The following is a 57,671-nucleotide window of genomic DNA, read 5'->3' as shown; positions in this document are numbered from 1 at the left end:
TTGGAAGCGGCTATTCGGTTGATGAACACAACCAGATGATGGAACTCTATGACAATACCTTAGCGGTTGTCAAAGAGAAAGAAGTGGTAATGGGGACTGTTGTTGGTATTACGGACCGGGAGGTTCTGCTCAACATCGGCTTCAAATCGGACGGATTGGTGCCAGCTTCTGAGTTCCGCGATATGCCGGAACTGAAGATGGGTGATGAAATTGAAGTTTACGTAGAAAATCAGGAGGACCCGAATGGTCAGTTGGTACTCTCGCGCAAGAAAGCGAAAGTAATCACGGCCTGGCAGAAAATTCAGCGGGCGCTGGACGAAGACCTCGTGATTGATGGCTTTGTGAAGCGCCGGACGAAAGGTGGTCTGATTGTCGATATTTTTAGCATTGAAGCCTTCTTGCCTGGTTCGCAAATTGACGTGAAGCCGATTCGCGACTTCGACATTTTTGTCGGTAAGAAGATGGAAGTAAAAGTGGTCAAGATTAACTATGCCAACGATAACGTCGTTGTTTCGCACAAAGTCCTGATCGAGAAAGACCTTGAAGCACAACGCGCTCAGATCCTGAACAACCTCGAGAAGGGCCAAGTGCTGGAAGGTGTTATCAAGAACATGACCAACTTCGGCGTATTCATAGACCTCGGCGGTGTCGATGGGTTGCTACATATCACGGACATCTCGTGGGGCCGCATTAGCCATCCGTCAGAAGTGCTTAGCCTTGACCAGAAAGTCAACGTAGTTGTGCTCGATTTCGACGAAGACAAGAAACGTATTTCGCTTGGCATGAAGCAGTTGCAGGCTCACCCATGGGATGCACTGTCGCAGGATATTCAGATCGGTTCGAAAATCAAAGGCAAAATCGTGAACGTAGCCGATTACGGTGCGTTCCTTGAAATTATGCCCGGTGTTGAAGGCTTGATCCACGTATCCGAAATGTCATGGTCGCAGCATCTGCGCAATCCGCAGGAGTTTTTGAAGGTTGGCGACGAAGTAGAAGCACAAGTGCTGACGTTGGACCGCAACGACCGGAAAATGTCGCTTGGCATCAAGCAGTTGACTGAAGATCCTTGGACGCGTCCTGAATTGCGTGAGAAATACGCCATTGGTACCCGCCATAAGGGTTTGGTGCGTAACCTGACCAACTTTGGCCTGTTCCTCGAACTGGAAGAAGGCATCGACGGTCTGGTCCACGTATCGGACCTGTCGTGGACGAAGAAGGTGAAACACCCATCGGACTTTATCAAAGTTGGCGAAGAACTCGAAGTGGTGGTGCTGGAATTGGACGTTGACAACCGTCGGTTAGCATTAGGCCATAAGCAACTCGAAGAGAACCCATGGGATACCTTTGAGACTGTGTTTGCTGTTGGTACGATTCACCGGTGTACGATCCTGAACAAGAACGATAAGATGGCAACGCTTGAACTGCCTTATGGCATTGAAGGCTTCTCATCGCTGAAGAACCTTGGGAAGGAAGATGGTACGTTTGCTGAAGTAGGCGAAAATCTTGATTTCAAGGTGACTGAATTTTCAAAGGACGAGAAGCGTATTATGCTCTCACACAGCAAAACGTGGGGTGAAAAGAACGACCCGTCAAAAGAAGTTAAGGCACCCAAAGCTGCACCAGCGAAGCCTGCCTCGACAGCTGCTCAGGCTGACCGGGGTGCTACTCTTGGCGACCTCGATGCCTTAGCCGCTTTGAAAGAACAAATGGAAGGCCGCAACTAAGCCTGTCTGCTTCTGCGCTCAACGTGAAGTACCCCAAGCCGAAAAGCCTGGGGTACTTTTTTGGTTCATGTTTTTTCTGACAATGAATTAAAGCGTATGTTTGCAGTCCTAAAAGCGTGTTCTGTCATGTATTTAGGTATGAAATAAGGTTCCGTGGCCGAGTGGCTAGGCAGAGGTCTGCAAAACCTCGTACAGCGGTTCGAATCCGCTCGGAACCTCACTTTAGCTAATAGTTTTACGGCTCAACTGCCGCCTGAACGATTCTATAAAAAGAATTAATCGGGCGGCAGTTTTTTTTGTAAACAAGGTGCTAAACAAATCGTTAAAAAGGCAAAATAGGCCGGTAAGTGCGTGCTCAGGTGGAACCGGCACAAGTAGAAAGTGGGTTTAAAAATTAGTAAACATTGATTTTTGCCTATCCAGCAATCGTGTCGTACTTTTGTGCACCAATGATAATTCAGCGGTAATTATGTTGACTAACTCGATAAATAAACTTCACAAAATGAGTCGCTTGTCTAAGCTTTGGGGGTTTTTAGCTCTGTCGCTGGCGCTGTTTGTGAACAGTGGTCAGGTTGAAGCGCAGGACTCTGTTTCGGTAGGTGGTGGTGGACCTGCTACCGCTACTCCGGCTGCAACTGGTGGGGGAGATGCCGAGAAGGGAAAAGCTCTCTTCACGAATAACTGCGCTCAGTGTCACGCTGTAACGGAAGAAGTCGTTGTAGGCCCTGGTTTGAAGGGTATTCAGCAACGAGCGCCGGGTAAACAATGGTTGTATGACTGGATTCGTAATTCCAGTGCCGTAATTGCTAAGGGCGACCCATACGCGGTACAGGTATACAACAAGTACCAGAAGATTCAGATGTCAAGTTTTACGAATTTGACGAATGATGATATTGATGGTATTTTGGCGTACATCGATCAGGCCAGTGCGCCTGCTCAGGCTGTAGTTGGTGGGGCTGGTGAGGCACAAGCTCGTGGGGGCGGGGGTGCATCGGCCGAAAACGGCGGTGCTATAGCTTCAGGTCCATCAGAACTCTTCACTTTCGTTCTGGTTGCTCTCTTAGTAGTAATGCTGCTCGTACTCGGCGTACTGCTCGTTATCGTAACGATTTTGTCGAAAGCAGTAACGCCTATTCCTGTCACGACGGATGGTACGCAATCGGCTGCTCCGCTCGGACAGCGTTTGAAGGAAGGATTAGCGAGTGCTTTTAATAATCCTACCCTTCGCTCAGTGGTTATATGGGTTTTCCTGCTGGTTGCTACGAAAGCCACGCTCGATGGAGCCTATAGCATCGGTATTCAGCAGGGGTACGCTCCCAAACAACCTATTGCTTACTCGCACAAACTTCACGCAGGCCAGTACAAAATCGACTGTAATTACTGCCACACGGGCGTTAATAAGGGTAAGTCAGCGCACATACCGGCGGCTAACATTTGTATGAATTGCCACGGGGTAATTAAGAAGGAATCTCCGGAGATCCAGAAGATTTACGCGGCTATTGAGCAGAACAAACCTATTGAGTGGGTTCGTGTTCACAACCTACCTGATTTGGCTTACTTTAACCATGCGCAGCACGTAAACGTGGGTAATGTGCAGTGTACAACCTGCCACGGTGAAATTGAGAAGATGGAAGTAGTGCAGGAGCGCTCGTCATTGACGATGGGCTGGTGTATTGACTGCCACCGCAAAACAGAGGTAAACTCTAAAGACAACGCGTATTACGACAAGCTGGTCGCACTGCACCGGAAAGAAAGCAAGGAACCCCTCAAGGTAGCCAACATTGGTGGTTTGGAGTGTTCTAAGTGCCACTACTAAATTTGACGACTGCGAATTGCCGGATGCTGAATGGCTCCAACTGTGCGGTGAGTTGCTATGTAGGCAATTGATTCATCAGTAAAGGTCCGGCGATTCATTAGTCATTGTTTATCTACAAATGCCACGCATGGAAAATACAACTAAGCGGTATTGGAAAGGGGTTGAAGAACTACGCAATGATGCTGTGTTTGTTAAGAACGCTAACAGTGAGTTTGCCAATCCCGACGAAAACGCATCACTGGGCGACCTGGATGGTCTTCTCGGTGGTTCGGACACCAAGCGCCGTGATTTTTTGAAAGCAGTAGGTTTTGGTATGGCCGCTGTTTCGCTGGCTGCCTGTGAAACACCCGTTCATCACGCCACAACGTACATAAACAAACCGGAACGTAATTACCCGTCAATCTCTGATTACTACGCGTCGACTTACACCGATGGGGGCGATTATGCAGCCATATTAGTCGAAACTCGCGAAGGGAGACCGATTAAGATTGAGGGTAACCCGCTGTCGGCTATCTCGAAAGGAGGTACAACCGCTCGGGTTCAGGCGTCCTTGCTGTCGCTGTACGATATTGATAAGCTGAATGGTCCCCGTCGGGGTGAGACGGTCATCGACTGGGCTACGGCTGACCGTGAAATTGCTAATCTGTTAAACTCGATTTCGTCGCGGGGTGGTGCCATTCGCATCATTACATCAACTATCCTCAGTCCAGCCACAAAGGCTGTTGTGACCGACTTTGTGGCTAAATACCCCAGTACTCGCCACATTATGTACGACGCTAACTCATCGTTTGGCATGGTGCAGGCGAATCAGGCGTCTTTCGGAAAGGCGATCATTCCGTCTTACGACTTTAGTAAAGCCAGCACAATCGTCAGTATCAATGCTGACTTTCTTGGTACGTGGGTAGCACCAATCGAATTCATGCGTCCCTACGCGCAGGGACGTAAGATTGGTGCAGTAGGTAATGGTAAAAAGACAATGTCACGGCATTACCAATTTGAAACCGGTATGTCGATGACGGGTGCTAATGCTGATTACCGCACTGCCATCAAACCGTCGCAGGAAGGTTTGGTAGTGGCTAATTTATACAACAAAGTAGCTGCTAAATTGGGGGGAACTGCTATTAGCGTACCGTCTGTCACCGTGGGTAATTTAGATAAAGCGGCTACTGATCTGGTTCGTTCGCGTGGTAGAGCACTGGTTGTGTCGGGCTCCAACGATTCGAATGTACAGATCATCGTTAACGCGCTTAATGGATTACTGGGTAGTTACGGAACGACTATTGACCTGAATACCCCAGTTAATTATCGTCAGGGGAATGATCAGCAGATGAACGCATTCATCAACGAAGCCAAAACAGGCCGGGTTGGTGCGGTGCTGTTCTTTGGCGCGAACCCGGTTTATGATCATCCTCGTGGCATTGAATTAGCAGAAGCGCTACCGAAGATGGCTTTATCGGTTTCATTTGCTGACCGTGCCGATGAGACCGCTTCGCTTTCAAAATACATTACACCAGCTCCGCACTTTCTGGAATGTTGGAATGATGCCGAGCCAAAACAAGGTTTCTATAGTCTTACTCAGCCCGCTATTACGCATATTTTCAAAACCCGTCAGTTTCAGTCAAGTCTGCTGACGTGGGTTGGTAAGCCAAATGACTTCCAGACGTACTTGAAAAACTTCTGGCGCACTACCTATTACCCGCAGGCTACTGGGTTTGATTCGTTTGATGCGTTCTGGATTAAGTGCCTGCATGATGGGGTGTTTGAACCAACACCGGCTCAGGCGGTTGTCGGAGGAGGGGTTTTTGCTGGTAATCTGACACAGGCCGCCACTGGCATTGCTCAACGTTATAAACCCACGACGGGTATGGAGCTGGCTTTGTACGAAAAGGTGAGCATTGGTACCGGAACAACGGCTAACAACCCTTGGCTGCAAGAACTGCCTGACCCCGTTACTAAAGCGTGCTGGGATAACTACGCTGCTCTGTCTTACAAAACTGCCAATGAGCTGGGTGTTGCTCAAAATGATTTAGTCACCGTATCCGTTGGCGGTAAGTCAATGGAGTTGCCAGCGCTCATTCAGCCGGGTCAGGCCGATAATACAGTCTCTGTTGCTATTGGCTACGGCCGTCAGAAAGCAGGAAAGGCCGCTAACGGCGTCGGTAAAAATGCTTTTCCATTCGTGACGGTGGTCAACGGAAACGTAACCTTTAGTGCGGTTAATGCTAAAGTAGAAAAAGCAGACGGTAAACGGGAAATTGCTCAAACTCAGACTCACGATACGGTTATGGGACGTCGGGCGGTGGTGCAGGAAGCTAAGCTCGCCGACTACCAGAAAAACCCAATGGCCGGACGTTATACCCCGAAGGTTGAAACGTCTGAAGGGCCAACGGACCCGACGGATATCACACTCTGGCATGGCTACGGTAAACCGAACCACTCCTGGGGAATGATTATTGACCTGAACTCCTGCATTGGCTGTAATGCTTGTGTAGTGGGTTGCCAGTCGGAGAACAATATTCAGGTCGTTGGTCGGCAGGAAGTCATCAATCGGCGCGAAATGCACTGGATTCGCATTGACCGCTACTACAGCAGTGATGCTGAGGCCGAAGACTACAAAGCCCTGGAGGTAGCTTCGGATAACCCGGAGGTTGTGTTCCAGCCAATGCTTTGCCAGCATTGCAGTAACGCTCCGTGCGAAACAGTTTGTCCCGTTTTAGCGACAACCCATAGCACCGAAGGTCTCAACCAGATGACGTACAACCGGTGCATTGGAACGCGTTACTGCGCGAACAACTGCCCATACAAAGTGCGTCGCTTCAACTGGTGGAAGTATTTCGACAATGACAATTTCGATTATCACTTCAACAATGACCTCGGCAAAATGGTCATCAATCCAGACGTGACCGTCCGGTCGCGTGGGGTAATTGAAAAGTGTTCATTCTGCGTACAACGAATTCAGGAAGGTAAGCTGACTGCCAAGAAAGAGCGTCGTCGGCCGTTGCCAGATGAGATTCAGGTAGCTTGTGCACAAGCTTGTCCGACTAATGCCATAATTTTTGGCGATATGAATAACCCGGAAAGCACAATTTCCAAAACATTGGAGACCGAAACAACAGGTCGCGCCTTTCACGTGCTGGAGGAAATTAACGTCAGACCACAAATTTCGTATCTGACCAAGATTCGTAATAAAGACGAGGTGCCTAAACAGGAAACCCGTCAGGAGTCGCAAGTGTAATAAATGGTGTACGTTGTAAACCATGTCGGTTGACGCTGGTGAAACAATTGTACAGCACAGACTGTAAAGCGTAAATGTCAATTGCAGAACTATTAATTGAGTAGAGATATGTCGCATGTAACATCAGCCGTAAGAACTCCCCTTGTCACCGGTGGTAAGACCTATGCCGACGTGACGGAGGATATCAGCAGACAGGTTGAGGGCCGCCCCACCCGCGAGTGGACAATTGCCTTCACTATCTCAGTGGTTGTACTCATTTACGGATTTGCCTGCGTATGCTGGACCTGGTGGGAAGGGTTGGGCGTATGGGGGTTAAATAAAACCGTTGGCTGGGCATGGGATATTACCAACTTCGTGTGGTGGGTAGGCATCGGCCACGCGGGTACGTTAATTTCGGCTATTCTGTTGTTGTTTCGTCAAAAGTGGCGGACAGCAGTGAACCGGGCGGCTGAAGCAATGACAATATTCGCCGTGCTATGTGCAGCAAGCTTCATTATTATGCACATGGGACGGCCGTGGCTGGCTTATTGGGCGCTTCCTTTACCGAATACGTTTGGGTCGCTGTGGGTGAACTTCAAATCGCCACTTGTGTGGGACGTGTTTGCTATCAGCACCTATTTTACCGTGTCGCTGGTGTTCTGGTACATGGGTTTATTACCTGATTTAGCCACGATTCGTGACCGGGCTAGGAGTAAAGTATCGCGTTACATCTACGGCGCGTTCTCGCTGGGTTGGAACGGTTCTGCTAAGACGTGGGCACGGTATGAGTATATGAGCTTGATTTTAGCTGGTCTGTCAACTCCGCTCGTATTATCAGTTCACACGATTGTGAGTATGGACTTTGCTACGTCAGTTATACCGGGATGGCATACTACAATCTTCCCCCCATACTTCGTAGCTGGTGCTATTTTCTCGGGTTTTGCTATGGTGCAGAACTTGGTGCTAATCATCCGGGTAGTTTTCAAGCTGGAGGACTACATTACAATTGAGCACATCGAGTCGATGAACAAAGTAATTACGCTGACAGGATCTATTGTAGGCGTAGCGTATTTGACCGAATTTTTCATTGCTTGGTACTCAGGTGTTGAGTTTGAAACATACGCTTTCATCAACCGGGCCACCGGACCCTACTGGTGGGCATATGCAACGATGATGGCTTGTAACGTAATCTCGCCCCAGTTGTTCTGGTCGAGAGCAATTCGCCGGAGCATTGTCTGGACATTTGTGCTGTCGGTGATTGTGAATATTGGGATGTGGTTTGAGCGGTTTGTAATTATTGTTACGTCACTCCACCGGGACTATTTGCCATCAAGCTGGGCAATGTTCCACCCAACGCTGTTCGACATTAGTGATTACATTTTCTCGTTTGGTCTGTTTTTCACCTTGTTCCTTTTGTTTGCTAAGTTTCTGCCTGTTGTTAACATGGCTGAAGTGAAAGCAATCATAAAGTCTTCTTCGGAAAAACTACCTGTGTCGGTATCGGGCGTGGCAAAGGGGGAACGAGTCACTAATCCAACGTTTAATAAAGATGCGCAATAGAGTAGTATTATATGCAGTTGAATCGAATTATTAATTCAACCGTTTTAAATAACCTCTTTCGGCAAGCTTAGAAACTAATAAATCACTGACATGTCAGATACAAATGGTAACGGTAAGTTTTTGGTCGGCATCTACGATGATGATGATGTTGTGCTGAAGGCCGTTAGAGATGTGAAGGAAGCGGGGGTTCGGATCCATGAAGTCTATACGCCTTTTCCCATTCACGGTTTAGACGTTGCTTTGGGTCACCCGCGCAGCCGGTTAGGCATCGCTGCCTTTTTGTTCGCCTTGTCAGGAACGACTACCGCGTTGTTATTGACATCGTATATGGAAAGCTTCGATTGGCCCATGATTGTTGGTGGTAAGGATTCTTTCTCCATCATAGTATATGTGCCTGTCATATTCGAGTTGACTGTTCTGTTCTGTGCATTGGGGATGGTTGGTACATTCATTGTGTCGAATGGACTTGGACCAACGGTTAAACCGTTGATGTATGACCTTCGCACAACTGACAATAAGTTTGCAATGGCTATTGACATGAGCAAAAACAACTTAGAGGAGATTGATGTCGAGCGGATTTTAAAAAATTCAGGAGCTGCTGAAGTTAACGTGAAGCAGTTTTGACTACTACTATGAGCATGACAATTAAACATAGAGGTGTTGCTACGTTGGCCATCGTCGGTTTGCTTTTTGTAGGAACCGCCTGCGAAGATGACCACAACGATACGGGCCGCGAGTATGCACCACAGATGTACGATGCTGTTGGCTATGAACCGTATCGGCAGATTCGCCCAAATACGGTCAACCCGTACGGCTTGAACATGCGTGACCCGGCCCAGGGAACTGTATCCCGCCCGAACTACCACACTACGTTTGGCAGTGGTGATAGCGCAACTACCGATCTGATGATTTATAACATCCCGAAGGACAGCGTTGGACTTGCCGAACGGATACTTATTAACCCCATCCCTGAAACGGCAAAGACGCTCGAAGAAGGTAAGGTATTATACGGTCGCTATTGTATTCACTGCCACGGCGAAGGTGGTAAAGGCGATGGGTTAGTGGGCAAAGAGTATAAAGGTGTTCCCAGCTATTCGGCAGACGCTTACAAGACAATGAATGACGGCCATATTTTCCACGTAATCACACACGGGAAAGGGCGCATGTGGCCTCATGGTTCACAAATGACTCCTGAAGAGCGGTGGAAGATTGTGCAATTCGTTCACAAACTACAGCAGGGGTAACTTTAAATCATATTAAGTTCAGATTTAAGCTAGTGGGGGTTGTTCTTCCACTATCTTAAGTTTTAAGTAATCAATCTACGAATGGCAACGGCCCACGCAATACCGTCATTGGACGAACAATTTGTATTTACTGCAGAATCCAAACGTCGGCTTCTCATTGGCATGGCTATCGGCGTCGCAATGGTAGCAATTGGCTCCTTTCTTTTGGCGTCTGGAGTTGGCGAACATGGAACACACGAGGTTGTTCGGGGAACGGGTGCAAGTGAAGGACATGACGGCGGTCATGCGTACAAATGGACCAATAGATTATACGCCAACATTTGGTTAAATGCGATTTATTTCATTGGTGCGTCGGTTATCGGCATGTTCTTCATATCGTATAATTACTTGGCGCAAGCAGGATGGTCGTCAGCGTTCAAACGTATCCCCGAAGCAATGCCCGCGTATGTGTTGCCAATGGGTATCGTAATTGTTGCCGTTTTTTTTCTGGCAGGTCATGATTTGTTTCATTGGACTAACCCGGAGTTGTTCGATACAACAAGTAAGAGTTACGATCCAATTATTGCGGGCAAAGCAGGTTTTTTGAATACGCCTTTTTATCTGATCCGCTTAGCAATTTACATCGGATCCTGGTATATATTATGGCGTATGCTGCGCAATTTTTCTTTGCAGGAAGATTTATACGGTGGAACCGAGTATTATGAGAAGAGCATTAAGTATGGCACTGCTTTCTTAGTGGTTTTCGCTGTTACATCGTCAACTTCGGCCTGGGATTTTGTTATGTCGATTGACACCCATTGGTTCAGCACCATGTTTGGTTGGTACACCCTGGCGAGTTGGCACGTGACGGGTCTTGCCATCATTACACTGACGGTGGTTACGTTGAAGGAGCGGGGATACTTGCAAATAGTAAACGAGAGTCATTTGCATGATTTAGGCAAGTTTATGTTTGCCTTCAGCATATTTTGGACTTACGTCTGGTTCTCGCAGTTTATGTTAATCTATTATGCAAATTTACCCGAAGAGACAATCTATTTTCGGGAGCGTTTTAGTGGATACGGTGGAATCTATATGGCTCCGTTTTTTATAAACATCCTGCTAAACTTTGTCTTTCCATTCCTTGTTCTAATGACAAGGGATGCTAAGCGAACGTACATCTTTTTGAAGATTGCAGCGTGGGGAATTATTGTTGGTCACTATTTTGACTTTTACGGCAATATTATGCCGGGAACGGTTGGCGAACATGCGGGTTTCGGACCAATTGAGTTTGGAATGATTTTAATTTTTGCTTGTGGTTTTATGTGGTCGCTTTCTTCACAATTAGCAAAGGCAAATCTTATTCCGAAGAACCATCCGATGCTGGAGGAGACGTTGCATCACGATATTTAATTTCATAAACAATTTGAATTATGGTTTACATAATTGCATTGTTGGCAGTAGTTTTTCTGGGACTTGCTGCATTAGTTGTTTCAAGAATGGCTGGCATCGTAAAAAGTGCAAGTGGGCCAGTTGACGAGGGTCGTATTGGTACAAGCAACAAGGTGAATGGCGCTTTGTTTCTGGCTTTTCTGGTACTTGGGCTTATTGGTGCAGTATGGTCGTTTTTATACGCCCGTCAGTTTTTCTTACCTGAAGCGTCATCGCCCCACGGTCGGCGAACTGATACGTTGTTTTGGATCTCGATGGGAATTATCACACTTGCGTTTGTGATCACTAATATACTGCTGTTCTACTTCGCTTGGCGTTATCAGCATAAGGAGGGTCGTCGGGCATCTTATTACCCGGAAAATCACAAGCTTGAGTTAATATGGACCGTTATACCGGCGGTAGTAATGGCCGTACTGGTATTTACGGGTTGGAGGGCCTGGCGTGATATTATGTCAGAGGCACCCAAGGATGCGCAGGTGTTTGAACTGATTGGTAAACAATTCAACTGGTTTGCCCGCTATCCAGGTGTTGATAACAACAAGCTTGGAGCTTACAACTACAAGCTGATTGATAACGACAACGAAACGGGTATTGACTATACGGATCCAGCGTCATTTGATGATTTTGTGTCAACAACTGAGTTGCACATACCGGTTAACAAGCCAATCTTGTTGAAGATCCGTGCTCGTGACGTATTGCACAGCGTGTTTATTCCGCACATGCGCGTGAAAATGGATGCAGTTCCTGGTATGCCAACACGGTTCTGGTTTGTAGCTGACAAAACAACAGACGAGATGCGCAACCAAACGGGTAATCAAAATTTTGGTTATGAGATTGCCTGCACTGAGGTATGTGGTCGTGGGCACTTCTCAATGCGCTTGCGGCTGATTGTTGAGGATGAAGCATCCTGGCAGGCCTGGTGTAAGGAGCAAAAGCCATTACTGAGTTCAACACCCCAGTTGGCATCGCGTATTCCTGACAACCTGAAAGCTAAAGCTGCTAAGTATTTACCGGCTGAAGAAAATTCAACACCGGCTGACAGTTCGACCGCTTCAGTTCAGAAATCAGGTGGTCTTGCTGCAATGCGCACAACAATCCGATAGAACTATAAAAACACAATAAACCAAATACTATGGCAACTTTAACAGCCAATCCGGCGACTGTGGCTCACGTAGCTGAGCATGAGCATCACGAACCGCAGAGTTTTTGGCGCAGGTATATTTTTTCTGAAGACCACAAAACGATTGCCAAGCAATATTTGATATCGGGCATTCTGTGGTCTGTCGTGGGCATCAGCTTGTCAGTCATTTTCCGTCTTCAGTTGGGCTTTCCTGATATGAACATGGGATTTTTGCGTCCCATTCTCGGCAACTGGATAAATGAGTCTAACAAGTTAGATCCGAACTTCTACATTGCTTTGGTGACGATGCACGGCACAATTATGGTGTTCTTTGTGCTGACAGCTGGTTTGAGCGGAACATTTTCCAACTTCTTAATTCCACTACAGGTAGGTGCTCGTGATATGGCATCGGGATTTTTGAATATGCTGTCTTACTGGTTCTTCTTTGTGGCCAGTGTAGTTATGTTTGCCTCGTTGTTTATAGAGACAGGTCCTGCTGGTGGTGGTTGGGTAGTTTATCCTCCACTGAGTGCATTACCTCAGGCAAGTCCGGGTGGTCAGGGAGGAATGACGATGTGGCTGATTAGTATGGCTTTGTTCATCGTGTCCCAGTTATTGGGGGGTATCAACTACATCACTACGGTCATCAACTTGCGGACTCGGGGCATGTCGTTTAGCAAGTTACCTTTGACTATATGGGCTTTCTTTCTGACGGCTGTTTTAGGCCTGATCTCGTTCCCCGTATTGTTGTCAGCCTCTTTATTGCTGATTTTCGACCGGAGTTTTGGCACGAGTTTTTATCTGTCTGAAATCTATGTAAATGGCGAAGCCCTGCCGAACGTAGGCGGTAGCCCAATTTTGTTTCAGCATTTGTTTTGGTTCTTGGGCCACCCGGAGGTATATATAGTGTTGTTGCCAGCACTGGGCATGACATCAGAAATTATAGCGACTAATGCTCGTAAGCCAATTTTTGGTTATCGGGCCATGATCGCGTCAATGATGGGTATTGCTTTTCTGGCCTTCATTGTGTGGGCGCACCATATGTTTGTAACGGGCATGAATCCGTTTCTTGGATCAATATTCATGTTTTTAACACTCATTATCGCGGTGCCTTCAGCTGTAAAAGCGTTTAACTACATCACGACGCTGTGGCGTGGCAACATTCGGTTCACGCCCGCTATGCTATTCTCTATTGGTCTGGTATCGTTCTTTATCTCCGGTGGGCTAACGGGTCTTATTCTGGGTAATTCAGCTCTGGATATTCAACTGCACGATACTTACTTTGTGGTTGCTCACTTCCACCTTGTCATGGGGGCAGCGTCGGCTTTTGGCTTGTTAGCGGGGGTATATCACTGGTTCCCAAAAATGTTTGGTCGGATGATGAACGAGAAACTTGGCTATATCCACTTTTGGCTTACGTTCATCGGTATCTACCTCGTTTTCTTCCCAATGCACTACGTTGGTATTGCAGGTTTCCCACGTCGGTATTATGCATTTACGAGCTACGATTTCACAAAGAACATCTTTGCCGATATGAATAGCTTTATCAGCTTGGCTGCTGTATTTACTTTCACGGCTCAGTGGGTTTTTATGTGGAATTTTGTTTATAGTCTATTCAAAGGCAAGAAGGCCCCACAAAATCCGTGGAAGTCGAATACGTTGGAATGGACGGCGCCGATCAGTCCGGGTCATGGTAACTGGCCGGGCGAAATCCCTGCTGTGTACCGTTGGCCGTATGATTACAGCAAACCAGGAGCTAAGGATGATTTCATTCCCCAAAACGTTCCTTATTCGCAAACACCTGAATCCAATCTCCCGCATGAGAATGAATTGATTGGGCTGGAGAAAGAGATTGAGGCACAAAACCTGAATGACCAGTTCAAACAACCTCACTGATAAGCAGTCGCAACGATTTCGGAGCTTAGTACTTTTGACAATAATTACAGTCTACCTGCTTATTTTGGCAGGGGGTATCGTCAGAGGTACAGGCTCCGGAATGGGTTGTCCCGATTGGCCCAAGTGCTTTGGTCGCTGGATTCCCCCGACCGAAATCTCCCAGTTACCAACAAACTACCAGGAAGTTTACGGCGCTAAGTTGAAGGGAGAAGTTGAGTTTAATGCAGTCAAAACTTGGATTGAGTACGTCAATAGATTACTCGGGGCATTCACTGGCTTTCTCGTTTTAGCTACTTTCGTGGCATCCCTCCCTTATTTACGTAAAGACAAACCTGTCTTCTGGGGTAGTCTTACTGCTTTGTTGCTCATTGGAGCAAATGGCTGGCTTGGCTCTCGGGTTGTGGCCACCGAATTAGCACAGTATATGATTACTCTGCATTTGTTGCTGGCTATTCTCGTTGTGTTTTCTCTGTTATTCGTACTGATACGTTCTGGAATTGCCAATCAAAAGTTACCAACTCGTAGTCAAAGCAATACGACAGTTAACTGGTTGCTACTGGCAATTATTGTAGTGTCACTGGGTCAAATTGTGCTGGGTGCTCAGGTACGCGACGCTCTTAACGAAGTGGTACAGCGAATTGGATACACACAACGTGATAATTGGATCGACAATTTGGATTGGCGCTTTTATGTGCACAGGTCTTTTTCGATAGTCGTTCTTGCGTTACACATAGCATTCATCTATCAACTACATAAAGTTGCCAGATCGGGTGTAATTGCGCAACTGACAAACGCACTGGTTGCGCTGGTAGTAGCGGAGATACTAACCGGGGTTATTATGGCTTATTTCGCTGTACCCGCAGCCGCTCAGCCTATCCATTTGTTTTTAGCTGTAGTGATTATCGGATTACAATTCGTGCTGTGGTTGTTGCTACACCCAGCGTTGATTTCATTAAGACGAGTTTCAGACACCGCTCGTTTACAGAAGATTTAACATGGAAAATATACTTGGTTTGAGTGCTATTCACGCGAAGGCAAAACCATATATTGAGTTAGTCAAGTTGAAGCTAACTTTAGCGGTTGTGTTTTCCGGCGTATTTGGATACTGTCTTGCAGTTGATACGGTAGTCTGGTGGAAATTAGCTGTGCTCATAATTGCTTCTATTGGCATTACCGGAGCAGCAAATACGATAAACCAGATTATCGAAAAAGAGTCCGACAAGGTGATGAAGCGCACAGCGGGTCGTCCTTTGCCAACAGGCCGGTTAACAGTACGGGAAGCGGCTCTGTTCGCCTTCGTTCTTTTTGCTATTTCTTGTGTTCTCTTCGTTGGCGTGTTCAACGTTCGGGCGGCTGCATTAGCCGTGCTGTCGTTGTTGCTGTACGGTTTTGTTTATACTCCCCTTAAAACGAAAGGTCAGGTCGCGGTGTGGGTTGGGGCGTTGCCTGGTGCTTTCCCGCCGATGATTGGCTGGGTAGCGGCAACGAATCATTTTGGATGGGCACCTGGAATTTTGTTTGCCATTCAGTTTTTCTGGCAGTTTCCACACTTTTGGGCTATCGGTTGGCTGGCGTTCGACGAGTATAAGAAGGCTGGTATTCAAATGATGCCTGGCGATGGTAAAAATACAAAAACGGCGTTTCGCATCATGGTCTATACGCTATTTCTGATACCGGTAGGCTGGTTGCCATACATGCTCGGTATGACTGGGATCAATTCGGCATTAGTAGCAATGGTTGGTGGAATCTTGTTCTTAGCACAAACGTTTCATTTAATGAAGACCTGTACCGATAAGGCAGCATTACAAATGATGTTTGGATCGCTGTTGTACTTACCAATCGTGCAGATCGTTTACTTAATCGATAAAGTATAACGAACGGACCATGAATGAGTTAGTTAAAGATATAGCAATACTTGAGGAGCCGGAAGAAACGCTCTCAATGAACCCTAAGAAGTTTATTCTTTGGTTGTTCATTGTTAGTATCATCATGCTTTTTGCCGCTATGACCAGCGCCTACCTTGTACGACGAGCCGAGGGTAACTGGCTGGAATACACCATTCCGGCAGTGTTTTCTTACAGTTCCGTTGCGTTAGTGCTCAGTAGTGTAACTATGCATTGGGCCTATATAGCCGCAAAAAAAGACAATTTTAGAAGTCTCAGGATAGCAATTACCATTACTTTTGCACTTGGAATGGCTTTCCTCTATATGCAGTTTCAGGGATGGGTGCAGTTGGTTGACCAAAACGTTTTTTTTGTCGGCAATCCGGCTGGTTCATTCATGTATATATTCACTGGATTACACGGTTTCCATCTGATTTCGGGCCTAATCGTGCTGGTGTTTGCATTGGTAGCTGCTTTTCGACTTAAGGTTCATGCCAAAAGCCTGAACCAAATGGAGATTGCAACCACATACTGGCATTTCTTGGACATTTTGTGGTTGTACTTGTTTTTCTTTTTAGTCTATTTTCATTGATAATTGATTAGACGCATGGCGGCTACTGCGACAACTAACCCTGCAGCGACAAATCCAGCACAAACGTTCGACAAAAAAGCCTGGATGGGTGGAGTTGAACCGATGAATGTCAGTTATGGCAAGCTGATGATGTGGTTTTTCCTGATTTCAGATACGTTTACGTTCTCGGCGTTGCTGGTGACGTACGGTCTGATCCGGTACAGCTACCCGTCATGGGACCCCGCTATTTATGGCGAAGTATTTAAATTTTCTAATCTATATTGGCCTACTCCAGAAAAAGTTTACAACTCATTGCCATTCTTACATGGTGTAGACCTACCGCTGATTTTTGTGGGGATTATGACATTTATCCTCATTTTCAGTAGCGTAACGATGGTATTAGCCGTAGAGGCTGGTCATCGTATGGACCGGAAAGAGGTGGATAAATACATGCTGTGGACTATCTTGGGTGGATTCACTTTCTTGGGCAGTCAGGCATGGGAGTGGAGTCACTTTATTCATGGCACTGAGCAGGGTACCATCATCAACGAGATCATTAATGGACAGACTATTCAGCGAACAATATTCGGAGCTAACTTAGTCGAAAATCAGTACGGACCACCCGCTTTCGCTGACCTGTTCTTTTTTATTACGGGCTTTCACGGAACTCACGTATTGAGCGGGGTCGTGTTAAACGTACTGATCTTCTACCGCTCGGCAACGGGTCTCTACGAACGCCGGGGGCATTACGAAATGGTTGAAAAAGTAGGCCTATACTGGCACTTTGTCGATCTGGTTTGGGTATTCGTATTCACCTTTTTCTACTTAGTCTGACAAGGCTGATATAAATATGGCTGACAACACACATAATCACGACGGTCACGGTGGCACCGAAATACCGAAAGCTAATACAGCTATAATCTGGCGCACGTTCATCATTCTCTCGGTAATAACCGCTTTTGAGTTTGCCTTGGCTTACCTGATGAAGGCCGGTACGTTGCGGACGTCAATCTTTGTTGGGATGACCTTGGTCAAGGCATTCTATATAGTTGGTGAATTTATGCACTTGAAGCACGAAGTAAAAAGCCTGATTTGGGCCATCACTATTCCTGTGCTATTCATTGTCTGGTTGTTAATTGCACTAATGACCGAAGGCGGTTCGATATTCGAACTTAGGTAATATGACCAAAACTCAAAAAGCCGGGATCCTGCTCACTACGCTGCTGGTTCCGGCTTTGCTGTATGTATTCCTCCGGTTTTTTACCGAAAATCATTACGTTCTCCCTCGGTATCTGCCCAAGATTGATTCGACGCGGGGCGAACCATTGATGAGTAAAGTGAAACTTGCCGATGGTCGGGAAATCGTCGATACGATTTATAACCAGATACCGCCGTTCAATTTGATTGATCAGGATGGTAAAGCAGTCAATCAGTCAATCGTCAAAGGTAAAGTCTACGTTGCCAGCTTCTTCTTCACTCGTTGCGGCACAGTTTGCCCACGCATCTCGTCCCAGCTAACACGGGTGCAGGATATCTTCCGAAATATTCCTGATCTCGTTTTTCTGTCGCACTCGGTTGACCCTGAACATGATCGCCCCGCTCAGCTGAAAGCCTACGCTCAGAAGTACGAGGCCATCCCCGGAAAATGGTATTTTCTTACTGGTAGTAAGGCTGACATTTACAAGCTGGCAATGCGGGGGTACTACCTTCCTGCCGTTGACGCAGGTGTGAAGGACGGTAATCCTGACGAAACTTTTATTCATAGCGAAAAGTTGGTATTAGTAGATAAGAAGGGTATCGTCAGGGGTTTTTATGATGGCACCGACAAGACAGACGTAGATCGTTTAGTACTCGAAATCAGAGTGTTACTTGACATCTACAGCAAAGAATAATTATCATTATGGAAACCCTACAAAAACCGGTTCAGGAGCAGAAGGTCAGCCGGATTATCAACGTTCTGTCGATAGCTATACCCGTCGCTGTTGCCGTGATGCTGGGTATCCGGCAGAAGGTCGATCTGGGTAGCTGGACCTCTTACTTACCGCACGTTAATGGCGTTATTAATTCAGTTACGTCCGTGTTATTGCTGATGGGTTTGTACTTCATCCGGCAGAAAAACGTGCTGGCTCACAAGCGAACTATGCTAATGGCTTTTGCGCTGGGTTCGGCTTTTTTGGTGTGCTACATTCTTTATCACGTTACGCATGAATCGACATCGTTCGGTGGTCAGGGCTGGATTCGTCCCGTTTATTACTTCCTGCTGGTGTCTCACATAGTGCTTTCTGTTGTAGTGGTTTGGTTTGTATTGCGGGCTGTGTATTTCGCGCTGAGCGGGCAAATTGCCCGGCACAAGCAAACAGTAAAATACACATTTCCGATTTGGCTCTACGTCAGCGTGACGGGCGTGATTGTGTATTTACTGATCAGACCGTATTACCTTCATTAAACAGACGAAGCAATGAAGAATCTAAGAATAGTGTTATTCATCATGGTGCTGCTGACTGTTGCACCGGATCTGATGGCTCAGTGCGCAATGTGCCGGGGAACGGTCGAGAGCACCGTCAGTGATGGACGAAGCGTAATTGCGTCGGAGTTAAACTTTGGCATCTTATACTTGTTAGTAATTCCATACCTGATCGTGGCTACGATTGGCTACTTGTGGTACCGCAACAGCAAACAGGAACATGGAAGACGTCTCGAAATTGCAGGGCGCGTTAAGCGGGCTATGTCCCAGATGTAGAAAGGGTAAAATTTTCAGTAAACCCTTCTACTCACCGAAGCACTTCGATGAAATGTATGAGTTCTGTCCGCATTGTGGACTGCGCTACGAAGTCGAGCCGGGCTATTTCATCGGGGCCATGTACGTTAGCTATGCGATCTCGGGTGGCGTGGCGCTGGTATTAGGGTTCATGCTGTTTTATTTGGGGGGCGACCCGGACGGCTGGGTCTATGCAGCCGTTGTCGCCCCGGTGATGGTCGTCATTGCCCCGGTCAACTTTCGAGTGTCACGCGTAATCTGGTTATATTATGTGGCAGGTATTAAATACGTGAAAGGGCTGTAATAAGCCCTTTTTTGGTGTGCAGTGAATCGGGATACCGAGTCATTGCACATTTTTTTTGATGGTCGTGCAACCTCCTCCTACTTACCTTGCATCTTCTCCTCGAACCTAAACACGAATGCTTCGACTTATACCGTTTTTCACGACCGAAACGCAGTTAATTGCTGCGCTGAAGCGGGGCGAGGGCCGCGCTCACAAAGTTGTGTATGAACGGTTTGCGGGAAAGATGCTGGCCGTTTGCACACGCTACTGCGCCAACCGCGCCGACGCTGAGGAAGTAATGCTTGATGGCTTTATGCGGGTGTTCGAGAAGATTGGGCAGTTTCGGGAAGACGGTAGTTTTGAAGGATGGGTTCGGCGGGTGATGGTTACCGAATCACTCATGTTTTTGCGGAAAAACAAACAGTGGCGTCAGGAGGTCCCAATGGACGATGTACTGGTTGAGCCGGATTATGAATGGGCTGACACTGCCATCCACGAAAATGACCTGCTACGCATGGTCAATCAATTACCGGACGGCTACCGAACTGTGTTCAATCTGTACGCCATTGAAGGATACGCTCATGCTGAGATTGCCGACATGCTGGGCATAACAGAGGGTACGTCGAAATCGCAGTTGAGCCGCGCCCGGACAATGCTGCAACTGAATTTAAAGAAACTGGAACAGGAATCGCAACAACAAGTACGCGAAACCAACCAAACTCATAGAAATGAAAAAACGCACCGAAAAACAGCCGGTTGACGATCTGTTTGCCCGCAGGCTAAAAAATATGTCGTTGCCGCCCAGCCCGAATGGCTTCGCACGGTTGCAGGCCCGAATGGGTCAGAGCGAACCGGAACGGCGAGTGGTATTCTGGCAAAACCCCACCGCCCACCGTTACATGGCCGTTGCGGCTTGCCTGCTGCTGACGTGTCTGTTTGGCTGGCTTTATCTGACGACTGAAACGCCACGGGGAAATGAAACGACGGTCGCGGTGAACAAATCGGTCACGACGATAGAGAAGAAACCGCGTTATGAGCCGGAGAAATCAGGAAATGAAGTAGCAACGGCCAACCCGAATTCGGACCGTGAAGTACCCAGCCTAACTGATTCTGGAGCGACAAATCCGTCTATAATTGAGCGCAGCAAACTCATCGTTAGCCGTTCAACGAACAACCGTAGAATTATTACTGCCGCCACGCGGGTAAATGAAACGGCACCTCAGGGCGTACCGGCCGTAATACCAACGTCAATGGGGGAGCTCGCAAAAGCGGAGGTAAATTCACCATCGGTTGAGCCGACGATTGAAAGACAGATGCCTGCTACTACAGACAAGCCCACGCCGGTTGCCGAACGGGTATTGATCGTGACAATCGCTGAACCAAAATCGCTGATCGCTGCCCGCCAACTTACTCGGCAGCCATCTCTGGAAGACGTAGCAGCGGCTACTGATAAATCGGAAAAGGACTCCAAAGTGGCCAGCCTTTGGCAGCAAGTGAAACGCGTAAAACAGGGTGAGATTTTTGCCCGTAAGGATGCTGGTGAAGATGAGGGCGGCTTATTGGGCCGGGCTTATACTGGCCTGAAACAAACGTTTGACAAAGACAAATCAATAAAACAATGAACACTATACGTCGACTGACCACTACAGTACTTGTAGGCCTAACGTCAATTGTATCGGTAATGGCATTCACTGACCCAGCCGATTCGTTAGTAATTCGGTTCGCCAATCGTACCCGGCTGGTCATTTACGCACCTGACAAAGCCGGTATTCAGGCACTGTCCAATTACGATTTAAATAAAATCGTGCGTGAAATGGGCATGCAACTCGACTCCCTGCCGGGTGGTCAGGCCGCTATTTCGCGGGACGGCGATCAGTACTTGAAAGATACGGTGCTGGTGGTGACGAAGAAGAAAGGGGGCGTCAGGATTACTATTGGCGGATCGGGCGACACGACGAAAACGGACTCGACGCGCAACCGACGGGACTACACCCGCTCTTCCGTCCGGAGAGGGGTCAACTCATGGAAGCGAAGCATTGATTTCCAGATTGGGTTAAACGCGTGGATAAAGCCTGCTGATGTGCCATCAGCAGGAGACACACCACCCGATTTGCGTCCGTTGGGATCGCGCTACTTCGCTGTTGCCTTCAGCCAGCGGCCAACATTGATCAACGGAAAGCGGACCAAATTGAGTTTGTATTATGCGGCCGAAGCATCGTGGAATAACTTTATGTTCGAGGAGGATATCTTGGTGCGAAAAGGCCCGGCTGCTGTTGATTTTGAGGCCGCGTCGGAGTCGTTGAAGAAAAGCAAACTTACTACATTCGCGTTGCAGCTTCCAGTTGTACCCCGATTAGCTTTTTACAGCGCATCCGGCCGGAAAGTGTTTCACATTGGTCTGGGTGGCTTTGTTGGCTACCGGTTAGATAGCTACACAAAAATCAAACGCGAGAACGATGACAAGTCTCGCGAGCACAGCAACTTTTACCTGAACGACTTCCGCTACGGATTGGTCGGTCACTTGGGTATCGTTAAAACTAACTTGTTCGTGAAATATGACCTGAATCCCGTTTTCCAGGCTGGCAAAAGACCGGATGTTCGGGCGTTAAGTTTTGGAATCACGTTGTAATGACCAACAATACTGTTTCCATCATTGGTTGTGGCTGGCTGGGATTGCCCTTGGCCGAACGGCTGGTTGCGGAAGAGTACACGGTTAGAGGAAGCACGACGTCGGCCGATAAACTGTCTTTGTTGCGCAATGTTGGCATCGACGCATATTTGCTCCACCTGAATCCTGAACCCATCGGCGACCTGATCGGCCTGTTACAAGCGGATACGCTTCTTATCGACGTGCCTCCGAAAGCGGGGAAAATGGGCGACGATTTTCACCCTCAACAGATTCAGCATCTGGTTGAAGCCGTGCGACATTCTCCGGTGAAGCACATCATATACGTCAGCTCAACGTCGGTCTACCCCGAATACCGTCGCGTAGTTATTGAAGAGGATGTCACATCGCCCGAACAGGCAGCCGCTCCTGCGCTGCTCCGGGCCGAAGCGTTCGTCCAGAAACTTAGACCCGACCGGGCGGTAACGATTCTGCGGTGCGGAGGACTGATGGGCTACGACCGGATTCCCGGTAAATACGTTGCCGGGCGCACGGTCGATAGTGGGGCCGTGCCGGTGAACTACCTCCACCGCGATGACGCCGTTGGCATCTTACTCAACCTCATCAAGTACGTCCGTTCGCACGTGTTTAACGCGGTTGCGCCCGAACACCCAACGCGGGAAGCTATCTACCGAAAAAGCTGTGTTGATTTTGGGTACGAACTACCCCAGTTTGTTGAACCAGCGGAGCCGGTAGCCTACAAAGTTGTTAGTCCTGACAAACTGATTCAGGCGACTAATTATCGCTTTCGATACCCTGACCCGCTGGCGTTTCCGTACGGCGTGATCAATCGATAACTACGAGCGCAGCAACTGTCGGACGCGGGTGCGAAAAAAGCCGCCCGTTGACTTGGGTCGGGACGCAACGGCCCGGTTGAGTGCGGCCAGAAAAAGAAAGTATCCTTGTCCGTGCCACGTCCGAAACCGTTCGCTCACCTGGGCGTCATGTTGAGGGATGTAGTCGAGCAACCGATTCAAATCAAACCGATCTGATGCCAGACCAACGCCCGCCCGCTGCCCATCGATGGCGTTGCAAGCTTGTTCGTAGTGGTTTGGCTGCGGAATCATCAGCGCAGGTTTACCTAAGTAAGCGGCTTCACATACCGATTCAAAACCCGCCGTGGTGATGATCGCTTTGCAACGGGCCATAAATTCCAGGAACCGTTTACCGTCAATGGCGTGGTAGGTCAGTGTTTCATCAATCACCTCGTTGGGAACGCTGACGCCCGCGTGAAAACCGTCAATCCGCACATCAGGGCGCTGCTCATGCGCTTTACGTATGTCGACGTTCAGGCCCGGCTGCGTAACGTAGGCCAGCAAAAAATCGCCGGAAAAGGGCTTCAGTTCAGTAATTTCCTGACGCAGCAGCGGGGGCACAATGCGCAGCCGCTGCGTTGGTTCATCGGGTTGCTTATCGAACGAGAGGGCCAATAATTCATGCGCACCCATACAGGTAATCCGGGTGTTTATCCTGAATGCCAGCCGGTAGAGCCACTGCCTTCGTGGTCGCTGAAAATTAGGGTGGAAAGCCATGTACTGATGTGCGATGCACACCATCGGTACGGTCGGCTTCATGAGCGCATACGTCAGACCACCGAGCATCTCAAAAAAATTAACCACAACGTCGGGCCGCTGTGCGTCAATACTGGCACTGACCTGTTTCAAACTGCGCCAGAACGGCCGGGCATACCGGATGGCATTTACCGTTGTTTTAACGGGTTGCAGCTCGTTGGTTCCTGCGTTATAAACCAGTCCGGGGCTGAATACGGGTGTGATCGGTGCAGCAAATTTCTCACTGAAAAACGCCGGAACACCTCGCTCATCTGTTACACCAACCAGAGCACCAATAACATCATGACCGGCCGTTTTTAGAATCTGCGCCAGTGACAGTGCCTGTGTCAAATGGCCCCGCCCTTCTCCCTGTACTAAAAATAAAACACGCATAATCGTTGAGATTAATCCGCCCGTAGGATGGATCCGTCGGTTTCGAGAATCTGCCGGGCCTGCTTAACCGCTTTTTTTGCTGCTTTCTCCTCCGCATCCTCGTCCGATGAATCGGCTGTGTAATAGAGCAAGCTCCAGTGACCGTCATGGTCTTCGACCAGCGCACTCAGCGATTCAACCCAGTCGCCGGAGTTCATGTAAATGATGCCATCCAGCTCGTGAATGGCGGGTTGGTGAATGTGGCCGCAAATTACACCATCGCAGTTACGGGCACGGGCCAGTTCGGTAAGTTTTTGCTCGTAGTCAGAAATATAACTAACTGCCTGCTTAATGCGCCCTTTGATCTGCTGCGAAAGTGAGTAATAGGGAAGTCCCCGCCAGGTTCGGTACTGGTTATAAAACTTGTTGACCCACAGCAAAAATGTATACCCCATATCGCCTAAATACGCCAGCCACTTCAGTTGCGACGTGATTGAATCGAACACGTCGCCGTGGGTTACGTAAAACTTCTTAGTGCCAGACGTTAGGGTGTAGTCTTTACGGATTGAGAAGTTTTTACCAACCTTCATGGGCATTACCTGATCCAAAAAATCGTCGTGGTTGCCGCGCAGATAAACAACTTTGGTATCGTAATGAACGATTTGCTTTAAAACCGTTTTAAAAAAGGCAGTGTGCTTTTTTTTCCAGGTGCCGTATTGCTTCAACTGCCAGCCGTCGATAATGTCGCCGTTGAGGATGAGCTTCTGACAGGAATAATTTTGTAGAAACTCAGTAGCCTCTTTTGCTTTCGACCCGGCCGTGCCCAGATGAATATCTGACAATACAATCGTTCTGAACTGTGTACTTGATTTCATGGACGAAAATACGTTTCATACATGAATTGGAATTTAATAAACGGTTACCAAATTAGAAACAATTGGGTCTTTAAGGAACAATTGTTCACATTGATTTAACAAGATACGATAGATGGAGAATCCGGTGTTGATTTTCGGGGCAGGAAGCCTTGGTCTAACTGCTTTGGACCTATTCCAACGAAATAATGTAGTGGTTTATGGGCTTCTGGACGACGACAAGAACTTACACGGTACTGAGTTTGGCGACGTGTCTGTGTTAGGCGAAACCGATGATGACGGCTTTCTGAAATTAGTTGGTCAGAAGTGCGAAGCGTTTGTTGCCATTGCCGACGGGCGAGTACGCAAAAGATTAGTAAAGATGCTCAACGAACGACGTAAAGTGCAGCCCGTCAACGCAATTCACGATACCGCCGTTGTGTCCACACTGGCAACGCTGGGGCACGGTAACCTACTTGCCGCCCGCGTTGTGGTGAATCCATACGCTGAAGTAGGGCAACACTGCATTGTTCAGGCGGGAGCGATAATTGAAAGCCAAGCCAAACTGGGTGATTATGTCCATGTTGGAACCGGATGCCTGATTAACAGCAGTGCCGTAATTGAAGAAGGCGCTTTTATTGGTACCGGCGCAACCATCGTTGCCGGAGTTACAATCGGCAAAAACGCCCGCGTTGGCGCTGGATCGGTAGTTGTCGAAAACGTTGATGCTGGCGCAACGGTGTTCGGCAACCCAGCGAAGAAACTGTAGAGACGCAAAGTATTGCGTCTCTACTCAACATACAGCACTTCGTTGGCCAGAAAGTCCTGATACGTTTGCTCCAGACCCTGTTTCAGTTCGGTGGTGTGTTTCCAGCCCATCGCGTGGAGCCGCGACACGTCCATCAGCTTGCGGGGAGTGCCGTCTGGTTTATCCGTGTTCCAGCGAATATCCCCATCGAACCCTACCGTTTCCTTAACCATCTCCGCTAACTGGCGAATGGTGACATCTTCGCCGGTGCCGACGTTCACGAAGAGGTCGTCGTTGTAGTGTTCCATCAGGAAAAAACAAGCATCGGCCAAATCGTCGGCGTGCAGAAACTCGCGCATCGGTGAGCCACTTCCCCACACTTCCACCGATGGCTGACCGTTCACTTTTGCCTCATGGAACTTCCGAATTAAAGCGGGCAGCACGTGTGATCCCTGCAAGTCGTAGTTATCATTAGGACCGTATAGGTTAGTTGGCATGGCGGAGATAAAATTACTCCCGTACTGACTCCGATAGGATTCGCAGAGTTTGATGCCCGTAATTTTAGCGATGGCGTACGGTTCGTTTGTCTCTTCGAGAAAGCCACTAAGCAGATACTCTTCTTTGAGCGGCTGCGGTGCCATTTTCGGGTAAATGCAGGACGAACCGAGGAACAGCAGCTTCCGAACGCCCGTTTTGTGAGCGCTGTGAATGATGTTCGATTCGATCATCAGATTATCGTACAGAAATTCGGCACGATAGATGTTATTCGCCAGGATACCACCAACCTTAGCTGCGGCTAAGAAAACAAACTCTGGCTGCTCATCAGCAAAAAAGTTGGCTACCGCACGTTGATCGCGCAAATCCAGTTCCGACGAGGTGCGGGTGATAATTTGGGTGTAGCCCTCGGCTTGTAGTTTGCGAACAATGGCCGACCCGACCATTCCCCGGTGTCCGGCAACGTAAATACGGGCCTGTTTTTCCACGACAGTTGTTAAATAATGACCCAGCGAATGTGACCGGCGGGCAGATTGACAAAATAATAGCGCTTCGTACAGCGTTGCAAACTTACTTAAAGTTGTAGACGGAACGTCGCAAAACTAACAAACTTCAGGCATCAATCGTTTGCCCGCATTATGTTTACTCTCAGCTTAAAAACGGCATTTCGGCTTATCTTACTTTGTGGTTTATCCACCGCTTACGCATGGGCACAAACCACTGAACCCGCTGCACTGACAACGGCTTCGGCACCTGTACTGGCTCCGTCGGGTGCGCCAGCTTCTCCGTTTTCATCAATGGCGTCATCACTCACCACGCTTGGTCTCCCCAGCGTGGCCTCACTCAAAGAACAGAAAGATGCCTACCTGTCGGGCATTATGCCCGATTTAGGTTTGAAAATGAAGCAGTTGAAGAAGCTGAAAGCCGACAAAAAGACAAAGTCAAAAGTGTCTAAAACTGAATATGAGGAATTGTCTATGATTAAAGCCTATACCAAAATAGGCAGTGGCGACCGGACCATTGTGGAGGAGTTTCATATCCTGAAGGACAACGATGCCGCTAAGCCGTTTCCTTATGTCCGTGAAATATTCCGATATTATCAGCGGAGTGGTCGGGTAACCAGTTCAATCGTGAAAGACGAAGACAAGGGGTTACTGCTACACGGTCCGTATAAACGGTATCAGAACGGTGAACTTGTTGAGGAAGGATTCTACTACGCAGGCATGAAAGACGGGCGTTGGGAGCGGTACGATGCCAACTTCATGCTCGTAGACAAAACGAACTGGTATCGGGGCGTTCCGGCCGAGTCGAAGCTGACCTATTACGATTCGACGCATCGGAAAATTAAAGAGATCATTCCCATTGAGTATGGTAAGGTGAAGGGAACCTACTCCGCCTTTCACGAGAGCGGTTTGCTGGCCGAAGAAGGCAAATATGACAACGGCGTGAAAGTCGGGCGCTGGACCGAGTTTTACCCAATCAGTCCGAGTGGACGCCGGATGCGCCGAAAACTAACCCAGTACGCCAGCGATCAGTGGGATATGGCATTTGAACCCTACACGATCAGCGAGTGGGATGAAAAAGGCAAGATCACCTACGAGCGGGCGAAGGAGAAGGTCGTGCAGGACGAAGAGACGGATAACTGAGTAAAATAGTCGAAAGTCGTAGTAGTCATAAGTCGAAAGTGGCTGACGCAATAGCAATACGCTCGCGTCAGCCACTTTCGAATTATGACTACTACGACTTTCGACTATTTTACTTAAACACCTCTTTCGGGTCGGGTGATTTGGCGAGTAATTCGTTCAGGAAGCTCAAGTCCAGAACAGATAAGTCCAGCGTACGAGCCTGATGAAAGTAGGACCAGGATTTCTCATAGTCGGCTTTCAGGAAATTAACTACGGCGAGCTTTTGGTAAGAAGCGGCTGAACCGGGGCTAAGCGATACCGTTTTAAGCAATAAATTCTCCGCTTCGGACAAATCGGTCGGGTCCTGCTTCTCCTGGTAGTTTTTGATCTGGAGCGTTGCCAGATCGGCCATTAGCACCACGTTTGTGTCGGCAACAACTAATCCCTTCTTCAACAGATTTATGGCTCCCGGCAGGTTGTTCTTCTGGTAGCTAACAACGCCCAGCCCCCAGTAGGCGTCGGCGTTGCGGTCGTTGAGCAGCCACGACAGGTTGAATCGATGGGTAGCCGTATCCAACTGGCCATCGGCAACGTAATCCCAGCCACGGGCTGCAAAGAATTCACTGGCTTCGGAACGGCTGGGAAAGTTGCGGTCGCAGTCATTGAGAAAATGAATCTCCTCGTCAATCTGAGCCGCCGTTTTAGGTCGTTCGCCAAAAAGTGGCAGTGTGTTGACTGACCCTCCAACGGGCGCATCAGATGCATCGGTAACGCGGGCCTCTTCAGCAGTTGGTGTACGCTGACCCGCAGCCGGGCGGGTGTTGCTGGACTGCCGCACTGAGTCGCCCGAACGCGCTGACGTAATTAATTGCTTAGGCTGCGCTACCGCCAGAAGCGGTAAAACAACCAAACTCAATTGCATCAGATTTATCCGAACGCTCATAGCAATTAATATCTGTTGGGTCTACGTTCCGGTAAAACGAAGCAGGAATCCAAGTTAGTACATAAACCGGGAATTACCGACGGCCCCCACGGGTTCCTGATCGTTTCGGAGCACCGCTTTTCGATCTCACCGACGAGCCTGACTTAGGCCGACTCACACCCGAACGGGGGCCTACAGCCGGGGAGGCTGGTTTTTTAGCTGTTGTCATTTTCGACCTCGCCTTCAAACGGTCTTTACCAACCACGGCGGTTCGCCCTTTCTTTTCGTGAAACGCGCCCAAAAACGTCGGATCATCTTTCCGGCGCTGGTCATCAATTTCACGGAGCATCGTCTGCTGCTCGTCAACGGGTGTCTCCGTTTGTTCCACGACCCTCGGAATTGGTTCACGCGGGATGGTCATGCGAATGATTCGCTCAATCTTTTGGATATGGTATGCCTCCGCCATGGTCATAAACGTAATGGCCTCGCCGGTGTGGTTGGCGCGGCCCGTGCGGCCAATGCGGTGGACGTAATCCTCATAAATTAGTGGTACGTCGAAGTTGATAACGTGACTAACTTCGTTGATATCAATGCCCCGTGCGGCTACGTCGGTCGATACCAGCACTTTGATATTGCCTTCACGGAAAGCCTCCATCGCATTGATCCGGGTGTTCTGGCCCTTGTTGGCATGGATAACCCGAATCTTCGTCGACTCGATCACCTTCCGGGCCAGAAATTTATAGATGTTGTCGGCGGTGCCCTTCGTGCGGGCGAACACGATAACCCGCTGGAACTCGTCCTTACTAACTAAGTAGTCGAGCAGGTTGATCTTGGTTCGGAAATTGGGTACTTCATAAAGAATTTGATTCACCATGTCGGCGGTTGACGCCTGTGGTGTTACCTCAATTTTAATGGGCGCTTCCAGAAATTCCCCCGACAGCCGCTCAACCCGCCCGCCGAAGGTTGCGGAGAACAACAGGTTTTGCCGTTTTGAGGGGATGACTTCGAGGATAGACCGGATCTGGGGCATAAATCCCATGTCCATCATCTTGTCGGCTTCGTCTATAATCAACGTGCGTATTTCTTTCATCACCACCTCGCCCGTCCGGTAGAGGTCCATCAGCCGACCGGGTGTAGCCACAAGAATATCGACGCCCTGGCGCAGCGTTTCGATCTGAGTTTTGGGACCGAGTCCGCCATAGAGCGCGAGGTGCCGCAGATCGGTATATTTAACTAACTGACTGATTGCTTCATTGATTTGCATAACCAGCTCGCGCGTTGGTGCCAGGATCAGGGCACGCGGGTTATGTCCCTGCGCATATTTGACTTTCATCAGCAGGGGAAGCAGATAAGCCGCCGTTTTGCCCGTGCCCGTCTGCGCGATACCCAGCACATCGTGGTTACTCAGGCTCAAAGGAATAGTTTTCTGCTGAATGGGCGTCGGTTCGGTGTATCCGGCATCGGCTATGGCATTGAGCAACTGCCGATTCAGATCGAACTGCTCGAAAGACGTAATTTCCATGAAAATAGTTGTAGAAGTCGTAGCAGTCGTAAGTCGTAGTAGTCATAAGTGCGGTTCCCCGCCGGGACTGACGCAGGTGTAGTGCTGGCCGGTCCCGGCGGGGAACCGCACTTATGACTACTACGACTTACGACTGCTACGACTATTGTTTTAGAACCGTTTTAACACCCGTTCCACGCCAGTAACGTAGCCGGAGCCAAACAGATTCACATGGACCAGTAGCGGGTATAAGTTATAGATAGCTATGCGCTCCGCAAAGCCGTCGTGTAGGGGAAAGGCTTCGTCGTAAGCGTCATAAAATCGCTGGTCGAAACCACCAAACAAATGCGTGTGAGCGAGGTCGGCTTCGCGGAAGCCATAATATACAGCCGGATCAATCAGGGCGGGTTGTCCTTGTTCAGTAACCAGTACATTGCCCGCCCATAAATCGCCGTGGAGCAATGCGGGGCGTTCATTTGGAATGAGGTCGGGTAAGCGGTCGCGGAGCCGAAACAGGGCATCGTAAGCTGTTTTTGAGAGCAGCCCTTTGTAAAAAGCCATGCCTGCCTGAGGCAGTAGCCGGTGTTCAAAGAAAAAATCGATTCCACTCGGCGTCGGCGTGTTTTTTTGCTGTAATGAACCGATGTAGTTTGGGAAACTCAGTCCAAACGTGGGTTGCGTATGAGAATGCAGCACCGCCAGCGACTGGCCGAGGGTTTCCCAGTAATGTTGATTGGGTTGACCGGGGTCAATGTAATCGAGAATCAAATATGATTTATCCAGGTGTTGGCCATAGCCGATAACAGGCGGCACATAAAGCGCGTCAGTTTGTCGGAGCAGGTCGAGGCCACGGGCTTCGGCCTCGAACATGTCGATGTTTTCCGTTGAATAGTGCCCGGCGTGGTTCCATTTCACAAAAAAAACACCCTCCGATGAAAACACCTGAGCCGCTGTGCTGATGTCGCCCCCGGCGAGAAACTGCGTTTCGATGACCTCAACGGTTTGACCCAGTGCCAGAAAGAGAATGCTCTCAAAAAAAGAAAATTGCTCGTCGCCCCAGAATTCCATACTTTTTTGCCATGAATCAGCAAATTCAACAGCTTTATAATATTGCCTGCAAATCCGAACGCCGGATTATTGGCCTGATGTCGGGCACCTCACTCGACGGTCTCGATGTGGCACTCTGCCGCCTGTCGGGTAGTGGACCTGCTACAAGCGTGGTGATCGAACGCTTCACTACTGTACCTTACGACGAAGGCCTGAAAGCCGAAATTCGGATGATCTTTGCCAAAAAGGAAATCGAATTCGAGCAGCTTTGTTTGCTGAATCCTTATATCGGGCGGCTTCATGGCCAAATGGTACGCGATAGCTTAGAACTGTGGGACATCCAAACCACCGATGTAGACATTGTGGCCAGTCATGGTCAGACCGTTTATCACGCTCCGCAACGTCAGCACGGAAAGGATAAGTTTCCCAACGCCACGCTCCAGATCGGCGACGGTGACCACGTAGCGGCCACAACCGGAATTATTACGCTCAGCGATTTTCGGCAGAAACACATTGCATTGGGGGGAGAAGGTGCTCCATTAGCGGTTTATGGAGACTATTTTATGTTCTCCAAGGCCGGTGAGAACCGTATTCTGCTAAACATGGGCGGTATCGCTAATTTCACGTACCTACCCGCCGACCAGGATGCTGGAGCTGTTTTCACAACGGATACCGGACCGGGTAATACGTTGCTCGATGCCTACGCCCGGCGGTTGCTGAACAGGCCGTACGATGAAAACGGACAGCTTGCTGCCGGTGGTCAGGTAAACGTCGATCTACTCAACGCGCTCAAGAATAACTCCTTCTTCAGCGCATCTTTCCCCAAAACCACCGGCCCGGAAGTGTTCAACGCAGCTTACGTGGAGGGGGCACAGGTGGTAAGTGAAACGACGGATGTTGGAGCCGCCGACCTCATGGCTACGCTCGTTCAGTTCAGCGCCGACACCATTGCCGGGGCCATTGGTCGTGTAATGCGGTCAGATCAGCCATATAGCATCTACATGAGTGGCGGAGGAATGCACAACCCCGTACTGACAGGCGCTATTCAGAAACAGTTACCCAACTGTACGTTTGGCCGCACCGATGCACTTGGCATTGACGGCGACGCCAAAGAAGCGGTTCTATTTACTGTGTTGGCGAATGAATGCCTGATGGGTGGAACCACTTCGTTTGGAAACCGGCAGGGCGTACCAACGGTGTCGATGGGTAAAATTAGTTTTCCGAGGTAAGGTTTTTGTCATTCCTCCTGCCGCACCGGCGGACCGGTTAGAATGACAAATCACACCTTCGGCCGAAACACCTTCATTACGGCCTCGTTTGTGGTTAGAAACGGGCCGCCAATGAGGTCGATGCAGTAAGGTATAGCAGGGAACACAACCGATAGACACTGTCCAATAGCCGTAGGCTTGCCGGGTAAATTTAACAATAGTGTTTGGTTACGAATGCCCGCCGTTTGCCGTGAGAGGATGGCCGTTGGCACGTATTTAAGACTTTCCTGCCGCATGAGTTCGCCGAAGCCGGGCAGCATTTTCTGACAAACGGCTTCGGTTGCTTCGGGCGTTACGTCGCGCAGGGCGGGTCCGGTGCCACCCGTTGTCACCACTAAACAGCAGCCCTCCCCATCGGCTAATTCAACCATCGTTGCTTCGAGTTGGTCTTGTTCGTCGGGAATGACGCGGTAGACCGGTTGCCAATCGCACGTGAGCCAGTCGGTTAACAACTTGACAACGGCTTTGCCGGGAATGTCTTCGTAAACGCCCGCGCTGGCCCGGTCCGAGACGTTGATAATGCCGATTCTAATCATAAAATAGGGTACGTGTAAATCAACTGAGCACCGTTAGTTTTTGTTCTTTAGGCATACGTTCACCACTCTGCCCGGCTTTGCTTTGTTGACTGGTTCTGGTGGTGCTGTGTTCAGGCAGAATCAACTGGAGAAAGAAGCTCAAATGGCCTTAGCGATTATATATCAATGTACAACGCTTTCGTTTGTATCTTTGAAAAGGTAAACAAAACTCTATAATAACCTCTCTGTTTGTGGAACGACGCAGTGCGCTTATTACCTTAGCCGGGGCCGTTGGCGGTCTCATTAGTCTACCCACTTGGGCCAGTGGCTGGACATCCGAAACCGTTGGGCCGCCCCGCTATCTATCCCCCAGTAATCAGAACGATTTACTGGCCGACATTGTCGAGACGATTATTCCTGCGACCGACACCCCAGGAGCGAAGGCCCTGAACGTTCATCAGTTCGTTCAGAAAATGGTGACGGACTGTTTCGACAAATCCGCTCAGGAACTATTCACGAAAGGACTTGGTCTGATGGATGAACTGTCCAAAAAATCGTTTGGTAAGCCCTTCGGTGAGGGCGACGTTACGCAACGCACGGCCTTGCTAACCCAAATGAGCCAGTCTGCCAATTCAGCCCAGAAAGACTTTTACTCGATGGTGAAAAATTTGACGATTCGGGGCTATATGAATTCTGAATACGTCATGACCAATCTCATTCATTTTGAGTTCATTCCCGGCCGGTATCACGGCTGCGTACCTGTTGTGGCGAAAGCCGTTACCCCAGCTCCAATCAAATAGTCTGTGCGGTTTGTGCGGTCTCCTGAACTACTTTGCTACCGGCTGGTGGCGCGGTATAGGAGAGCCGCACAAATGCTAAACTCGTTTACTATGGCATACCTGAATATAGACGCTCAAGCCCAAAACACATACGACGCCATCGTAATTGGCTCCGGCATCAGCGGAGGGTGGGCCGCGAAAGAATTAACCGGTAAAGGTCTCCGAACGCTCGTGTTAGAGCGGGGACGCGACGTCCGGCACGTAACCGACTACCCAACCACCAACAAGCAGCCGTGGGAGTTTGAGCATCGGGGACAGCTAACCAGCACCGTTCGCGACGCTAACCCAATCATTAGCAAATGCTACGCTTTCTACGAAGGGACGGAACAGTTTTTTGTGAAAGACGCCGAGCACCCCTACATCCAGGAGAAGCCATTTGACTGGATTCGCGGCTACCAGGTGGGCGGCAAGTCTCTGATGTGGGCGCGGCAAACGCAGCGCTGGAGCGACTTCGATTTTGACGGCCCCGCCCGCGATGGGTTTGCTGTCGACTGGCCCATTCGCTACGCTGACCTTGCACCGTGGTACAGCTACGTGGAGCGGTTTGTTGGTATTACTGGTAATAAAGATGGTCTGGCAACCCTGCCCGACGGCGAATTTTTGCCCCCGCACGAGTGGAACTGCGTGGAGAGTCATTTTCAAAAACAAGTGGCCAGCCGCTATAAAGACCGGCACGTGATTATGGGCCGGGCGGCTCACCTTACACAGCCCAAGCAAATTCATTACGATCAGGGCCGGGCGCAGTGCCAGCACCGAACCATTTGCGAACGGGGTTGTCCATTTGGCGCTTATTTTAGCAGCAACTCATCGACGATACCATGGGCAGCAAAAACAGGCAAAATGACGCTGCGGCCCAACTCGGTTGTGCACTCGATTATCTACGACGAAGCGAAGGCCGGGCCGACGCTCGGTAAGGCTACGGGTGTTCGGGTAATCGACACGAACACCAAGCAAATGACGGAGTTCTACGCCCGCATCATTTTTCTGAACGCGGCTGCCCTCAATTCGAACCTTGTCCTGCTCAATTCTACGTCTAACCGCTTCCCCAACGGATTAGGCAATGATAGTGGTGTGCTTGGCAAGTATGCAGCGTTCCACAATTACCGGGCTGGTGTCTCGGGCGAGTACGACGGCAACCTCGACTCCACAACTGACGGCCGACGGCCCAACAGCCCGTATATTCCGCGCTTCCGCAATGTGTTCAAACAGGAAACAAACTTCTTACGGGGTTACGCGGCCGGTTTTTCGGCGGGTCGTATCACTAAGACCCAACGCGACGGCATTGGTGCCGACCTGAAGCAAAACCTTCTCAGTCCCACCCTCGGCGGTTGGTACGTAAGTTCGCACATGATGGGCGAAACAATTCCCAAAGAAACAAATTACGTCGCCCTCGATCCGACGCTGAAAGACCCCTTTGGTATTCCACAACTGAAGATTTCCATCGCCTATGACGATAACGATGAGAAAATGGTGAAAGATTATCAGGAGCAACTATCGGAAATGTTTACGGCGGCCGGGTTCACTAACATCCGCCTTCGCGATGACAAGCGAAATCCTGGCTTAGATATTCACGAGATGGGTGGCGTCAGAATGGGGAAAGACCCGAAAACGTCGATGCTTAACAAGTGGAATCAGCTTCACGCCTGCAAGAACGTGTTTGTCACCGACGGTGCCAGCATGACCTCAACCTCCACCCAAAACCCGTCATTGACATACATGGCTATGAGTGCCCGCTCGGTTGATTTCGCCGTGAAGGAGATGAAGAAAGGGAATTTATAGAAACAAAGAAATTTTAACAAAAACGGCCACTCATGCGAGTGGCCGTTTTTGTTAACCGTAGAGACGCAAAGTGTTGCCGGTCCGCCGGTGCGGTCTCTGTTTTACAACGCCAGTTCCTTAGCCGACACGATTGTCAGCACTTCAGTGTCCTTCAGTCGCACGGCTAAGCCCAGCGTTTTGGGTACTTCGTAGTGAAAGAAAAATTTCATCGTGTGAATTTTGCCTTCGTAGAACGTCAGGTCGTCGCCCTGCGGATTCTGCGTGACGATAATCTGCTTGGCAACAACAGACTGCTTCAGCCACTGCCACGCGACGACAACAATCCCAAACATCTCCAGAAACAGCGTTGCGTCCGACAAATACCGCTCGGTATCGCCTTTCATGGCGTGGGGCAGCAAGCTTGTCATCACATCCTGCGCTCGCGTGAGTTCGCTGGCAAGTTGATCGGCATAAGGCTTCAGATCATCGAATGTGCTTGCTTCAGCAATGGTTTTGCCCATCTCGGCAAACAGCAACTGAGGAGCCTTACCGCCCTTCATGGTCATTTTGCGACCCAGCAAATCCTGCGCCTGAATCCCGGTCGTGCCTTCGTAGATAGGGGTGATGCGAATGTCGCGGTACAACTGTTCGACCGGAAAATCTTCCGTGAACCCATAACCGCCAAACGTCTGTACGCTCTGACTAACCGACTGCACACCCATCTCGGACGGGTATGATTTGGCTACCGGCATCAGGAGGTCGAGCATCAGAAACGCGTTCTCTTTTTCTTCGCCTTCGGCCACGCGACTAATGTCGTAGAGCCGGGCTGCTTCAATAAGCAGCGACAGCGAACCCTCCGTTACCGCTTTTTGAAACAGCAGCATCCGCCGAACGTCGGGGTGGTTAATGATAGGTGTCTGGGGTGCATCGAGCAGGTTCTTTTCATTCAGCCGACGGCTTTGGGGCCGTTCTCTGGCGTATTGCAGAGCCGCGTAATAAGCTGCCGTAGCGATGCCAGCCGCCGTCATACCTACCCCAATGCGGGCCTCATTCATCATTTGGAACATGTAGGGCAGTCCCTGGTGCGGCTCCCCAACGATGTAACCAACGGTATTGTCATTAGACCCCATCGTGAGGTGCATGGCTGGTACGCCCTTCTGCCCCATCTTGTGGTACACACCCGTCGAGGTGACGTCGTTATCAACAAAATTGCCCGATTCATCTTCCCGATATTTAGGCACCACGAACAGGGATATACCCTTCGTTCCTTTCGGCGCTCCGTCGATTCGGGCCAGCATCAGGTGGACGATATTGTCGACGGCGTCGTGGTCACCGGCCGAGATAAACACTTTCTGACCCTTAATTTTATAGGAGCCATCAGCTTGGGGAGTAGCTGATGTCGTTACATCCGAGAGCGATGAACCAGCCTGCGGCTCGGTTAGGGCCATTGTTCCCTGCCACTGACCCGACAGCATATTTGGTACGTAAAATTCGGTTAGTTCGGGTGATCCGAACGAGGTGATGAGGTGAGCCGATCCCGACGAAAGACCCGTGTACATCATGCCGTTGTTGGCTGCCATCAGAATGAAGCCGACACTTGCACTGAGCATCTCGGGCAGTTGCTGCCCGCCGTGCTCGAACGAAAAACCCGCGCCAATCAAGCCTGCATCGCCCATCGCTTTCATGTACTCCTTTATCTTCGGGTGAACTGTCACCTGCCCGTTCTTAAGTTCAGGCTGATTTTTGTCCACCTCTTTCAGGTAGGGATGCATAAGCGTGTCGGCGATGTAGGTGGCTGAATCGAGCACAAGATTGAAGGTTTCGCGGTCGTGCGCACTAAAATAATCGTACTGGTTAAGTTCTTCTGCTTTGAATACCTCATGTAGCAGAAATTGCAGGTTGCGTTTGCTGAAATACGTCGTTGCCATACGGAACAGTCTGGTTTAAAATTGGTATGCTTGCATACTATTTTTGAGTAAAAATACCACTTTCCAGCTTTTTCTTTATATCAATCTCCAAAAACTATCGTTTACTTTACGTCGTAAATAACACGGTCTTTTAACAAACCAACTTTCACGCATGAAAAACCTGATTTTAGCAATTGCTCTCCTGTTCACGACGGTGTCGTTGACCCAGGCACAGGACAAAAAGCCGCCGATGAGTCCGCGCATCACGGCTGAAAGCCCCGACAAAAATATTAAAGTCATTTACGGTCAGCCATCGAAGCGTAACCGCGTCATTTTTGGCGAAGCTGGCTTGGAAAAGTACGGAAAAGTATGGCGGACTGGTGCCAACGAAGCTACCGAAGTTACGTTCAAAAGCGACGTTATGTTTGGTGGTAAGATGGTTAAAGCCGGTACGTACACACTGTACAGTATTCCTGGCGAAAAGGAATGGAGCGTTTTGCTGAACAGCACACTTGGCCAATGGGGTGCTTACGATTATGAAAAAATCAAAGGCACCGACGTGGCCATGGTGAAAGTGCCCGTTTCTATGAGCAAAACGCCAATTGAGAAGTTGACTATTACGCCTGCTAACAATAGCATTGCCATTGCCTGGGACAACATGACAGTGTCTGTGCCGGTCATGAAGCATGGTAGCGGTAGCGGCTCCGGTAACTAATCTACCCAACGGTAAATAAGAAAAGCCTGACCGACTCGTCAGGCTTTTCTTATTTATAAACAGCTGATGATGAGTGATTTATAGCTGAAGTTTAATTGGTTAAGGTGGCACAGTTGCTGAGATTCAAATCGTGTTTTATTGAACCTCTCATCCAGCTGAACCATCAATGAATAAAAAATCCTGTAAGTCGCTAACAAACAAAGCTTTATCACGTTATTTGCACAAACCGCTTATGCTAACGCCTTATGAAGAAACACTACTTGATTTGTGTACTGCTCGCAATCGCCCTGTTGCCCGGTTATGGTCAGGGCGTGGCCGATTACTACCGCACGTCAACACCGGACCGCAGTGCTCAGTATAACCGGTTGCTAACGCGCTATGGTGGTCCGCACATCCGCGACCGCTGGTATGCGTCTCTCGACGGCTTCGTCCGCACCGACCGTGCTCAAATGGACAACTCCCTCAACGGACAGATTGAGAGCGACCGTGTCACGAAGGTAGGCGTTGGAGCCGTTATTGGCTGGGCCTACCGTGAGCGTTGGGCAATAGAAGGCGGCTACGCCCGGATGCCAATTCATACGCAGGTACTGATTCGTAATGGTGTTTCACCGTTAGTTTACCGTTACACCAACGGCCGGAGCGCGTTTGTGTTGCGCGGGAAACGGCTTGCGCTATCCACCAGCGGGCCATGGCTGCGGTCGGGCTTCTGGCTGAGTGGTGGGTTGTGGCTTGTACCAAATGGCGGGCAACCCGAAGGTAATTTTGCGCTACAGGGCTATCGCTACCGAGGTCGGGGCGAATCGCCGGACACATTAAATTTGTTTAGCCAAACCCGCGTTGGTACACGGATGACCACAATGGCCGAACTTGGCGCTGAATACAACGTTCGGTTGAGCGACAATGTCGATTTAGGATTTTCGGTGCGTAAATTTTGGGGGTTGGCAAGCTCCATAGTCACTAATGTCGACTATACCGTTAATCAGACGCTCATGCAACAGGCTCAACTCAAAGGCACTGGCACGGGAATGAGCTACGGCGTAACGTTGCGGTACACATTCGCCATTCGGCGTAATCTCCCCAATGCGCTGGATGTGCGCGGCAACGGACACATTCGTTAATTTAGTGTTTGGGTGTAGATGTGTTCAAGGGAGTAAGTGTGTGCATCGGTAGTCAAACACCTAAGCACTAAAATACTTGACTACCGCATCCAAACCACCCGGTAGTCGGTTGCAAACTGCTGAAATGTAGTGGGCGGTCGGCCGAGTAAGCGCTCCGTTTCTTTCGTTAGCCGGGCGGCTTTCCCCCATTTTGAAACGGTGTAGAGGGCAACCATAATCAGGGTAAAACTCAGTGGTGTGTGCTCTTTGCGCCACTTTTGCCAAATAAATCGTACAATTGACGGGTCTTGGTACGTAATCTTCCGACCCAGCACCGTTGTCAGAATCTGCGCTGTTTCGCCGTATGTCAGAGCTTCGGAACCGGTGAGCTCATACCCTTTGTGGAGATGCTCACTGGTTGGACTTGTCAGCGCCAGGGCTGCAACCGCCCCAATGTCGCGCACATCCACGAAGCTCGTCCGCCCGTTTCCCGCCGGTATAAATAGCTCATCGCGTAACCGAATCTCATCGCGGTGAGTCGTACTGAGGTTTTGCATGAAAAAACTCGGCCTGAGAAACGTGAACGGTAGGCCCGATTCGACAATCAGTTTCTCAATTTTGTGATGGGGCGTCACTGAGTTATTCTCAACGCCCTGCAACGACAGAAACACTACCTGTCGAACGCCCGCGCGTTTCATCGCATTAACGAACGGCTTGAAGTACATATCCACATCAGCTAACTGAGGTGGACGCACCAGTAACACTCGACTAATGCCCGTCAGAGCTGCGTCGAACGTGCCGAGGTTAGTGAAATCGAGGGTTACGAATTCGTCCGGCTGCACATCCAGTTCTTGTCCTGACCGGGCCGCATCGCGAACACCAGCAATCACCTCGAACTGGTTTTTGTCAGAACGCTTCATCAATTCGCGCATCGTTTCAAGCCCGACGTTGCCGCTGGCACCGGTAATCAGAATGCGTTCGGGAGATGGATTGGTCGTATCTGGCGTCATGTCTGTGCAGAATTTAAGAAAACCGGATAGTGATAAAAATGATTGTCTGTCTTTTAAAGAAGAGAGACATTGACGCGTTGTCCTCTTAAATACAGAATATAGATGAAAGGTTTTAAATGGGAAGTGTTCATTGTGAGTATGTTCGTCGTGCAGATTACGCTGGCCGATGTTCAGTTGCCGAAGGTGTTCGGGTCGCACATGGTGTTCCAGCGCCGGAAGCCTGTGCCAGTCTGGGGTCGGGCCGACGCGGGTGAAAAAGTAACGGTGACGTTTGCGAATCAAACCAAGTCGACAAGGGCAGGGAAAGACGGCAACTGGCGCGTCAGCCTCGATCCGATGGAAGCGGGCGGGCCGTATCAACTGGTAGTGAAGGCAAAGAGAAACGCTGTTTCCTTCGATGACGTGCTGATGGGCGAGGTCTGGATTTGCTCCGGTCAGTCGAATATGGAATGGCCATTAAAGGCGGCCGCCAACGGCAAAGCCGAAATTAAGGAAGCTAATTATCCACAGATTCGGCAGTTAGCCGTTAGCAAAGCGATGAGCCTGACACCGGTCGGCGACATTGAAGGCGAGTGGACCGTATGTAGCCCCGCCACGGCTCCTGACTACACCGCCGTTGGTTACTTTTTTGCCAAGCAGTTACAGCAGGAGTTGAACGTACCTATTGGTCTGATCAACACGTCGTGGGGCGGAACGCACTCCGAAACCTGGACCAGTCGGGAAGCGCTGAACCGGGACGAGGAACTACGGGCGGTGGCTGCAAAACTGCCCGGCACCTACAAGCAGGTAATTCAGAGTGGTAAGGAACGCGTTGAAAAGTTACTGCAAAAGCAGCAGGACGGACTGCCCACCGCTGCCGAAGCCCGAATGTGGTCCGGCCCTGATCTGAACACGAGCAAGTGGAAAACTATGAACGTGCCCACCGACTGGGAGTGGGGTGGCCTGCCTACATTGGATGGTGTTGTCTGGTTTCGGCGCGAAGTGGTTTTGCCGGAGACTGGGACGCTGACGACTATGACGCTACACATCGGCTCGGTTGACGATGAAGATTCGACCTACGTGAATGGTCAGTTAGTTGGCAGCACGAAAGGACTGCGTGCCCGCGCCTACGCACTGCCCAGCGGATTGCTGAAACCCGGCCGCAATGTCGTTGCCGTGCGCGTTACCGACCGGGGTAGTCAGGGTGGTTTGTTGGGTCAGCCGGGACAACTTCGGTTATCAGGCGATAATATTGATCTGCCGCTGGCGGGTAGCTGGCAGTATCGGGTGGCCAGTGTAAACGAATCGTCGTACAACCCCGGCCCGAACACCTATGCGACGCAGTTATTCAACGCCATGCTCAATCCGCTGGTGCCCTACGCAATCGCCGGAGCTATCTGGTATCAGGGCGAATCGAACGCGGGTCGGGCGTATCAATACCGCCGGACGTTTCCGCTCATGATTCAGGACTGGCGACAACATTGGGGAGCTGATTTTCCGTTCCTGTTCGTGCAATTGGCGAGCTTTGGTGCGAACAACGGCAACAGTCGGCGGGGTAGTTCGTGGGCAGAGCTGCGCGAAGCCCAAACCATGGCGCTTCAACTGCCTAACACGGGCATGGCCGTTACGGCTGATATTGGCGAGGCTTCTGATATTCACCCAAAAAATAAGCACGATGTTGGCAAGCGCTTAGCCGCCGAAGCCATGCGGGTGGCCTACCAGAAATCGAGCGCAGAGACTGGAGAGTCTTCTCGGGGCGAGTCATCGCGCGGACCAATGCTGGAGAAAATGACACCTGATAAAAACCGGACGGTGCTGACCTTTCGAAATGCCGACGGTGGGTTGATGGTGAAAGACAAATACGGCTACCTCAAAGGCTTTGAAGTGGCCGGGGCCGATCAAAAGTTTTACTACGCCAAAGCTGAAATCCAGGGTAGTTCGGTCGTTGTTCAGTGCGATTCGGTTTCGGCACCGGTGGCCGTTCGCTACGGCTGGGCCGATGATAACGGCGAGATAAATCTGTATAACAAGCAGGGTTTCCCCGCTATGCCCTTTCGTACCGACACATGGAGAGGCATCACCGAAGCGGTTAAGTTTGAGGAATAATTGGGTTTGTCTCAAACAGCATCCTGCTGTTTGAGACAAACCCAAACTCAGTTCTTTATCTCCTGTTTGCGCATCGGCATACCGTCAATGGTCTTGAAGAGATCGTCTGGCGAAATGGGTTTTTTGAAGGTTTGTTTAATGCCGCCGTCCTTGCCAATCAACCAGCCAATAAAATCTTCGTGGGGTACGAGTTTAAAGTCGTGCATCAGAAACTGGCGGTCTGGCTCACTCACCTCCGACGCAATCAGCACGATAACGTCCAGATCGCGCTCGGCTAACCCGTCGCGTACTTCATTGAGCGCTTCCTGCTGGTCGATGAGGTGATGCTGGCCGGGGCTGCCACTGCTGGCGTCGCGTCCGTAGAGCAGCAACACCCGCCGATGGTCTTTCTTTTCTTCCAAAATCGCTTTGAGCGACTTCCGTTGATTTGCTATACTTTCCATAACGAGCGTTTGTCCGATAAATAATACAATCAGACTCATCAACCAGTGATAGCGCATAAGTGTTAGTTTTTGCTGTTGACTACAGAATAGTACTCACCGTTCATTATCCTAAATCTTCCGACCGTTCCAGCATGAGAATCGATGCTTGTGTCACAATTACGTACTGTTCGCCTTCATACTGCAACTCAATAGCATTACGCTGTAGATAAAGCGCAACATCACCCTCCTGCGCCTGAAGCGGCATATATTTCACTTTTCCCTCGGTTTCTTTCCACGGCTCGTCCTCCGTTTGCACGGGAATAGGGTAGCCCGGCCCTACCTTAATGACGTAACCCGACTGAACCTGTTCCTTCTCCTGCACGGTGGGCGGCAGATACAAACCACTGTTAGTACGGTCGGTCGGATCTTTGGGCTTAATCAACACGCGGTCGCCCACCACAATCAGGCGTTTAAGTTTGTTATCGGCAGTTATTCCAATCATGATGCAGTTAATGAGTCAATTAGTCAGTGAGTTGGTCAGTACATCAGTTAGCCAGTCCTTGAGTTAATGAGTTGGTCAGCAAACTCACCGACTAATAAATTGGCTAACTTACTAACTGCCTACGGTACCGGATCATACCCGTGCCCGCCCCAGGGGTGGCAACGGCCCATGCGTCTCAGCCCCAGCCAGCCACCGCGAAAGGCCCCGTGTTTGCGGATGGCCTCAATGGCATACTGCGAACAGGTGGGCGTGTAGCGGCAGGCGTTGGGCAGATACGGCGACAAGACCGCCTGATAAATACGCACCAGCCCGATCAGTACAGACCTCATCATGGGCGTATAACACTGGAACGGCTGAAAACTTTCCCGCAATTCCTATCTTTGTCGGCTGTCGTTCGTTATCAACCGGCACTGACCACGAATCGTTATGTTGCAATACGTTATCTGGGACGTTGATCCCGAAATTTTTCACATCGGCGCGTTCTCTATTCGCTGGTATGGGCTGCTCTTTGCGCTGGGTTTCCTGATCGGTATGCAGATTATGACCTACATTTTTAAGCAGGAACGGAAGCCCCTCGCCGATACGGACTCGCTGTTGATCTACATGGTTGTTGCGACCATAATAGGTGCCCGGTTCGGTCATTTCCTGTTTTACGAACCGGAAGTGCTGCTCCGAAATCCGCTCGAAGTTATTCTGCCTCCATTTGCGGGTTTAGCCAGTCACGGCGCATTCCCTGGAATCATGTTGGCCCTGTGGCTTTATTCACGGCGGCAGTCGAGCCGGGCAACGGGGCAGTCGTTTTTGTGGGTAGCCGACCGGATCGTTATTACAATAGCGCTGGCGGGTGCCTGCATCCGCTTTGGCAACCTGATGAACTCCGAGATCGTTGGTCGCCCAACGGATGTGTCGTGGGCGTTTGTGTTTCTGAACAACAACGAGTACGCTAAAATACCCCGTCATCCGGCTCAGTTGTACGAATCGCTGTCGTGTCTGGTCCTGTTCTTCTTTCTACTATGGTTTTGGAACCGCCGGAAGGAGCGAACTCCACCCGGTAGTATGCTTGGTATTTTCCTGATTTGGGTGTTCACACTCCGTTTTTTTTACGAATACATCAAAGAAGACCAAGTAGCGAAGGAAGCCAGCATGTATCTGAATATCGGACAGCAATTAAGCATCCCCCTCGTGCTGATTGGTCTTTTCTTCCTCATCCGCGGCTACCGCAGCCCGGTGCCTACGTTGAAAGAGGAGCCGAAAACGATAAAATCGTGAGATTACATTTGAACTGAGCAGTTCTGATAGAAAAGCCACTCAGAACTCTTCAAGAAAGGTGGCGATACCGTATCCTGGACGGCCACGTCCGGGCGTAGGTAATTTCTTTCACACCCGGACGTGGCCGTCCAGGATACAGTATCGCCACCTTCTTCACAATCCGTTCATGCATCTATTGCGTTTCGTCTGGCTGCTGTGTCTGCTTATCTCCACCACCGTCTGGGGGCAACAACCCGTTTTTACGCATGACGACACGTTGCGTGGGTCCATCACGCCCGAACGGGCCTGGTGGGATCTGGCTTTTTATCACCTCAGCGTTCGCGTTCAACCCAGTGACAGTACGTTGAGTGGATCAACCGTGATACGGTATCGCGTCCTCAAACCGGGGCAGACAATGCAGGTGGACTTGCAGCGACCCCTGCGCGTTTTGCAGGTGGAGCAGGACGGTCGGCCGCTTCAGGTTCGGCAGGATGGTAACGCTTATTTCGTGACGCTGACCAAGGCGCAGCGGCCGGGTCAAACCGAATCCATTACGGTGCAATACGCCGGAAAACCGCGCGTGGCCAGAAAACCGCCTTGGGATGGTGGTCTCGTCTGGTCGCGGGACAAAGGCGGGGAATGGTTCATTGCCACGGCCTGTCAGGGATTGGGAGCCAGCGCGTGGTGGCCCTGCAAAGATCACATGTACGACGAGCCGGATTCAATGGCCATCAGCGTGACGGTTCCTGAAGGGTTAACCGATGTATCGAACGGTAAACTCCGCCGGGTAACGACCAACCCTGACCGTACCCGCACGTTTGACTGGTACGTATCGAATCCGATTAACAACTACGGCGTCAACCTCAACATTGGTCGCTACGAGCACTGGTCAGAAACGTACGCCGGTGTCAATGGCCCACTGCCCCTCGACTATTATGCTTTGCCGGAGCATCTCGACTCGGCCCGGACGCAGTTTCGGCAGGTGCCGCTGATGCTCAAGGCGTTCGAGCATTGGTTTGGGCCGTACCCGTTTTACGAAGACGGTTATAAGTTGGTCGAAACGCCGTATCTGGGCATGGAGCACCAAAGTTCAGTTACTTACGGCAACGGGTTTCGTAATGGCTACTTAGGACGTGACCTTTCCAGAACGGGTTGGGGGCTGCTCTGGGATTTTATCATCGTTCATGAGTCGGGGCACGAGTGGTTTGCCAATAACATTACGTATAAAGATGTGGCTGATATGTGGATTCACGAGAGCTTCACAAACTACTCGGAGAACCTGTTTACCGAATACTATCACGGCAAAAACGCCGGAGCGCAGTACGTAATCGGGTGCCGCGCCAACATTCGTAACGACAGCCCCATCATTGGCATTTACAACGTTAACCAGGAAGGTTCGGGCGATATGTATTACAAAGGAGGTAACATGCTCCACACCATTCGGCAACTCGTGGGCGACGATGAGCGGTGGCGGCAGCTACTGCGTGGTCTGAACAAAACATTCTATCACCAAACCGTTACGACGGCCCAAATTGAGCAGTACATGAGCCGGCAGGCGGGCCGGAACCTGAAACCCATCTTTGATCAATACCTGCGCGATGTCCGAATTCCCGTGCTTGAGTATCGCCCCGTGCCAGATGGCGTTCAGTACCGCTGGGCCAACTGCGTGGCTGGATTTGACATGCCCGTACGCGCTTGTTTGAATGAGTCAGGACCGTATGAATCGCTGATGCCCACGGCGCAGTGGAAAACGCTGCCTGCTAAAAACGTCACGGCACTTACCCCGGACGCGAATTATTACGTGCTGAGTAATCGGGTAAGTCGGTAATTGGCATTGACGACTTACCCATTCGTTTTGGGTTGTGCGGAGCTGGGTACGCGTTTGCTCAAAAGATTACTACTCGTACGAGCATTATGCGTAAGTTGCTGATCAGTGGGTAATTCATCTGTCAAAACACACGTATCATGAAAACGAAGCAATACTTGCTATGGGCCAGCTTGTTCGTTGCCCCCCTGTTGACCAATTGCGGAGGTAATAAAGAAGACGAACGGAAAGAAGAGGAAGCGTCCGTATCGGCGACGGGAACGGTGGACGCCCTTAAAGCAATGGCCGATCAGGCCGAAGAAATGCAGAAAAACGGCCCCGTAAAAACAGTCGATTTTCGTGATTTGAAGGAACTGCTTCCAACAGAAGCCGATGGATTGGCCCGCAAAGAAGCCACCGGAGAAAAGAACGGTGCGGCTGGTTTCACCTTCTCGACTGCAACGGCCAAATACGCAAATGACGATAATACCAAAACCATCGAACTGACGCTCGTTGATGGGGGCGGCTCAGGCATGATGATGGGTTTGGCGGCCTGGTCAATGATTGAAATGGACAAAGAAACCGAGGATGGCTACGAGAAAACCAGCACAATGGGCGACTATAAATCGTACGAGAAGTACGACAACAGCGACAAAAGTGGGGAAATTGCGGTGCTGGTCAACAAGCGGTTTATCGCTACGGCGAAGGGTCGTGGTATCAGCATGGAGAAGCTCAAATCAATCCTTGAAGAAGTCGATTTGGAGAAACTGGGAGACTTGAAATAGGCGGGGACGGGATTCGCTGCTCACCGGCGGGCCGATCGGAATGATAGACCAAATAAATCCCTCAATAAATTGATTCCCGGTTGACTTTGGCGGGCAACGGTCCCAGGCGGGTCAGCTTCATCTTTGCCAATGCAGCTCCTGACCGGGCGCATTGGTCAGGTTTATGACCATCAATGTAAGCTGTTAGAAAACCGGCCCAGTAGGCATCGCCCGCTCCGGTAGCATCGACTACATCGAGTTTTTGGCCGGGTATTCGTACCTGCTTCGTTCCGCCTTCGTACGAAACCAAACTGCCGTCGGCACCGAGGGTCAGGCAGATCAGCGACGCGCCCATCGCGTGAAAATCAGTCAGGATTCGGTCAATTGACTGAGGCTCACCATAAATTCGGGTGGCGTCGTCCTCGCTGAGTTTAACAAATGCCCCGGTTGAGCAGTACTCGCCCAGAATACGCCGGGCGTAGTTACGGTCGGGCCAAATGGTGGGTGCGTAATTGGCGTCGATACTTACCTGACAACCGGCTGCCTGCGCCCGTTTAGCCGCATCGACAATGGCGCCCTGCGCAGGCTGGCGACTAAGCGCAAAGCAGGTGGTGTGGAAAATTGTTGCCTGCGCCAGCAACGAGTCCGGCAGTTGAGCGGGCTTAATCTGGCAGTCGGCGGTTCGGTAAGCAATAAAATCGGGCGTACCCGACGTGCGCGACACGATGACAATACTGGTAGGTGCCAACGGGTCGGTGACGATGTGTTGGGGATCAACACCCGCTTCCGTTACCTGCTGAATTAAGTACCGCCCGATGTTATCGTTGCCAACGCAGGCAGCTAAAGCCGCAGCGTTGCCCAAACGGGCCATGTTAGCTGCCATATTCGCGGGGCTGCCGCCCTGATACCGGCGAAAGTCGGGCGAGTCGAACAGACTGGATGATACGTGATGGCCAATGAAATCGGCCAACAACTCGCCAACCGAAAGGAGGGCATAAGGGCGGGGCGCTGGAGTCATCTATAAAAAGTGTTGCGGCCAGGATACGCCCCAGCCGCAACGGCAAATGTAAAAGAGAGTTCTAAAAATCAATGCCCACCCGCCCCAATCGGCATGGCGTTTTCGTTATTAGCGCTGTTTTCTTTTACCAGGAAACACGCACCAGCCGCCAGCAACAGGCAAACACCCGCCGTTACCAACGCATTGCGCGGGTCATTACCCAACAGCGATTCGTAGTAGATTGGTACGGTAATCATACCGATGAATTGAGGCACACAGATGAAACCGTTGAAAATACCCATATAAACCCCCATGCGTTCTTTGGGGACGGCACTCGCCAGCATCAGATAGGGCATCGACATGATTGATCCCCAAGCTAATCCGATAATGCTCATGCCGATCAGATAAATCATTTTGTCGTTGGAAGTAAGCGTCAGGAAGAAGCCCATTGCGCCGATGGTCAGGAACAGAGCGTGTGTAGCCCGGGCACTGCCAATGGCTTTGGCGATTCGGGGAAGAAATATGGAAATTACGGCGCAGGAGATGCTGAACATAGCAAAGCAAAGCCCTCCCCACTTAGTACCGGCTTCAAAACCCGCCTTGTTCGACACGGCATCAGGCGCATCGAAGGCATATTTGGCGGTGGCGAGCGACAGGTATTGCCACATTAGTGGCAAGCCGTACCAGGTAAAGAATTTCACCCACCAGAGTTGCTTCATTACGGTTGGCATAGCCGAGAGCGACGCCAGAATCTCCTTGAAAACGGGGAGCATCAAAAACAGGTAGCTTCCTGCCAATACGCCCCCGCCCCACAGCAAGCCAGCCTGGAAACCACCCACCCGCATCGCAAAAAAGAAAGCCAGAATAGCCGCGCCGAGGGACAGGGCGATGTGCCAAAAGGCAATCGACTTTTTCTCTTCGGCGGTAAACACGGGCGACTCTTTGTAGCTGTCGTTGACGGGTGGATATTCTTTTGTCGTTCGGATTGTCCATAATACGGAGATCAGAATAGCGGCCGCACCAATGTAAAAGGGGTAACGCACCGAGTTGGGGATGCCATTGGCTAATTGCCCTTCTGACAGCACCATCGAGATGCCCAGAATGGGTAGAATATACGGCATCAGGTTGGCCAGTGTTTGCCCAAATCCCACCATAAACGATTGTACGGCGAAACCCGTTGGACGCTGCTTATCGTTGAGCAAATCGCCCACGAATGCCCGAAAAGGCTCCATAGCGGAGTTTAAGCCCGCATCGAGCATCCACATCAGCCCCGCTGCCATCCAGATAGATGATGAGTTAGGCATAAACACCAACGCAATGCTGCCCAGTATCGCCCCCGCCAGAATAAACGGCTTGCGTCGGCCCCAGGTGGGCGACCAGCTCCGGTCTGAAATGGCTCCAATAATGGGTTGGAGTAACAGACCCGTCAGCGGCCCGGCCAGCCAAAGGCCCGGAATAGACGCTTCATCAGCCCCTAAGTAGCGGTAAATTGGACTCATGTTAGCCTGTTGAAGACCAAAGCCGTACTGAATTCCCAAAAATCCGAAACTCATATTCCATATCTGCCAGAAAGAAAGCTTGGGTTTGGCAGTCCCAGCGGGCTTCTGAATATCTTCGGTTTGCATGTATTGTATGATTTTAAGGTTGCTGTAGCTTTTCCCAATAAACGGTAATAATACGCACTGGTTTGCAGGATACAGAGATAGTTTTGTCTTATTTTTTTGAAAAGATGTATTTTTGAGCATGATTCCGAAAAAGTGGTTGCTGGCCATATCAACGATGATAGCCCTCTTGCTGTCCGTTGGTTACGCACTGGCAACGGTCACTATCGATTCGACCCGGTCCGTTCGGGTGCGGTCGGTGTTGCTTAAGGGAAATTACCGGACCCGTGATCGGATTGTGCTCCGCGAAATGGCCCTGCACGTCGGCGATACGGTGCGTCTGACCGACTTACCGGGACGACTGGCCTGGGATCAGCGCAATATCAACAACACCAATCTGTTCGTGACAATAGCCCTGACCACGGAGCAAACCATCCCGCCCGATACTACTCAGTTAGCCTCGATTGACCTGACCGTTACCATGAAAGAGCGGTGGTATTTTTTGGCATACCCCGTATTTGATGTTGCCGACCGAAATCTGAACGAGTGGTGGTATGACCGGGGCCATGATTTTCGCCGGACGATCTACGGTGGACGGCTGAACTACAAAAACGTGACGGGCACCAACGACCGGCTTCAGGTTGAATTTGTACGGGGTTTTTTGAAAAGAACAATCGTTTCTTACTCGAAACCGTATATCGACCGGGCGCAGCGAATCGGGTTGCGGGTCGATGTTGGCTACCTGACGAACAACGAAATTCCGTACCGCACTCAGGCTGACAAGTGGCTCTACGTGAAATCCGACCGGTTGCTCCGCGAACGCACTTACGCGGGCCTGACGCTGACGCACCGACGCGGATTGTATCATTATCATTTGATCGAGACCCGCTACACCCGAAATCGCATTGCCGACACCGTTGCCCGGCTCAACCCGGATTATTTCCTGAATGGTCAAACGCGTCAGCAGTATTTGATGCTTAGCTACGGGTACCGCTACGACCGGCGCGACAACGTGGCCTACCCGTTGCAGGGAACGTTAATCAGAGCTACTGCCGGGTTTAATGGGCTACTGCCCACCGATAATTTTCGGTACTTAGACATAGTGGCCTCGGTTACGCGGTATTGGCCGTTGGGCGGGCGTTTCTACGGAGCAGGAAGTCTGCGTGGGCGCACATCCTGGCCTCGAAGGCAACCCTACTTCAACCTGCGGGGCCTGGGTAGCTCGATGGATATGGTGCGGGGTTATGAACTTTACGTGATCGACGGTCAGCGGTTTGGTACCTGGCGCAACAGCTTTCGATATCAGTTATTCAATACGGTTAAGCAACTCAACTGGATACGCGTCAGGCAGTTTAATACGTTGCCAATCGCGGCTTACATCACGGCGTTTGGCGATGCAGGCTACGTCAGCAGTACCGTGGCCGAGCAATACCAGAGCCGGTTAGCCAATCGGCTGCTCGTTGGTGCGGGGATGAGTCTTGACATCGTTACGTATTACAATGTCGTGGTACGGTTTAGTGGTACGGTTAACGGGCAGGGCAAAACAGGCTTCTTTTTCAATTTGGCGCAGGAGTTGTAACATCATTGTTGGGCTGATAGTATGCCCCACGCTTTACCTTTGCTGCATTGATTATTAACTTCCGAAATTTCTATGAATCGAATCGCTTTACTTTTTTTGGTAACTAATCTTATTCTCACCCAGCAAGCCTGCAACAATAAAAAGCAGACCACTGCCCAAACCACCAATTCCTCAACCGCTGCCAATCCCGGTCCTGCGGTCGACTACGCGCCTGAACCCATCAGCGGTCGCTTAGCCGATCTGGGCCTGACCCGCGACAGCCACTGGCGGGGCGTTAATTTGGGTGATGGTTTTGCGGTTGTAAAGACCAAGGAGAAAGGGGGGGCTTTTGAAAGTGACGCCAAACACGTCGGGTACACGGTAGAGTTTGCTAATCTCGAAACGGCCGATATGCTGTATTATCAGGCCGGTGGGAAGGTTTCAGCCATCGAGGTAGATCTGTTTTTAAACTCCAGTCAGTCGGTAAGTGCATATCGGAAGGAGTTGGAGCCGTATTTCACTACGCGCTACGGTACACCCAAACCCGGCGTGGGCGGCTTGGTCTGGACCGGCTCAACCGGTGAGCAGGTTAGCCTGAACGATGTGTCGAAAGGAAAAGATTTTGGATTGAAGATTAGGATTGCGCGACTTAAGGAAAGCACTTCAGCATCAGCACGATAAGAAAAGGGGGAACGTCATCGACGTTCCCCCTTTTCTTATCGTGCTGATGCTGTCTGTTCTACACTGAATGCACCCAGCCGAACTCGTCGTTAATTTTACCGGTACGTAAACCGGCCAGGTAGTTTTTGACCCGAACAGCGAACGAATCTTCTGGCGCAAATTCCGGCAGCATATGGTCTTTGCCATTATAGCCAATGAGCGAATAAGGCGAACACCCTACCGCTGTTCCGGCTCCGAAGGCTTCCGTCAGTCGTCCGGTTTCAATAGCATTAATTACTTCGTTGATAGACACCAACCGTTCCTCGACCGTTACACCCCAACTCCGGGCAATCTGCAAAACCGAGTCACGCGTAACGCCTTTCAGAATTGTATCCGACGTGGCCGGTGTGATCAATTTGCCATCAATCATGAACATGATGTTCATTGTTCCGGATTCCTCAATATACTTATGCTCGCGGGCATCGGTCCAGATTAATTGATCGTAGCCCTGTTGCTGCGCCAGCATTGTTGGATACAGAGACCCGGCGTAGTTACCAGCGCACTTGGCATACCCCACCCCGCCCGGTGCTGACCGGATATACTCCGTTTCGACTTTTAGTTTTGGCGGGTTCGTATAATAAGCACCCACTGGGCAGGTGAAAATGCAAAAGCGGTATGTTTTCGACGGAGACACCCCCAGCGTCGCGTCGGTAGCGAACATGTACGGCCGGATATACAGCGAACTGTCGGGCATGTTAGGCACCCAATCGGCATCGACTCGGAGCAGCGCTTCCAGCCCGCCAATGAATACCTCTTCGGGAACAGGAGCCATGCACATCCGCCGGGCCGACTCATTCATTCGCTCCAAGTTGGCGTAAGGCCGAAACAGAAGCACCTCGCCTGATTCGCTTTTGTAGGCTTTCATGCCTTCAAAAATCGACTGACCGTAATGCAGTGACGACAGGGCGGGGCTTAGGGTGAAATTATCGTAGGGCACAATCATCTGACTTTGCCATTCACCATCTACAAAATCGGCCACAAACATGTGGTCCGAGAAGTGTTTTCCGAAAGGCAGGTGATTAAAATCTACCTCCTGAATACGGGAGCGTTCCGCTTTCCGCAGTTCAATTTGCAAGACGTCCGTCGTCATAATAAGGGTATCAGTTAATGAGTTAGGTCAGGTCTGTTACGTACACTACCCCTCGCGACAAAGCTAAAAATTTAGACTGAGGATATTTAGTTGTTAAGACAACTTTATTTTACGTCCTCGGCTTCCACTCAACTTCGTCAACGTTCAAATCCTGTGCCATCAGGCGGCTCAATACAAATAGGTAGTCGGACAATCGGTTGAGGTATTGAATGATTAATGGGTCCACCGATGAGGTGTCGTTGAGCGCAATGACTAATCGTTCGGCTCGTCGGCAGACAGTCCGGGCCACATGGCAGAACGATACAGATTGGTGCCCACCGGGTAGTACAAACGCCCGTAATTCGGGTAGTACCTCGTCCATTGAGTCCATGCTCGTTTCCAGCAACGCAACATCAGCCGGAACAATAGCAGGCATTACCTGTTTAGGAGCCTTTTCTGGATCGGTTGCTAATTCAGCGCCAATGGTGAACAGCCGATCCTGAACTTCTTTCAATAACTCCCTATGCTCGCTGTTTACCGGTTGATCGCGCACCATCCCAATCCAGGAATTAAGCTCATCGACTGTGCCATAGGCATCAATCCGCAGATCGGCCTTACTCACCCGGCGCCCGCCAATCAGTCCGGTTTGGCCCTTGTCGCCTGTTTTCGTATAAATCTTCATATAGTAGCTAAACCTAAATGCTTGACAAATGGCTAATTTAAAGAATTTAACCCGTTCGGCCCGTACCTTTGCGCTCCGAAATGAGGCTTCAGGTCGCGGCCATCAAATTGTGAGGGTTGATTCCGGTTAAATTGGCCCCATTCACAGTTTATGACCGCACAGGTACTTGCGTTATGACTAATTCATGAAAACAGGTACATTTTTCGTGCGCATCTGGCGCATAATATCCATTCTTGGGTTGTTGTTTGTCTTGTTCAACAGCTATATATCCTATCCCAGCGAGGTAGCCGTTCGTTTTGATGAGCTAAAGCAGCCAATCCAGTTCGTTAGTCGCGAAGCACTTTTCTACATCGCTGTTGCCATTTTTTTGGTCAATAATACGCTTATCAATGCAGTGGCCCGGCTGTTTCCCCGCATCCCAACTGCTCGGATTTTCGTGCCTAATCGGCAAGTTTGGGTCAATCACAGGTCAGCCCTGAATGTAGTCATAACCAATTGGTTTTACGCGCTGATGGCCTCCATTAACACCATTCTGGCGTTGGGCTTGATGGTGCTGTCGTTCCTGAATCGGTCGGCCCGAGATATTCAGATCGTTGATTATGTCTGGTTATTACCGCTTAGCACCGCCATTTTGATTATTGTATTGGTTTCCTTACCGATACGGCTATTTATGAAACCTGGTGATGATGCCTGAGACGCCCGGACTACGCCTTAGCCAGTTCCAGTATGACCTGCCCGACGAGCGAATCGCCCGGTTCCCGCTACCCCGGCGCGACTCGTCGAAACTGCTCATTTATCGGGCTGGTCAGATCAGTCACGCTTATTTCTCAGACCTTCCTAACCTGTTGCCTGAAAACAGTTTTCTGGTTTTCAACAATACGAAAGTTATACCGGCGCGGTTGCACTTCACGAAAACGACCGGCGCTATCATTGAACTGTTCTTGCTGAATCCAATTTCTGACGGGCTAAACAGTACAGACTCGTCGGCATCATCGTTGCCCATCAGCCAAGCGATGGAAGCTACCGGCACGGCCGTTTGGCAATGCATGATTGGCAACCGAAAACGCTGGAGGCCCACCGAATCACTCGAAATCACGTTGTCCACCGGGGTGGGTAACGTAACGCTCTCCGCTCAATGGAATGACTATACAAAATCGGCTGTTCGCCTAAGCTGGCAACCCGCTGACTTGACGTTTGCTCAGATCATTCAGTATACAGGTGAGATTCCACTACCGCCTTATCTTAAACGAACCAGTACCGAGGCTGACCGGGAGACTTACCAGACGGTGTATTCAAAACTGGAAGGAGCCGTAGCCGCACCCACTGCCGGTCTACATTTCACGACTGCTGTATTCAACAGCCTTGCGGAACGGTCAATTGGACATGATTATCTGACGTTGCATGTTGGAGCCGGTACGTTCCAGCCCATCAAAACTGACGACGTTCAGGCGCATCACATGCACACTGAGCAAGTGGTATATACGCACCAAAACTTGCGAAACCTGCTCCAAAATCTTGATTATATTATCTCTGTAGGCACCACATCCATGCGGGCACTGGAAAGCTTATACTGGATGGGTGTTAAATTACTGTTCAAAAAACCCAACCCATTTCACCTTGACCAAGACTTCGCTTACCAGATCCCTACCAATCGGCAACCAACGCCCAACGCTGCGCTAACTGCCGTTTTACAGCATCTCACTATTACTAATCAAGAGTCGGTCGTTGCCCACACCGGCATTTACATTGTGCCAGGTTATACTTTCAAGCTATGCAAAGGCATCATCACTAATTTTCATCAGCCTGGCTCCACACTAATTTTGCTCATTGCTGCCCTCATTGGTCATGACTGGCGCAAGGTGTATGATGAAGCCATCCAACAGGACTATCGTTTTTTGAGTTACGGCGACTCGTCGTTGCTGTTGCCTTAAACCATTAATTTTGCGGAATCAAAGAGTGAAAGAGCGGCTGACGCGAGCTACTTTCACTCATTCGCTCTTTCACTCTTTACAAGTATGAATTTCATTGAAGAGCTACGCTGGCGCGGTATGTTGCACGACATGACCCCTGGCACTGAAAAACAGTTATCAACTAAAATGACTGCGGGATACATCGGTTTTGACCCGACGGCCGCATCGCTGCACATTGGTAATCTCGCCACCGTCATGTTGCTGGTGCATTTGCAACGAGCTGGTCACAAACCGTTTGCATTAGTGGGTGGGGCTACCGGCATGATCGGCGATCCGTCGGGCAAAGCTGCCGAGCGTGAGTTTTTATCTGAAGAAACGCTACGTTATAATCAGGAGGCCATCCAGCGGCAGTTGACCAAGTTCCTTGATTTTGAGAGCGGAGCCAACTCCGCCGAAATGGTTAATAATTACGACTGGTTCAAAGAGATTTCTTTTCTCGGTTTCCTGCGCGAAGCGGGTAAGCATATCAGCGTAAACTACATGATGGCGAAAGAGTCAGTGAAGAAGCGGCTCGAAACGGGGATTTCATTTACCGAATTCTCCTATCAGTTATTGCAGGGTTACGATTTCTACTGGCTTTACAAGAACCAGAACGTCCGACTGCAAATGGGTGGCTCTGACCAATGGGGCAACATAACGACTGGTACGGAACTAATCCGGCGTAAGGAGGGCGGGGAGGACTATGAGGCATTTGCATTGACAACGCCACTCGTTACTAAATCGGATGGCACTAAATTTGGCAAATCCGAAAGTGGTAACGTTTGGCTTGATTCGTCACTAACGTCGCCCTATCAATTTTATCAGTTTTGGTTAAATGCCGCCGATGATGACTGTTCACGTCTAATTCGGGTGTTCACCTTGTTGGCGCGTGAAGAGATTGAAGATATTGAACGACGACATGCTGAAGCCCCGCACTTACGGCTGCTCCAAAGGGCAATTGCCTACGACGTAACAACTCGTGTTCACTCACAAGCCGGTTACGATTTAGCCGTCAAGGCCTCAGAAGTGCTTTTTGGTAAAGCTACGCTTGAAACCCTGCGTTCGATTAAGACCGAGGAGTTCGATGTTATATTTGAAGGTGTTCCCCAAACAGAGATCTCGGCTGATGAACTAATAGACTGTAAGGATATAACAGACTTATTGTCTGTTACAAGTCGGGGCGAAATTTATCCCTCCAAAGGAGAAGCCCGGCGGGCTATTTCTCAGAATGCGGTTAGCCTGAACAAACAGAGAATAAATAATCCTGCTGCTCCGGTTCCTTCAGAGTGGCTTCAAGACCGATATATGCTAATATCGAAAGGGAAAAAGAACTATTTGTTGAGAAAAAATTAAGATATTAACTGTCACAAGTAGTTGACAGTGTGATGCATAGAGAATAAAGGAAGGATTGGTACTAAATATTTTCCATTATGTTGTTGACAAGCATAGCTGCATTCACTACTTTTGCACTCCCAAACCAAACAAAAGGGGCGGCATCGGGCCAAAATACCACTGGTAACCTGCTCACAGTCAGCAGCTTGGGCGTAACAAGCTGATAGTCAGGCAGGAAAAATAAATATAGTTTTACTTGACAAGTGGGGTAGCAAAGCTGTATCTTTGCAGTCCCAAATGAGGGAAACAACGGAAAACAGCACAATCGCTGCTCTTTCTACCACGCTTTGGCCAACGGGCCGGGCGAGAAGTTCTTTGACAAACGGTCAGCACAACAATACCTAACCACACCACCTTCGGGTGGTCGGTTGAACAAGACAGTGGAGAGTTTACTCTTTACACAATTATTTACGATGGAGAGTTTGATCCTGGCTCAGGATGAACGCTAGCGGCAGGCCTAATACATGCAAGTCGAACGGAGTAGCAATACTTAGTG

Annotated in this window: 54 protein-coding genes, 1 tRNA gene and 1 rRNA gene (1 of these 56 running past the window's edge); 40 read left to right on the top strand and 16 right to left on the bottom strand. The window is 50.0% G+C overall.

Annotated features, from left to right (window positions below):
* The 23 genes from rpsA to ACYVHB_RS22815 form a co-directional block, all read left to right on the top strand.
* Positions 1-1,724, top strand: partial view of a 30S ribosomal protein S1 gene (gene rpsA / locus ACYVHB_RS22925; protein ID WP_461054135.1) — the 3' portion only. The gene continues 64 nt to the left of window position 1, outside the view; only the last 1,724 of its 1,788 coding nucleotides appear in the window; its start codon lies off the left edge, out of view; the stop codon is at positions 1,722-1,724.
* A 147-nt stretch (positions 1,725-1,871) separates the two neighbouring features.
* Positions 1,872-1,942 (top strand) — tRNA-Cys (locus ACYVHB_RS22920).
* 284 nt (positions 1,943-2,226) lie between these two features.
* Positions 2,227-3,540 carry a c-type cytochrome gene (locus tag ACYVHB_RS22915; protein WP_461054134.1) on the top strand — a complete coding sequence of 438 codons (1,314 nt, stop codon included), beginning with the start codon at positions 2,227-2,229 and terminating at the stop codon, positions 3,538-3,540.
* 127 nt (positions 3,541-3,667) lie between these two features.
* A complete protein-coding gene (locus tag ACYVHB_RS22910) occupies positions 3,668-6,775 on the top strand; it encodes a TAT-variant-translocated molybdopterin oxidoreductase (RefSeq protein ID WP_461054133.1) in 3,108 nt (1,035 codons plus the stop codon).
* 108 nt (positions 6,776-6,883) lie between these two features.
* Complete coding sequence (gene nrfD, locus ACYVHB_RS22905) at positions 6,884-8,314, top strand: NrfD/PsrC family molybdoenzyme membrane anchor subunit (protein WP_461054132.1); 1,431 nt, start codon at positions 6,884-6,886, stop codon at positions 8,312-8,314.
* 90 nt (positions 8,315-8,404) lie between these two features.
* The gene (locus ACYVHB_RS22900; protein ID WP_461054131.1) at positions 8,405-8,938 is read left to right on the top strand and encodes a DUF3341 domain-containing protein; all 534 of its coding nucleotides are present in this window, start codon (positions 8,405-8,407) and stop codon (positions 8,936-8,938) included.
* A 14-nt stretch (positions 8,939-8,952) separates the two neighbouring features.
* Complete coding sequence (locus ACYVHB_RS22895) at positions 8,953-9,558, top strand: c-type cytochrome (protein WP_461054130.1); 606 nt, start codon at positions 8,953-8,955, stop codon at positions 9,556-9,558.
* Between the two features lie 81 nt (positions 9,559-9,639).
* A complete protein-coding gene (locus tag ACYVHB_RS22890) occupies positions 9,640-10,947 on the top strand; it encodes a quinol:cytochrome C oxidoreductase (RefSeq protein WP_461054129.1) in 1,308 nt (435 codons plus the stop codon).
* A gap of 20 nt (positions 10,948-10,967) precedes the next feature.
* A complete protein-coding gene (locus ACYVHB_RS22885; protein WP_461054128.1) occupies positions 10,968-12,089 on the top strand; it encodes a cytochrome c oxidase subunit II in 1,122 nt (373 codons plus the stop codon).
* A gap of 29 nt (positions 12,090-12,118) precedes the next feature.
* Positions 12,119-14,002: a cytochrome c oxidase subunit I gene (locus ACYVHB_RS22880; RefSeq protein WP_461054127.1), complete on the top strand. Its 1,884-nt coding sequence runs from the start codon at positions 12,119-12,121 to the stop codon at positions 14,000-14,002.
* Complete coding sequence (locus ACYVHB_RS22875) at positions 13,977-14,996, top strand: COX15/CtaA family protein (RefSeq protein ID WP_461054126.1); 1,020 nt, start codon at positions 13,977-13,979, stop codon at positions 14,994-14,996. The genes ACYVHB_RS22880 and ACYVHB_RS22875 overlap by 26 nt, the downstream gene beginning before the upstream one ends.
* A 1-nt stretch (position 14,997) precedes the next feature.
* Complete coding sequence (gene cyoE, locus ACYVHB_RS22870) at positions 14,998-15,876, top strand: heme o synthase (RefSeq protein ID WP_461054125.1); 879 nt, start codon at positions 14,998-15,000, stop codon at positions 15,874-15,876.
* A 10-nt stretch (positions 15,877-15,886) separates the two neighbouring features.
* Positions 15,887-16,477 (top strand): cytochrome c oxidase subunit 3, encoded by a 591-nt coding sequence (locus ACYVHB_RS22865; protein ID WP_461054124.1) that lies wholly within the window; start codon positions 15,887-15,889, stop codon positions 16,475-16,477.
* 15 nt (positions 16,478-16,492) lie between these two features.
* Positions 16,493-17,290 (top strand): cytochrome c oxidase subunit 3, encoded by a 798-nt coding sequence (locus ACYVHB_RS22860; RefSeq protein ID WP_461054123.1) that lies wholly within the window; start codon positions 16,493-16,495, stop codon positions 17,288-17,290.
* Between the two features lie 16 nt (positions 17,291-17,306).
* Positions 17,307-17,636, top strand: a complete 330-nt coding sequence (locus ACYVHB_RS22855) for a cytochrome C oxidase subunit IV family protein (RefSeq protein ID WP_461054122.1) — start codon at positions 17,307-17,309, stop codon at positions 17,634-17,636.
* Position 17,637: 1 nt separating this feature from the next.
* The gene (locus tag ACYVHB_RS22850) at positions 17,638-18,348 is read left to right on the top strand and encodes an SCO family protein (protein ID WP_461054121.1); all 711 of its coding nucleotides are present in this window, start codon (positions 17,638-17,640) and stop codon (positions 18,346-18,348) included.
* A gap of 8 nt (positions 18,349-18,356) precedes the next feature.
* Positions 18,357-18,902 carry a DUF420 domain-containing protein gene (locus tag ACYVHB_RS22845; RefSeq protein WP_461054120.1) on the top strand — a complete coding sequence of 182 codons (546 nt, stop codon included), beginning with the start codon at positions 18,357-18,359 and terminating at the stop codon, positions 18,900-18,902.
* Between the two features lie 12 nt (positions 18,903-18,914).
* A complete protein-coding gene (locus ACYVHB_RS22840) occupies positions 18,915-19,196 on the top strand; it encodes a hypothetical protein (protein ID WP_461054119.1) in 282 nt (93 codons plus the stop codon).
* A 52-nt stretch (positions 19,197-19,248) separates the two neighbouring features.
* Positions 19,249-19,518 (top strand): DUF983 domain-containing protein, encoded by a 270-nt coding sequence (locus ACYVHB_RS22835; protein ID WP_461054118.1) that lies wholly within the window; start codon positions 19,249-19,251, stop codon positions 19,516-19,518.
* A gap of 115 nt (positions 19,519-19,633) precedes the next feature.
* Positions 19,634-20,257, top strand: a complete 624-nt coding sequence (locus ACYVHB_RS22830; RefSeq protein WP_461054117.1) for an RNA polymerase sigma factor — start codon at positions 19,634-19,636, stop codon at positions 20,255-20,257.
* On the top strand, positions 20,226-21,119 hold the full coding sequence (locus ACYVHB_RS22825) for a hypothetical protein (protein WP_461054116.1): 894 nt from the start codon (positions 20,226-20,228) through the stop codon (positions 21,117-21,119). Before ACYVHB_RS22830 ends, ACYVHB_RS22825 begins: the two co-directional genes overlap by 32 nt.
* A 59-nt stretch (positions 21,120-21,178) precedes the next feature.
* On the top strand, positions 21,179-22,126 hold the full coding sequence (locus ACYVHB_RS22820; protein ID WP_461054115.1) for an outer membrane beta-barrel protein: 948 nt from the start codon (positions 21,179-21,181) through the stop codon (positions 22,124-22,126).
* On the top strand, positions 22,126-22,959 hold the full coding sequence (locus ACYVHB_RS22815; protein ID WP_461054114.1) for a Rossmann-fold NAD(P)-binding domain-containing protein: 834 nt from the start codon (positions 22,126-22,128) through the stop codon (positions 22,957-22,959). Before ACYVHB_RS22820 ends, ACYVHB_RS22815 begins: the two co-directional genes overlap by 1 nt.
* On the opposite strand, the gene ACYVHB_RS22810 is transcribed toward ACYVHB_RS22815, so the two are convergent.
* Positions 22,960-24,105: a glycosyltransferase family protein gene (locus tag ACYVHB_RS22810; RefSeq protein WP_461054113.1), complete on the bottom strand. Its 1,146-nt coding sequence runs from the start codon at positions 24,103-24,105 to the stop codon at positions 22,960-22,962.
* A gap of 11 nt (positions 24,106-24,116) precedes the next feature.
* Entirely contained in the window at positions 24,117-24,959 is an 843-nt protein-coding gene (locus ACYVHB_RS22805) for a UDP-2,3-diacylglucosamine diphosphatase (RefSeq protein WP_461054112.1), read from the bottom strand.
* Between the two features lie 112 nt (positions 24,960-25,071).
* Between ACYVHB_RS22805 and ACYVHB_RS22800 the strand changes: the two genes are divergently transcribed.
* Positions 25,072-25,704 (top strand): acetyltransferase, encoded by a 633-nt coding sequence (locus tag ACYVHB_RS22800; protein ID WP_461054111.1) that lies wholly within the window; start codon positions 25,072-25,074, stop codon positions 25,702-25,704.
* Between the two features lie 20 nt (positions 25,705-25,724).
* Here the strand turns inward: ACYVHB_RS22800 and fcl are convergent, their stop codons facing one another.
* Positions 25,725-26,666, bottom strand: a complete 942-nt coding sequence (gene fcl, locus ACYVHB_RS22795; protein WP_461054110.1) for a GDP-L-fucose synthase — start codon at positions 26,664-26,666, stop codon at positions 25,725-25,727.
* A 150-nt stretch (positions 26,667-26,816) separates the two neighbouring features.
* Here fcl and ACYVHB_RS22790 point away from each other — a divergent pair, with 150 nt between their 5' ends.
* A complete protein-coding gene (locus ACYVHB_RS22790) occupies positions 26,817-27,824 on the top strand; it encodes a toxin-antitoxin system YwqK family antitoxin (RefSeq protein WP_461054109.1) in 1,008 nt (335 codons plus the stop codon).
* Between the two features lie 109 nt (positions 27,825-27,933).
* Here the strand turns inward: ACYVHB_RS22790 and ACYVHB_RS22785 are convergent, their stop codons facing one another.
* The 3 genes from ACYVHB_RS22785 to ACYVHB_RS22775 form a co-directional block, all read right to left on the bottom strand.
* Positions 27,934-28,746 (bottom strand): tetratricopeptide repeat protein, encoded by an 813-nt coding sequence (locus ACYVHB_RS22785; protein ID WP_461054108.1) that lies wholly within the window; start codon positions 28,744-28,746, stop codon positions 27,934-27,936.
* Between the two features lie 73 nt (positions 28,747-28,819).
* Positions 28,820-30,247, bottom strand: a complete 1,428-nt coding sequence (locus ACYVHB_RS22780) for a DEAD/DEAH box helicase (RefSeq protein ID WP_461054107.1) — start codon at positions 30,245-30,247, stop codon at positions 28,820-28,822.
* 150 nt (positions 30,248-30,397) lie between these two features.
* The gene (locus tag ACYVHB_RS22775; protein ID WP_461054106.1) at positions 30,398-31,294 is read right to left on the bottom strand and encodes a fructosamine kinase family protein; all 897 of its coding nucleotides are present in this window, start codon (positions 31,292-31,294) and stop codon (positions 30,398-30,400) included.
* A gap of 11 nt (positions 31,295-31,305) precedes the next feature.
* Here ACYVHB_RS22775 and ACYVHB_RS22770 point away from each other — a divergent pair, with 11 nt between their 5' ends.
* Positions 31,306-32,502, top strand: a complete 1,197-nt coding sequence (locus ACYVHB_RS22770) for an anhydro-N-acetylmuramic acid kinase (RefSeq protein ID WP_461054105.1) — start codon at positions 31,306-31,308, stop codon at positions 32,500-32,502.
* Positions 32,503-32,552: 50 nt separating this feature from the next.
* Here the strand turns inward: ACYVHB_RS22770 and mog are convergent, their stop codons facing one another.
* Positions 32,553-33,077, bottom strand: a complete 525-nt coding sequence (gene mog / locus ACYVHB_RS22765; RefSeq protein WP_461054104.1) for a molybdopterin adenylyltransferase — start codon at positions 33,075-33,077, stop codon at positions 32,553-32,555.
* 230 nt (positions 33,078-33,307) lie between these two features.
* On the opposite strand from mog, the gene ACYVHB_RS22760 reads away from it, so the two are divergent.
* Both ACYVHB_RS22760 and ACYVHB_RS22755 read left to right on the top strand, forming a co-directional pair.
* Entirely contained in the window at positions 33,308-33,856 is a 549-nt protein-coding gene (locus ACYVHB_RS22760; RefSeq protein WP_461054103.1) for a gluconate 2-dehydrogenase subunit 3 family protein, read from the top strand.
* A gap of 90 nt (positions 33,857-33,946) precedes the next feature.
* Entirely contained in the window at positions 33,947-35,674 is a 1,728-nt protein-coding gene (locus ACYVHB_RS22755) for a GMC oxidoreductase (protein ID WP_461054102.1), read from the top strand.
* A gap of 101 nt (positions 35,675-35,775) precedes the next feature.
* Here ACYVHB_RS22755 and ACYVHB_RS22750 read toward each other — a convergent pair whose 3' ends face one another.
* On the bottom strand, positions 35,776-37,581 hold the full coding sequence (locus ACYVHB_RS22750; RefSeq protein WP_461054101.1) for an acyl-CoA dehydrogenase: 1,806 nt from the start codon (positions 37,579-37,581) through the stop codon (positions 35,776-35,778).
* A gap of 151 nt (positions 37,582-37,732) precedes the next feature.
* Here ACYVHB_RS22750 and ACYVHB_RS22745 point away from each other — a divergent pair, with 151 nt between their 5' ends.
* Together ACYVHB_RS22745 and ACYVHB_RS22740 are read left to right on the top strand one after the other, a co-directional pair.
* Positions 37,733-38,275 (top strand): DUF2911 domain-containing protein, encoded by a 543-nt coding sequence (locus tag ACYVHB_RS22745; RefSeq protein WP_461054100.1) that lies wholly within the window; start codon positions 37,733-37,735, stop codon positions 38,273-38,275.
* A 245-nt stretch (positions 38,276-38,520) separates the two neighbouring features.
* Positions 38,521-39,393, top strand: a complete 873-nt coding sequence (locus tag ACYVHB_RS22740) for a hypothetical protein (protein WP_461054099.1) — start codon at positions 38,521-38,523, stop codon at positions 39,391-39,393.
* 80 nt (positions 39,394-39,473) lie between these two features.
* Here ACYVHB_RS22740 and ACYVHB_RS22735 read toward each other — a convergent pair whose 3' ends face one another.
* Positions 39,474-40,382, bottom strand: coding sequence for an SDR family oxidoreductase (locus tag ACYVHB_RS22735; RefSeq protein ID WP_461054098.1), 909 nt, complete (start codon positions 40,380-40,382; stop codon positions 39,474-39,476).
* A gap of 102 nt (positions 40,383-40,484) precedes the next feature.
* On the opposite strand from ACYVHB_RS22735, the gene ACYVHB_RS22730 reads away from it, so the two are divergent.
* Positions 40,485-42,467: a sialate O-acetylesterase gene (locus ACYVHB_RS22730; RefSeq protein WP_461054097.1), complete on the top strand. Its 1,983-nt coding sequence runs from the start codon at positions 40,485-40,487 to the stop codon at positions 42,465-42,467.
* A gap of 47 nt (positions 42,468-42,514) precedes the next feature.
* Here the strand turns inward: ACYVHB_RS22730 and ACYVHB_RS22725 are convergent, their stop codons facing one another.
* From ACYVHB_RS22725 to yidD, 3 genes are all read right to left on the bottom strand, one after another.
* Positions 42,515-42,967, bottom strand: a complete 453-nt coding sequence (locus tag ACYVHB_RS22725) for a DUF4174 domain-containing protein (RefSeq protein ID WP_461054096.1) — start codon at positions 42,965-42,967, stop codon at positions 42,515-42,517.
* A 46-nt stretch (positions 42,968-43,013) separates the two neighbouring features.
* Positions 43,014-43,391 (bottom strand): co-chaperone GroES, encoded by a 378-nt coding sequence (locus tag ACYVHB_RS22720; RefSeq protein ID WP_461054095.1) that lies wholly within the window; start codon positions 43,389-43,391, stop codon positions 43,014-43,016.
* A gap of 119 nt (positions 43,392-43,510) precedes the next feature.
* Positions 43,511-43,720 carry a membrane protein insertion efficiency factor YidD gene (gene yidD, locus ACYVHB_RS22715; RefSeq protein WP_461054283.1) on the bottom strand — a complete coding sequence of 70 codons (210 nt, stop codon included), beginning with the start codon at positions 43,718-43,720 and terminating at the stop codon, positions 43,511-43,513.
* 97 nt (positions 43,721-43,817) lie between these two features.
* Between yidD and lgt the strand changes: the two genes are divergently transcribed.
* The 3 genes from lgt (at position 43,818) to ACYVHB_RS22700 (ending at position 47,228) form a co-directional block, all read left to right on the top strand.
* Entirely contained in the window at positions 43,818-44,660 is an 843-nt protein-coding gene (gene lgt, locus ACYVHB_RS22710; protein WP_461054094.1) for a prolipoprotein diacylglyceryl transferase, read from the top strand.
* 166 nt (positions 44,661-44,826) lie between these two features.
* A complete protein-coding gene (locus tag ACYVHB_RS22705; RefSeq protein WP_461054093.1) occupies positions 44,827-46,467 on the top strand; it encodes a M1 family metallopeptidase in 1,641 nt (546 codons plus the stop codon).
* A gap of 137 nt (positions 46,468-46,604) precedes the next feature.
* Positions 46,605-47,228, top strand: coding sequence for a transposase (locus ACYVHB_RS22700; RefSeq protein ID WP_461054092.1), 624 nt, complete (start codon positions 46,605-46,607; stop codon positions 47,226-47,228).
* Between the two features lie 61 nt (positions 47,229-47,289).
* Here the strand turns inward: ACYVHB_RS22700 and ACYVHB_RS22695 are convergent, their stop codons facing one another.
* Both ACYVHB_RS22695 and ACYVHB_RS22690 read right to left on the bottom strand, forming a co-directional pair.
* Complete coding sequence (locus ACYVHB_RS22695) at positions 47,290-48,225, bottom strand: carbohydrate kinase family protein (protein WP_461054091.1); 936 nt, start codon at positions 48,223-48,225, stop codon at positions 47,290-47,292.
* A 68-nt stretch (positions 48,226-48,293) separates the two neighbouring features.
* The gene (locus ACYVHB_RS22690; protein ID WP_461054090.1) at positions 48,294-49,829 is read right to left on the bottom strand and encodes an MFS transporter; all 1,536 of its coding nucleotides are present in this window, start codon (positions 49,827-49,829) and stop codon (positions 48,294-48,296) included.
* Positions 49,830-49,983: 154 nt separating this feature from the next.
* On the opposite strand from ACYVHB_RS22690, the gene ACYVHB_RS22685 reads away from it, so the two are divergent.
* Positions 49,984-51,384 (top strand): BamA/TamA family outer membrane protein, encoded by a 1,401-nt coding sequence (locus tag ACYVHB_RS22685; protein WP_461054089.1) that lies wholly within the window; start codon positions 49,984-49,986, stop codon positions 51,382-51,384.
* Between the two features lie 72 nt (positions 51,385-51,456).
* A complete protein-coding gene (locus tag ACYVHB_RS22680; protein ID WP_461054088.1) occupies positions 51,457-52,044 on the top strand; it encodes a hypothetical protein in 588 nt (195 codons plus the stop codon).
* Positions 52,045-52,102: 58 nt separating this feature from the next.
* On the opposite strand, the gene ACYVHB_RS22675 is transcribed toward ACYVHB_RS22680, so the two are convergent.
* Together ACYVHB_RS22675 and ACYVHB_RS22670 are read right to left on the bottom strand one after the other, a co-directional pair.
* Complete coding sequence (locus tag ACYVHB_RS22675) at positions 52,103-53,173, bottom strand: branched-chain amino acid aminotransferase (protein ID WP_461054087.1); 1,071 nt, start codon at positions 53,171-53,173, stop codon at positions 52,103-52,105.
* A 109-nt stretch (positions 53,174-53,282) separates the two neighbouring features.
* Positions 53,283-53,834: a cob(I)yrinic acid a,c-diamide adenosyltransferase gene (locus tag ACYVHB_RS22670; protein ID WP_461054086.1), complete on the bottom strand. Its 552-nt coding sequence runs from the start codon at positions 53,832-53,834 to the stop codon at positions 53,283-53,285.
* A gap of 184 nt (positions 53,835-54,018) precedes the next feature.
* Between ACYVHB_RS22670 and ACYVHB_RS22665 the strand changes: the two genes are divergently transcribed.
* The 4 genes from ACYVHB_RS22665 to ACYVHB_RS22650 form a co-directional block, all read left to right on the top strand.
* On the top strand, positions 54,019-54,528 hold the full coding sequence (locus tag ACYVHB_RS22665; RefSeq protein WP_461054085.1) for a hypothetical protein: 510 nt from the start codon (positions 54,019-54,021) through the stop codon (positions 54,526-54,528).
* Entirely contained in the window at positions 54,521-55,765 is a 1,245-nt protein-coding gene (locus tag ACYVHB_RS22660) for an S-adenosylmethionine:tRNA ribosyltransferase-isomerase (RefSeq protein WP_461054282.1), read from the top strand. Before ACYVHB_RS22665 ends, ACYVHB_RS22660 begins: the two co-directional genes overlap by 8 nt.
* Before the next feature lie 84 nt (positions 55,766-55,849).
* Positions 55,850-57,136 carry a tyrosine--tRNA ligase gene (tyrS, locus tag ACYVHB_RS22655; protein ID WP_461054084.1) on the top strand — a complete coding sequence of 429 codons (1,287 nt, stop codon included), beginning with the start codon at positions 55,850-55,852 and terminating at the stop codon, positions 57,134-57,136.
* A gap of 449 nt (positions 57,137-57,585) precedes the next feature.
* Positions 57,586-57,671: ribosomal RNA gene (locus ACYVHB_RS22650) — 16S ribosomal RNA — on the top strand; the annotation flags it as partial.

This window comes from Spirosoma arcticum, assembly GCF_054779955.1.
The sequence above is the reverse complement of the archived record's forward strand: the minus strand, read 5'-3'. Positions and strand labels throughout refer to the sequence as shown.

Bases quoted from the DNA above. Each gene is read 5' to 3' on its own strand.
- ACYVHB_RS22845 (WP_461054120.1), top strand. From the start codon at position 18,357: ATGGAAACCCTACAAAAACCGGTTCAGGAGCAGAAGGTCAGCCGGATT.
- ACYVHB_RS22900 (WP_461054131.1), top strand. From the start codon at position 8,405: ATGTCAGATACAAATGGTAACGGTAAGTTTTTGGTCGGCATCTACGAT.
- ACYVHB_RS22855 (WP_461054122.1), top strand. From the start codon at position 17,307: ATGGCTGACAACACACATAATCACGACGGTCACGGTGGCACCGAAATA.
- ACYVHB_RS22890 (WP_461054129.1), top strand. From the start codon at position 9,640: ATGGCAACGGCCCACGCAATACCGTCATTGGACGAACAATTTGTATTT.
- ACYVHB_RS22860 (WP_461054123.1), top strand. From the start codon at position 16,493: ATGGCGGCTACTGCGACAACTAACCCTGCAGCGACAAATCCAGCACAA.
- ACYVHB_RS22885 (WP_461054128.1), top strand. From the start codon at position 10,968: ATGGTTTACATAATTGCATTGTTGGCAGTAGTTTTTCTGGGACTTGCT.
- ACYVHB_RS22690 (WP_461054090.1), bottom strand. From the start codon at position 49,829: ATGCAAACCGAAGATATTCAGAAGCCCGCTGGGACTGCCAAACCCAAG.
- nrfD (WP_461054132.1), top strand. From the start codon at position 6,884: ATGTCGCATGTAACATCAGCCGTAAGAACTCCCCTTGTCACCGGTGGT.
- ACYVHB_RS22835 (WP_461054118.1), top strand. From the start codon at position 19,249: ATGTATGAGTTCTGTCCGCATTGTGGACTGCGCTACGAAGTCGAGCCG.
- ACYVHB_RS22755 (WP_461054102.1), top strand. From the start codon at position 33,947: ATGGCATACCTGAATATAGACGCTCAAGCCCAAAACACATACGACGCC.
- ACYVHB_RS22700 (WP_461054092.1), top strand. From the start codon at position 46,605: ATGAAAACGAAGCAATACTTGCTATGGGCCAGCTTGTTCGTTGCCCCC.
- ACYVHB_RS22685 (WP_461054089.1), top strand. From the start codon at position 49,984: ATGATAGCCCTCTTGCTGTCCGTTGGTTACGCACTGGCAACGGTCACT.
- ACYVHB_RS22875 (WP_461054126.1), top strand. From the start codon at position 13,977: ATGACCAGTTCAAACAACCTCACTGATAAGCAGTCGCAACGATTTCGG.
- ACYVHB_RS22670 (WP_461054086.1), bottom strand. From the start codon at position 53,834: ATGAAGATTTATACGAAAACAGGCGACAAGGGCCAAACCGGACTGATT.
- ACYVHB_RS22665 (WP_461054085.1), top strand. From the start codon at position 54,019: ATGAAAACAGGTACATTTTTCGTGCGCATCTGGCGCATAATATCCATT.
- lgt (WP_461054094.1), top strand. From the start codon at position 43,818: ATGTTGCAATACGTTATCTGGGACGTTGATCCCGAAATTTTTCACATC.
- ACYVHB_RS22745 (WP_461054100.1), top strand. From the start codon at position 37,733: ATGAAAAACCTGATTTTAGCAATTGCTCTCCTGTTCACGACGGTGTCG.
- ACYVHB_RS22770 (WP_461054105.1), top strand. From the start codon at position 31,306: ATGAATCAGCAAATTCAACAGCTTTATAATATTGCCTGCAAATCCGAA.
- ACYVHB_RS22775 (WP_461054106.1), bottom strand. From the start codon at position 31,294: ATGGAATTCTGGGGCGACGAGCAATTTTCTTTTTTTGAGAGCATTCTC.
- ACYVHB_RS22725 (WP_461054096.1), bottom strand. From the start codon at position 42,967: ATGCGCTATCACTGGTTGATGAGTCTGATTGTATTATTTATCGGACAA.
- ACYVHB_RS22780 (WP_461054107.1), bottom strand. From the start codon at position 30,247: ATGGAAATTACGTCTTTCGAGCAGTTCGATCTGAATCGGCAGTTGCTC.
- ACYVHB_RS22805 (WP_461054112.1), bottom strand. From the start codon at position 24,959: ATGAAATCAAGTACACAGTTCAGAACGATTGTATTGTCAGATATTCAT.
- tyrS (WP_461054084.1), top strand. From the start codon at position 55,850: ATGAATTTCATTGAAGAGCTACGCTGGCGCGGTATGTTGCACGACATG.
- ACYVHB_RS22895 (WP_461054130.1), top strand. From the start codon at position 8,953: ATGACAATTAAACATAGAGGTGTTGCTACGTTGGCCATCGTCGGTTTG.
- ACYVHB_RS22810 (WP_461054113.1), bottom strand. From the start codon at position 24,105: ATGCGTGTTTTATTTTTAGTACAGGGAGAAGGGCGGGGCCATTTGACA.
- ACYVHB_RS22865 (WP_461054124.1), top strand. From the start codon at position 15,887: ATGAATGAGTTAGTTAAAGATATAGCAATACTTGAGGAGCCGGAAGAA.
- cyoE (WP_461054125.1), top strand. From the start codon at position 14,998: ATGGAAAATATACTTGGTTTGAGTGCTATTCACGCGAAGGCAAAACCA.
- ACYVHB_RS22880 (WP_461054127.1), top strand. From the start codon at position 12,119: ATGGCAACTTTAACAGCCAATCCGGCGACTGTGGCTCACGTAGCTGAG.
- ACYVHB_RS22850 (WP_461054121.1), top strand. From the start codon at position 17,638: ATGACCAAAACTCAAAAAGCCGGGATCCTGCTCACTACGCTGCTGGTT.
- ACYVHB_RS22785 (WP_461054108.1), bottom strand. From the start codon at position 28,746: ATGAGCGTTCGGATAAATCTGATGCAATTGAGTTTGGTTGTTTTACCG.
- ACYVHB_RS22800 (WP_461054111.1), top strand. From the start codon at position 25,072: ATGGAGAATCCGGTGTTGATTTTCGGGGCAGGAAGCCTTGGTCTAACT.
- ACYVHB_RS22735 (WP_461054098.1), bottom strand. From the start codon at position 40,382: ATGACGCCAGATACGACCAATCCATCTCCCGAACGCATTCTGATTACC.
- yidD (WP_461054283.1), bottom strand. From the start codon at position 43,720: ATGAGGTCTGTACTGATCGGGCTGGTGCGTATTTATCAGGCGGTCTTG.
- ACYVHB_RS22675 (WP_461054087.1), bottom strand. From the start codon at position 53,173: ATGACGACGGACGTCTTGCAAATTGAACTGCGGAAAGCGGAACGCTCC.
- ACYVHB_RS22720 (WP_461054095.1), bottom strand. From the start codon at position 43,391: ATGATTGGAATAACTGCCGATAACAAACTTAAACGCCTGATTGTGGTG.
- ACYVHB_RS22910 (WP_461054133.1), top strand. From the start codon at position 3,668: ATGGAAAATACAACTAAGCGGTATTGGAAAGGGGTTGAAGAACTACGC.
- ACYVHB_RS22830 (WP_461054117.1), top strand. From the start codon at position 19,634: ATGCTTCGACTTATACCGTTTTTCACGACCGAAACGCAGTTAATTGCT.
- ACYVHB_RS22790 (WP_461054109.1), top strand. From the start codon at position 26,817: ATGTTTACTCTCAGCTTAAAAACGGCATTTCGGCTTATCTTACTTTGT.
- ACYVHB_RS22915 (WP_461054134.1), top strand. From the start codon at position 2,227: ATGAGTCGCTTGTCTAAGCTTTGGGGGTTTTTAGCTCTGTCGCTGGCG.
- ACYVHB_RS22825 (WP_461054116.1), top strand. From the start codon at position 20,226: ATGAAAAAACGCACCGAAAAACAGCCGGTTGACGATCTGTTTGCCCGC.
- ACYVHB_RS22740 (WP_461054099.1), top strand. From the start codon at position 38,521: ATGAAGAAACACTACTTGATTTGTGTACTGCTCGCAATCGCCCTGTTG.
- ACYVHB_RS22680 (WP_461054088.1), top strand. From the start codon at position 51,457: ATGAATCGAATCGCTTTACTTTTTTTGGTAACTAATCTTATTCTCACC.
- ACYVHB_RS22695 (WP_461054091.1), bottom strand. From the start codon at position 48,225: ATGACTCCAGCGCCCCGCCCTTATGCCCTCCTTTCGGTTGGCGAGTTG.
- ACYVHB_RS22750 (WP_461054101.1), bottom strand. From the start codon at position 37,581: ATGGCAACGACGTATTTCAGCAAACGCAACCTGCAATTTCTGCTACAT.
- mog (WP_461054104.1), bottom strand. From the start codon at position 33,077: ATGATTAGAATCGGCATTATCAACGTCTCGGACCGGGCCAGCGCGGGC.
- ACYVHB_RS22730 (WP_461054097.1), top strand. From the start codon at position 40,485: ATGAAAGGTTTTAAATGGGAAGTGTTCATTGTGAGTATGTTCGTCGTG.
- ACYVHB_RS22820 (WP_461054115.1), top strand. From the start codon at position 21,179: ATGGCATTCACTGACCCAGCCGATTCGTTAGTAATTCGGTTCGCCAAT.
- ACYVHB_RS22815 (WP_461054114.1), top strand. From the start codon at position 22,126: ATGACCAACAATACTGTTTCCATCATTGGTTGTGGCTGGCTGGGATTG.
- ACYVHB_RS22660 (WP_461054282.1), top strand. From the start codon at position 54,521: ATGCCTGAGACGCCCGGACTACGCCTTAGCCAGTTCCAGTATGACCTG.
- ACYVHB_RS22705 (WP_461054093.1), top strand. From the start codon at position 44,827: ATGCATCTATTGCGTTTCGTCTGGCTGCTGTGTCTGCTTATCTCCACC.
- ACYVHB_RS22840 (WP_461054119.1), top strand. From the start codon at position 18,915: ATGAAGAATCTAAGAATAGTGTTATTCATCATGGTGCTGCTGACTGTT.